The organism is Fulvivirga marina, from assembly GCF_016775155.1.
Taxonomy (GTDB): domain Bacteria; phylum Bacteroidota; class Bacteroidia; order Cytophagales; family Cyclobacteriaceae; genus Fulvivirga; species Fulvivirga marina.
The window spans coordinates 1-57671 of record NZ_JAEUGD010000066.1; the positions used below are offsets into that span (position 1 = coordinate 1).

Genomic DNA, 57671 nt, shown 5'->3' on the forward strand with positions numbered 1-57671 from the left:
AACGGGTTTTATATTAAATACTTCGCTACGCTGCGTATTGCGCAAATGTCTAGTTTTGTTATATAATGTTCTCGTGTTATGTTAATATAGCTTAGGAGCATTTTGAAGGGTTATTTTCCTTCAACCCTTCAAAATGCCAAGGACTGGCAATAAAGTTTTGGGAAGGGCTTTTTTTCGACATTCAAGAGGGGGGGCTTACACACTCTTTTGACATTTTTGGATTGAGGGCAGATTTGTGCGAATGGCAAACCGAAGGTTCATGAACCCCTTTGAAAATAAATAATTAGGTGAATAAATGTGTGTGGAAGATTTGGTAAGATTAATTTATATACTTAAGGAATAAAAGATATTGTTAATTCATGTAGTATATAAAATATCTGTTAAAGAACTAACTAATTGTCTATATTGTTGTAAAATTGTAGATATAATTCATGCAGATATACGACAACGATATTGTCAAAGAGCTAAAGGAAGAACTTGTTGAGAAGCATAAAGATTGGCTGTGGTCAAATCGACAGGTTGGAGTTGAGCGAGTAAGTGAGAAGTTATTAATTGAGAAATATCTTCATCATGGCGACGAGCATCAATGGGAAAAGTTAAAAAGAGCTTTTAAAAAAGCTGATATCAAAAGAGTTTGGATTAATTCTGGGGGTCTTTCGGGTTCTAGAAATAACAATCATGAGGTAGCTAGGTTCTTTTTTAGTATTAGAAACCCTGAGAAATACCAAGAAAGAAAACAAAGGGAATATATCGCTAGCTTTTGCAGGGACTAGCAGCAAATACTAAAAAGGTTCTTGAAATAGTCAAAGAGTACAAATTGCTTTCTGATTATTATCTAGTAGGAGGTACAGGCATATCTATACAATTAGGTCATCGTTTAAGTGAAGACCTTGATCTTTTTTATTATAATAAAAATGCTGGTGGAAAATCATTTGAACCACCTTATCGAAAAGAAATTCTAAAGCAATTTAAAAAAGACTTTCAGATTGAGTTTCTTAATGAAACTAAGAACATGAGTCGTTTTACAGCTGACAGTGTAAAAATCGATCTGTATGCAGAGCATCAATTTCATGCACCTAAAAACTTTAATCAAATAGGTAATATAAAATTACCTTCTCTTATTGAGCTGGCTGGAATGAAGATGATCAATTTATTTTTTAGGCAGGTGTATAGAGATTTATATGATTTGACTGCTCTAGCACAAAAATTAACTAATGATGACTTTTATCTAGGCTATACAGCAGTTATGAGTAAGTTTTATCTGGGTGCCAATAAAAAGAACAAAAATGTAAAACGAAACTCGTACAATAATCTAGTAATAAAATTCCTACAGAATAAAGAATATGTTGAAGAAATGGTTAAAGATTTTGACCTAGAAGAATTGGAACCTAAAATGAACTTAACAGAGGATTTGATACTTGAAACTTTTGCTGGTTTTGGAAATATTACAAATTAATTGAATAATGTACCAAATGATTATTTTGGCAATCAATAGTTTATTGGATAATATAAATACGTTCATTATCAGTGAAGTTTTGTTTAGTGAGAAATGAATCAGTGGTCTCAATTCCGTCCAATTTCCAAACTCGATCAACTGGCCGAAACAATTATGAAAACGGCCTTTATCATGTCTGAAGATCATCATGTGATTCAAAGTTATGTAGAACATAAAGGAGCAAATTTCAGGGTAGTTAATCGGGTAGGGGAGTCAGAGTTTGATATTCTCTGTCGTCAGATCAATATTGAAAAAACGAACTACACATTCATCACAAAGTCCGATCTGGAAAGAGGTTTAAGGGATCTTTGGATCGGATTAGTGCTTTTTATAGATGGCCAGAAACCAACAAAATATTTGATTCCTTCAGTGGTTTGGAATGAGCCGAACCAACTCTTGGCTAATTCGGTTCGACTAGTGCCACCTATTTCGGTTTTTTAGTGCCATTGATTTCGGTTCAAACTGTGCCAGTCAGACTTGGCCGTAAGAAGCCAAAACGGTTCGATTTGTGCCAGTGATATTTCAAAGGCGCTCATGAACCTCGTTCCTCGGTTTCCCGAACCAACAACCGAAACTTTGCTTTTCGCTGTGTGTGTGGGATTATGTTAAATAGAAGAATCTAAAAGAGCGTTGGCCAGACAGAATAGCGGGCCAGCGTAGGCCAGTGGGCAGAAGCATTATTACTCATACCCGCAAGGCATGCCGCACAAACCCCTCGTGAACCTTCGGTTTCTGTCTAATGGAGGGTAGGATGCCAAAATACCGGGCGTGCGGTGGCCTGTGGGTGGAAGTGATTATTTTGGCTAGATTTTTTGAATACTTTTTTATCAATGAAAAAAGTATTTGCCTGCCCGGCACGAGGGCAACTGCGAACGCCATTAATAGTAAAACACCTGTGAGCTTTTTTGCCAGTAGCAAGGGGGTTGCTTCACCAATGCATCCTCCTGTCGTCAGCTGCCTTGGTTCGCAATGACGAAACTCGAGCTACAGGCTGTGCCAAAACAAAGCGTTGGCCAGCAAGTGTTTTACAGACAAATTCCAACAGCTGAGAATTACGTATTTGAAAATCGCCTGAACATTCATAAAATAGAACGACACACTTTGGGTGGTTTAGCATTGTGCGACAAATTCAAAGTTGCCATAAGTTACCGGCATTTGCTTAACATAAAACCCTAACGTTATCGCACTGAAGTGACGATAACGGGTTTTATATTAAATACTTCGCTACGCTGCGTATTGCGCAAATGTCTAGTTTTGTTATATAATNAATAGAACGGCACACTTTGGCTGGTTTTTAGCATTGTGCGACAAATTCAAAGTTGCCATAAGTTACCGGCATTTGCTTAACATAAAACCCTAACGTTATCGCACTGAAGTGACGATAACGGGTTTTATATTAAATACTTCGCTACGCTGCGTATTGCGCAAATGTCTAGTTTTGTTATATAATTTATATTATGTTAAATAGATATTTTAACTCCTCCCTGCTCTACGCTAATCTATAACTGCTGATATTCTTCTTCTTGTCTAAAATTCTTACACCAATAAGTACTACCCCGTTAATGCATACGCATCTCATAGATTAAGCTCTTTACACGTCGGCTCAGACTTGCAGCACTTGCACCGACCCTAACAATGACATCACCCGAAGCGGCTCTACACTTACCGCCCGAAGTGCTCAGGCTTACTACTGGCAGGTTTGCAGTGGTTCCGCTACTATCTCAGGTTCGAATACCAGCCGTACGATCACACTGAACCTGCCCTCATGTACATCCTCTACCAGCAAGGTACGGCTGGTTAGATTTACGAATGGTAATTGTGTTGAGTCCTGCCAGGTAATTAGCACTTCCAGTCCATCCTGTCCTCCTTCCAGCGCGTTGTATGTTGGCAATGAAGGTGGCGGTGGGTTATGCACTACCGGCTATGCCTCATTATCCAATGCATATACCAGCTGCGTCGCCTATGTAGACTGGACGTGGGCTCTGGGCGGCCACTCAGGCTCTGCCGGCAGAACCACCACTACACATTGGGTGCCTATTTATTACCCTTCCGGAAACTGGAATAACTACTACCTTGTGGTATATGCAAAGGTAACTTTGGTCAATGGTACTGTTTGTAAACTCAGCAAAAGTTTGTTGCTAAACTGCGGAACGGGTCCTAACCCACTAAGACAAGCTGAACCCGATCAATCTTCCATGTACCCCAACCCTATTAAGGTGCATGGAACTTTAAACCTGAATGACGTAGATGACGTCACCAATCAACTGGAGATTTTTGATATGAATGGCGATTCTAAAGGCACTTATGATATCATCGATAAGTCCATTGACATTGGCAACCTGGAGCCTGGCCATTACTTTATTTTGTATATGAACCAAAAAGGTATTCATAGGAAACATTTCATTGTTGAATAAAGTAAAAAATTGACATAAGAAGTCAGACAGAACAGTCTGGCTTCTTTTTTACTGCTCCCCTTCTATCGCGCGGTTAGTGACTTTTCTATTTAACATAATATTTAGCTTTCAGATCAACAAGTATCTGTATAAATTCCTGACTTAACCTGCACATTAATGCAATGCCTTCGACTCCCTCCATGAAGCACGTAAGAAGAGCTATAATAAAAACGATTAGTAATTTTAAGATTTATTTGGCGGGTAACGGTCCGGTATGCCAGGCTCGCATACCTCCGTCAAGATCATAAATTTGCTTGAATCCCATTTCCTGAAGTTTTGAGGCTGCCTTGGCACTACGACGTCCGGCAGCACAATAAACGGCAACCGGTTTGTCTCTATTCAAATTACTTACCTGACTGTTAAAATCATCAGACCAGTAATCTATATTTATTGCTCCGGGAATTTTGCTCAAGTCGAATTCTTTGGGTGTACGCACATCTACAATTTGCAAGTCTTCCCTCTGCTTCATCAGCTCATGAAACTCAACAATATTCACCAGAGTAATGATCTGCGAAGTTGTATCTGTAAAATTCTTCTTCTGCTCCTTGTGAGAGCCACATGCACCCAATAAACTAGCTAACAAAATCGGAAGCAATACTTTTTTCACCATAACTTAAGACATTAATAAGAATAATCAATTTATGGTATTTTTTTGCTTCACATATAATGGAAACCCTTAGATGGGCATTTTTTTTCTGGTCATGATTACAAAAACGATCTCCCCCCCAGCTGGAGAATAAATGGTAATTTGCTACCCAAATCAGGTTCACCATTCATTATCAGGGGATTGCTTTATAATGACGAAATATTTAAGGTAGCCATACCCGAAAGGTAGTGACATCATGGTTTGTCAGATCAAGTTGAAGGCTACCTTTAAGTTTATCAATAATGATCTTGGATTCGTACAGTCCTAACCCCACACCCTTTGACTCTGTAGTACCTTTTACAAACATTTTAAAAATGTCGTCAGTCAGCATTTCATTAACTCCAACTCCATTGTCTGATATTTCAAGTATTAATTCACTTTGCTGTCTGAATATCTTGGTTCTTATGTATTGTTCCTTTTCCTTCGGGTCTGCATATAGCACTGCATTCTCATAGAGGTTTTCCAATAGCAATAACAACAGCTTAGGGTCGGTTTCTACGTTATCCATTTCTCCGCCAAAAATCTGAAAGTCAATTTCTGATGTATTGATCCTATCCGACACTGATTTCCAGGAGCTTTCAATTGTCGCCATAACGGATGCTTCCTGAATGGTCGGCATTCTCATTTTGATATCATGAATTCTTAGAAGCCTGGACAGCATCTTTTGCATATCACTGGCCGTGTTTTCCATTTTACCCAAATATTCTTCCAGCTTAGGTCTGAACCGGGAGCCCTCCCGCTCCAAAGACTCTTTAATGTCGAGCCGGCATGCATAGCACAACCCCAACAGTCTGGTAATGGGACCTTTAAGGTCATGAGCTGAGCGATAGGTCAGGTGATTGAGTTCCCGGGTCCTTTGCTCGACCATTTCTTCAAGAATTTCATTGGTATTCGAAAGTGACTCATTCTGTTTCCTGATCAACTTTTGCGCCTTTTCCAGGTCCTTACGCTGATTATTGATCTTGCGGTATGCGCCGGCATTATCAAGGGCAATAGATACATATGACGCAAGGTTTTTCAATAGGTCCAGCTCATGCGTAGAATAAACGTTCTTTTCTTTGCTCTGTACCCAGATTAGTCCGGTTACTTGTTCACCCGAAACAAGTGGTAGCACAATTAAAGCACTTAACAGCTCCTCGTGGTAACCTGTATTACCTGATTTTGCATATTCCAAATATTCTTTTTGAACATCTCTCATGAATATTTCCTGCTTATTCAACACGCATTGCACTGATAAGCGGTGTTTTTCGGTTACAGAGATAGGTCTGTGAGACTTACTTTGATATCCACTAAAGATTGCTTCAAAAATGATCTCCCCAAGGCTTTCATCATATCTTCCTACACCAAATTCATCTACGCGCATCAGGGATTGTACATTGTGATATACCTCCCTGATCATTTCTCCCATGGACAATTGCGCTGTGATGTGCTGGCCTATGGTACTCAAAAGGGCTACATTTTGATAGGCCTTTTCTAACGCTTCATTTTTGTCTTTCAGCTCATCGTTAACCTCTTGTATAAACTCCGACTGGCTTAGAACCTCACTGTTGCGCTCTTGGATTTCCAAATTCATTTTTATAAGGTTCTCCGCCTGGCTTTCCATCTCCTCCTTCTGCTTCATGATCTCTCGTGTACGTGAGGCCACTTCATGCTCCAAGGTTTCCTTTTGGCTGCTCAGGTTATTCACGCGAACTTTGTAAATCGTCCAGAGTAAACCCATGGCTATACCTGCCCATAGTACTTTTGCCCAGGGTGTCAGCCACCAGGGAGGTATAATGACAATTCTAATAGAGGCTCCTTTCTCATTCCAGACGCCGTCATTATTTGAGCCTTTTACATGGAATACATATTCACCATGAGGTACACTAGTGTAATAGGCAGTCCGTCTGTTTTTCACATAGTTCCAATCGTCTTCAAGACCTTCCAGGTAATAGGCATATTCGTTTTGCTCCGGTTGCTTGTAATTGAGTGCCGCATAATCAAATGAGAAAAAAGCCTGATCGTATGCCAGTGTTATTTCATGGACTCTTGAAATGTTTTTGTTTAGGTAAAAACCATCCGCTCCCTTCTGTTTGCCAATTGGAACACTTTTATTGAACAATTTAAGATCAGTTACATAGACCGGAGGCACCTTATTGTTGCTTTTAATTTCTGCTGGATCTATGATATTAAACCCATTTATTCCCCCGAAATAAAGCATACCATCTTTACTTTTATAAACAGCACCATGGTTAAACTCATTGCTTTGAATACCATCTTCCAGATAAAAATTTAAAAAAGACTGATCACTGGGGTTAAACCGGGAAAGTCCATAAGTAGTAATCATCCACAGATATCCAAGGTCATCACCGATTACAGAGTATACCGTATTTTTAGCAAGCCCATGCTCTTCATTGTAATTCCTGAAAACGGGTTCCTTCCCTGTTAATAGCACCTCATCAACTCCCCATGCTGTTGCCACCCATAAAGTATCGGGGTGTCTGCTATATACCCCCCATACAGTACTATTAGACAATGAATTATGTTCCTCACTTGGCATAAAGTGATATACTTTCCCTGTTGCCCTATTATAACTAAACAAACCTTTATCCATGGTTCCTACCCAAAATTGGTCATCAGAAGTTTTAGTTATAGAAGTCACAAACCCTGGTATTTCCCGGATATGTTCGAAAACACCAGTTTCTGAATTCAAAATATCCAGCCCCATTCCCCAGGTAGCTACGAATATGGCTCCTGAATCATCATCAATTAAGACATCTATAGCCAGATTATTAGCTATGCTCGTACTATCCTGTGGGTCGTGAACGTAGTGTGTAAATGTATTACTTACAGGATCATACATATTAAGGCCCCCAGCAAAAACTGCTATCCATAGATTACCATTCTTATCCTCAGCCATATCCCAGATCCTGTTACCACTTACCGAAGCTTCTTTGTTCTTTGGGTCAGGCAGCCAATGGCTTACATTTTCCATATTCTTGTCAAAGCGTGTAATGCCTCCCCCACCTGTTCCAACCCATAGCTCACCATTGTCCCATTTATAAAAGCTCCAGGCAGATGGATCATTGAGACCTGCTATACTTTCAGGAGTCTCTTTATAATGTTGAAATTGCGATCCGGCCAGGTCCAACTTACATACACCTCCAATGGAAGTACCCACCCAGAGCATATTGGAGTCATCTTCAAAAAGAGTGTAAATCACGTTATCGCTAATCGAATTTTCATTTTGCGGATCACTTTTGTAAACATTAAATTGAAAAACATTATTTTCCGTATCTATTTGTTTACTTCTATATAGTCCAGCCCTCGTACCAACCCAAAGCGTACCAGCATGGTCCTCAAGTATGGCCTGTACTACTTTTGCATCAGGATCATTAGATTCAGCCGCGGCATGATCCACCGAAATAAAATCGTCCTTTGCTTCATTATAAAGGTATAGTCCGTGGTCCGTTCCTGCCCATATATTTCCAGATCGATCTTCATAAATACCTGCAACTCTATAGGATAAAGCTGTTGAAATAGAGCCTTTGCCTTTACAAAAGTAATTACTAAAACTTTCTTCCCCCATCCTTTTACGGCTCAGCCCGTTTTCAGTCCCTACCCATAAGTCCCCTTTACTATCCTTCAATATTCCATGAACCATATCATCAACCAGACTACTTTTGTCTTTTGGGTCATGTTTGTATTGTTTCTCTACTTTACCGGTTAGGATATTGAACTTGTCAAGTCCCTTGACGGTACCTACCCATATTATCCCAGAAGACAAGCCATGAAAGACATACACATTATTGTCAGATAAAGTAGTGGAATCTCCCGGCACATGCTTATATCGTACAAATACTTCCTGTTCTACATCCATCTTATTGATACCGCTACTGTTGGTTCCCACCCAAATACACCCTGACGGGTCTTCCCAAAGTGCATTGGTATACTGATCTCCAATGCTGGTAGTATCATTCTTATCATAATTGAAATTAAGAAATTGGTAACCATCATAACGGTTAAGGCCTTCTTCAGTTGTAACCCAGATAAACCCCTGGCGATCCTGAATAATCTGTCGAACGGAAGATTGTGAGAGGCCTTCTTGCAATGAGAGTCGTGTAAAGCGCAGGTCCTGAGTTCTGCCCAAACCACTCCACAGTAAAACAAAAAAAAGAATCAACCACTTATAGAGCTTTCTCACAATAAAACGAGACTTTAAGACTACTTATCAATTTAGCAAATAATTCGAAAATGCCTTAGCTTTTCTTATAACTGTTGCCCATAATTCACTGATTAATAATAATTGAATAGCTGCAACCATTATGACGTACGAGCCTATAAGGGCCTTGATTTTCAAAAAAAATTGAATTTCCCAGATTAAAATTTCAGGGAGCGAAGAGCCTCTATGACAAAAAGAGTTAATTAATCCATAACACACATTTGTATTAACTAATTGATTGTCAGTGTCTTCTGGTATTAACTGTCAGCTACTCACTTCTCCAATAACTCATGAAAAGAACATGAGGTTTATATAAAAATTTACTTTTAATAAACGTAAATAACTTACTGAAAATAAGACAAATAAAAAGGCCACACTTCACAGTGTGGCCTTCTCTAAAATCAATGGGTTGTTAATTATTAGCCTTCCTCATCTCCAAGAGACTCAAGCTTCTCAGTCACTTTAAGAGCCTTCTCGTTCATTTTCAATTGGCTATAAGTATATTGTAAAGATTCAAGCGCTACTCTGTTGTTAGGCTCTATCTCAATTACTTTCTCCCAGTAAGGCATAGCCTCTTTTAACTTAGTATTAATGGTTGTCTGCATTTCCTTAGCTTTTTTCAGGTCTGCAGAAGTAATACCCAGGTTATTTTTAACTTTAATCAACTCAACAGCCTCGTTGTAGTTAATTACTGCCAGGTTAAATGTTGCATTGAAGTTTGTAGGATCGAGCTCAACAGCTTTGGCATAAGCTTTTTTAGCTTCTTCTTTATTGTCTAACTCTTCCTGCATTACCCCTAAGGTAAAGTACAAATTGCTGTTATCTGGTTCTTTGGCAATTGCAGACTGTAACTCGGTTTTGGCCTCATCTATTTTATCCATCTGGATTAGAGCATTAATCTCTGATTTTGCAAAGTCTACATTATCAGGGAAATGCTTTTTAGCTTTGCGGATCATCTCAAGAGCCTTTTCGTTATCTTCATTTACAGTACCCTCAATATAAATCAGGTAGTTGTAAACATCTTCACTATGATAATCCAACTTATTGATGAGCTTATAAAAGTTCTCAGATGCTGTTTTATAGTCCTGACCAGACTGAGCAGCTAAACCTGCATAAATATAACCTGTAGTATCTGCTGGCTTTATAAGTTGAGTTTTTGTGAAATATTTAACTGCATCTTCCGTATTCTGCGACTGATAACCTTCTACACCCTTATTCAGGTAGTGACCCCATAATGTTTCCAACTGCTGACTTTTCAGGATAGGCAGCCCGTTAGCATCAGAAATATAATAATCACTTTTTCCTTTATTCATTTCCTCCGCCTTATCAAATGCTTCCATAGCAATCTTTAACGGATTATTCGCCAGGTTTTTATACTGAGGGTTTGTAGTTGTATCTAATGAAGCATAGATCAGGCCTCTGTAGTACCATGTTTTTCCATCATCCTTGGTTTTTTCATGCTCAATAGCCTCATCTATAATTTCTTTGGCCTCTCCAAGATTTCCCTCACTTCTTGCCTTTTCAGCTTGATTAATTTTAGGCTTCTTCTGGCCGAAAGAAAAACCGGCTATAGCGCAAGCAGCCAGTAATAAAATGAATCGTTTCATAATCTATTTGTTCTGTTTTAAATCTATTGGTTTTGGTATAAAGTTATTCTTTTTCTGAGTTGTTTTCCTCTTTGTTATCCGCCTCTTCCTCTCCTGCTCCTTCGCTATCTACGGAATTTTCTTCCGGAAGTATTGGGTTACCATCCTCATCCAATTCTACTTCTTCTTCAATCTTTTCGATCTTTTCAACGGATGAGATCTCATCATTTTCGTTCAACCTGATCAGCTTCACTCCTTGTGTAGCCCGTCCCATTACCCTTAAAGCACTGACTTCCAGTCGAATTGTAATTCCAGATTTATTGATGATCATCAAGTCATCAGAGTCAATTACTTCCTTGATTGCAACAAGCTTGCCAGTTTTCTCTGTGACGTTAATGGTTTTCACTCCTTTACCACCTCTTTTGGTGATTCTGTAGTCTTCTACAGGTGAACGTTTACCATAACCTTTTTCAGATACTACTAACAAATTGGCCTCCTCCCTATTGATACATACCATACCAATAACTCTGTCGTCATCATCTTCCAGCGTAACGCCTCTTACTCCGGATGCCGTTCTACCCATGGAGCGCACGCCCCCCTCGTGGAAATGTACAGCTTTACCGTTTCTCTTGGCTATAACTATATGGTTGTCTCCATTAGTAAGTTTTACATCCAGCAGGCGATCCCCTTCCTTCACGGTAATTGCATTGATACCATTCTGCCTTGGTCTGGAATAAGCTTCAAGGGCAGTCTTTTTAATGGTACCGTTTTCGGTACACATCATTACAAAGTTATTGCTAACGTACTCCTCATCGGTTAGGCTATCTACATTGATTACCGCACGTACTGTATCTCCGGATTCAATATTGATCAGGTTTTGAATAGCTCTACCTTTAGAAGTCTTACCTCCTTCTGGTATGCCATAAACCTTTTTCCAGAATACTTTTCCGAATTCGGTAAATATCAACAGATAGTTATGTGCTCTTGCTATGAATAAGTGCTCTGTAAAGTCATCATCTTTTGTAGACACACCTCTGGAGCCTACCCCTCCCCTGCTTTGAGTTCTGTATTCAGACAAAGGAGACCTCTTGATATATCCCTGATGCGAAATAGTAATTACCATCTCATCATTGGGTATCATATCCTCTATAGAGATATCATCTGCACTGTGTACAATATCGGTGCGTCTTTCATCACCATATCTATCTTTCAGTAAGGTAAGCTCATCTTTAATGATCTGCATTCTTCTGTCTTCGTCAGCAAGTATGTCTTTCAAGTCTTTGATCAAAGCTTGTACTTCAGCATATTCTTTCTGGATCTTGTCTCTTTCAAGTCCTGTTAACCGCTGAAGTCTCATTTCAAGGATAGCTTTAGCCTGGATTTCAGAAAGGCTAAATTTCTGGATTAAACTATCGCGAGCTTCATCAGGATCCTTTGAGTTTCTGATCAGTTCTATTACCTCATCCAGATTGTCAAGAGCAATAAGATACCCTTCCAGAATATGTGCTCTTTTTTCAGCTTCATCAAGCTCAAACTCTGTTCTCCTGATCACGATCTCATGACGGTGATCTACATAATGCTTGATGATATCTTTCAGGTTCAGCGTTTGTGGCCTTCCTTTAACAAGAGCGATATTGTTCACCCCAAAAGAAGACTGTAACTGAGTGTATTTATATAAGTGGTTAAGTACAATATTAGGAACAGCATCCTTTTTCAGATCATAAACGATCCTCATACCGTTTCTGTCGGACTCATCCCTGATATCGGAGATGCCATCTATTTTTTTATCATTGACTAAAGCAGCAGTTTTTTCAATCATGCTAGCTTTGTTCACCATATAAGGTATTTCAGTCACGATAATCTGCTCACGGCCTGTTTTTGTGGTTTCGAACTCAGCTTTGGCTCGCATAACAATACTGCCTCTACCGCTTTCATATCCGCTTTTCACGCCAGAATAACCATATATGATACCACCTGTCGGGAAATCAGGAGCAGTGACATGCTCCATAAGTTCGGCAATGCTGATATCATTATTATCAATATAAGCAGAAATACCATTCACCACCTCTGTCAGGTTGTGAGGAGCCATGTTGGTAGCCATACCTACGGCAATACCCGATGTTCCGTTCAAGAGCAGGTTAGGAAGTTTACCAGGCAGAACAGTTGGCTCTTTAAGGGAGTCGTCAAAGTTAGGCTGAAACTCTACTGTATTCTTGTTGATATCGGTGAGCATTTCTTCAGCTATGCGCTTCAACCTTGCCTCAGTATACCTCATCGCCGCCGGGGAGTCACCATCTATGGAACCAAAGTTACCCTGACCATCCACCAATGGGTACCTAAGCGACCAAGGCTGGGCCATACGCACCATAGTAGAATAAACAGCCGCATCACCATGCGGGTGGTACTTACCCAGTACTTCCCCTACAATTCTGGCAGACTTTTTATAGGGCTTATTATAATTTACTCCCAACTCGAGCATTCCATAAAGGATCCTTCTATGCACTGGCTTTAAACCATCCCTTACGTCCGGTAATGCCCGGGAAATAATAACCGACATAGAATAGTCTATGTAGGCTCCACGCATTTCATCCTCTATATTAATAGGGATGATATTCTCATTTGCTCCTTCAGCCATATATAATGTTAAAGTCCTTTGTTATCAAAAAAATCATGGCGAATTTAAGCAATTCAATCAGCAATTAACAACGTTTCCGTACAATTATTACCTACCACAGTCTTATTGTCTTTTGATGCTCTATATGAGGCTGTAAATGCGTTAAAAACATACTTCATTTTAATGCTCATACCCTATCATTGTAAAGCTTATTCACTTATCCGTATATCCCCAAAAAGTACAATCTCTAAATGTGTATTTTCACCCTATAGGCCTACTTTATTTTCACTGAATAGCTGTACATGGATGGAAAATTCAAATTCAGTTTGTTATACATCAGCCAACTCATCCCAACAAATTAATAATAAGTAAGTTACGTGGAGCTAAAATAGATCACCGATCAATAGGCATGCATCTTCTTTCTGTTCTTTTTCTTGTATTTGATCAGGCGTGGGTAGTTTTCCCCATGGTGTGGGTTTTGCTTTTTATAGAACGGGTGCACTCTGCTTCTATACTCCCTATTTCCGTGCTGATGGTTGATCTGTGTTGTGCATTGTTTCAAAAAGCATTTTCGAAGTTCCGGAATACGATAGGTAAACCCAAAACCAATGTAAAAGGCATTCATAGACTGACTTATGGACAGGTCTGTTTCCGGAATGTTTAAGGTAAAGCTTTTGATATCAAAACTGGGCCTGACGAAAAGTCTGAAATACTCAGACATATCACGTTCTATGGTTGGTCCTATGTTAACATAAATGCCTTTCTGAATTATACTTTTATTGAACTTTTTGGTAAGGTTAAAAGCACCAATGTTGGCATCTATTGACAGGCTGTACTCATAATAACGATATACCCTAACCCCCAGCAAGGCATAATATTTCTTATAGAAAACACTTCCGAAATTGGGCTTGTAAGTACCTATCTCATCTTCAAAGTCAGAGGGTTTAAATTTTCCAGGTCTATGATATTCAAATGTAGCTCCCCCTCCTATTTTATACCTGTCAAACTCCAGATGTATAGACAGATTCAGAGGGATACTCATTCCTGAAGCCTTAAACTTCAAATCAGCAGTATCTGCTTGTACTAAAAAAGAGCTAGCCGGATCAAAGCTAATATTACTGTCGCTTTCAATATCGTTGAACCAATAAGTATAGCCAGTGCTGACATTACCTCCTGCTGCATTAAGTTCTTTATTAAATATTACAGGCGTATTGCCAGGCTGTTGCAATACAGAAAAGTCTGAGAGATCCTGCCTATAAAATGTATTTCCGTATCCTGTTGAGAAAGTAAAATGCAACTTGCTGAGCAGTTTACGTAAGCCGTTGTTATATTCCGGGTCTACATAAAAGTGATCCAATGGAATAGATACATTCTTCTTATCCTGCGCCAATATAGGAGTAGTCGCAGCAAAAGAGAGCAAGTACAAACAAGCCAAAAAAAGTATACGTAAGCCGTTTTTGATCATTTTACGTGTCTTAGGAATCAAAACCAGTGCCACTTTTTATGTCAAGGGCTAATGTAAGGTTTCAATTAGAACTGGCAATATTAAAAAATATTATGCTCACCGCATCACAAAAGCCATGCTATTTAATATCAAATGTCCTGCAAAAGGACTCAAAAACAGGAAGGTCACTGATTCCCAGTTTACCACCAATATCTGAAATCTTATCATATTCCACCTGAGAAATACTGCGGTGATCTACGATATCGGCTTCATCATTTAACACCATGGTGCTTAAAAATCGCACGAAGATGTAAGGTACAGTCATCAAATCCCTGGCAAAGCTTTTGACAGGATCCTCAAGCTTGTTGCCTTTTAATTTCCTCAATCGATCCATATCAAAAGTCGCATCCATGGCAATACTGATAACTTTCAGGAATCTATCTTCCCATGCATCGAAGTTTTTTAAGGCATATTTCATAGCGTGCGCTACAGGGTCTACCTTAAGGAAATACCCACCTTTCGACATTTTTCGAGCCATTTTATTCAATCCCAACTCCTCAAATAAACTAACACTTCCATTAGCCAACGTCAGACCCATTGCGGGTGTCATCATTATGAGTGAAAGAAAATCGTGTTCCGAAATCTCCAGCATGCTGGCCTCTGAAGTTTTGAAATCTTTTCTAGCTTCGAGTGTGGCCTCATGAATCGCCGGGATCTCAATCATTGTAGCTATTTCATTCTCTGAAAACATATACTTAAGCAGTTATCAATGGATAATTATTCAATATAGTACTTTTTTAAATAAAACAAGGACGGAATAAAGTGCCAAACGGTTTACTCAACTTCTTCAAATAAAAAAAACAAATCATTAAGTACTACAACAAACCAGTTTAATGGTGAGTGATGTGGTCCATAATAAAAAAAGCCTGCATATCTGCAGGCCTTCCAATATCTCTGGAGTTATTCAGTGATTAGGCATCACCGTCTTCTTGTAATTTCATTTGAGCTTCGATCTTCTCATACCTTGCTTTCAAAGACTCATCAGAAGCCAACCCTGATTTGATTGCCTTATAGGTCTTTCCACCACCAGGCAACATTTTTGTAGCTAATACCTGCACAACGTCACCAATGGCTTCTTTTCTTTCATTCTGCTGCTTAGTAATAACTTCCATAAATTTCTTTTCAAACTCCTTTGCACCAAGCTCATTAAGTTTAGCTTCATCTCCTTTAGCGGCCGCCAACTCCATATATCTCTTTCCTGTCATACCTTCCTGATTTTTGATCATATCATTGGTAATGTCACTTATTTCTTGCTTCATAGCATCAACCACCTCCATCATCAGGGCATATCTTCTCAAATCCTCGTTGCTAATCTCCTCATCCTGGGCTACTGCTGTATTACCAGCAACAAACAACATAAATGCAACGAATAGATAACTTAACTTCTTCATGTGTCAATCTCTTTAATGGGTAATTAAAATATATTTTTATTATTATAACTTCGAATAAAGGCCTTTTAACCTAGTAAATCAAATTTTACAGCCAAAAAAAACCGAAAAAAACGACATTTAAAGCCTCACCAATCCGGTACAGATTTGTAATCTAAGGCTGAATACGTCTGAAAAACAGTTTCTCCTTTTTGTACCTGATAATCAAAAACTTCTTCGTGTTCAGCTCCTGTTTGCGGAGATTTCAGTTTCAATGTTACCTTCTTTTGCCCTTCATCCAGTGGCACTCGAGTATAATAAATACTATGAGGCAGTGTCTGCCAATTTCTGGTATCTGCTTTTTCAGTTAGCGCATTAAAAAAACCTACCGCGGCCCCCAGTCCTTCATCTTCCTTTCTTGCCCCATGCTCTGCTGCCTTTTTCAGTGCAACCCTTAGCAGTGCCTTCCCAAACTCCTTCAACATTCTCTCTTTCAAACTTCTGAATGCTATGGCATTAACATCCTCAGCAAGCTCTAGCTTGTAACTTCTATTATTGATTTGAAGTGCTCCTTCAGTGTAGTACTCAGGTCTTTCCGTATACTTGGGAAATGCTACACGGAAAAATTCGAGGTCTTTCAGACTTGTAGATTGATCCTGTTCGTTATAAGGCACTGCAAAGGGAAAATTAAGCCCATATTCCTCATTAGTGAAGTTCACCATACCTCCTGCTCCATGCACCACTGCAAAATTGATACTCCACTCGCTCTTAACAGGCCCCAGACCATTGTTCCAGAAAAAAACAAGGCTACCACCATCGGCAGGCTTGTATCTATAGTCCTCCATACCAAATTCCTTCTTATACAAATCATACTCATCCATAAACCCGGTTAAGTAGGCCGTTCTTAACAGGTCCTCTTTCAACTGCCTGGGTACACTCAGGTTAAACATCTCCTGGTAATCATCGCGATAGATGCCTAATGCATTTCTATAAGCAATAAAAGCATTGTTATAATCTCTCTTAGCATCATAAATAATACCCATCAGGGTATGAATGAAGGCATCTTGTTGATACTTTTTCTCGCTTTTGTATTTATCACTCAGTTGATTAAGCCGAATATTAAGTCTACGACATTCCACAAGGGCATTATCATATTCACCGAGCTTCATAAAATTCATGGCTTTATAATAAAGCACCATCAGATTTTCATGGTCCTCCCCTCGGTATGCCGTGAAGGTGGGGTTGCTGAGCATAGCTGCTGCTTCATTCAAATAATTAGTACGATAATCTTCTGCATACAAATAGGCTTTTTCCAGGTATTTATTACTCTCACGGTATTCTCCCATAAGTGAAAGTACCACACCCCGGTTTAGGTAGTAAAGCAGACGCTCTTTACTTTTTTCAATCTTTTTCTCCTTTTTGGCCAATACTTTTTCAGCTTCCTCAAGTCTGCCTTTTTCAAAATTGGCATTAAACTCACGGTTAACTTCATAGTAAGTAGCACACGAAGTAAGCAAAATTAAAAGACTGAAAATGAGACTTTTATATAAACTTATCATTCAAAGAGTATGGCTAACTTTTATAAATAGACGAACAGATGCCCAATGGTGCGAGTAGAAAGCAGCAGGCTATTACCTGATAGGTCAGCTTTAACCTGCTGCAATGATTTTTAAAACGGAAGTATCAAATTAGTTTTCGATATACTTCTTAATTTCTTCCTGGCCATACCAAACTCTCTTGTTGGTTTCCATATCAGTAAGGTAAAGAGTGGTAATGTAGTTAACCACTTTCTTCTTGTTGTAGGTGTCTGTTTCAGAAGTCATAGTACCAAAAAGCATGAGGTCTGCACCATACTCTCTACCCCATCTGGCAGCTGTTTCAGGAGAAGCAAACTCTTGCTGATCGGCTCTTTCCTCTCTAAGCTTTTCACGGAACTCAGGAGATTCAACAAGATCAGCCAGCCCTGAATTGAATATTTCCAATTCAAATTTCTTGATATAGTTGTCGGAATCTATGTGCTCGCTGGTCTTGTTTTTAATATAACCAACAATGATAGCAGGTGTCTTACCATTATCACTGGCATACTGCTGATAGCGCGGGCTGTTCAGGAATTGCTGCACCATTTTGTTTGCCACCATCTTAGAATCCACATCGTTCCAGCGTCCACTAAGATCTATTTGCTGGTCTGGACTAACACGGGTAACGGATCTCTGAGAGCAACCAAAGGCTATCAGTCCGATTATAAATAAATACGAAATGCTCTTTAGTGAATTTTTCATGATTAACAGTTAAATTTTAATAGAAAGCTTTACATTCAAAAACCTTGCCGATAATGTATTGGGTACGGCAAATTGGTTATTGCTCACATCTGTAACCCAGGTATAAGATATGGCATTGGACACAGCCAATACATTCAATATCTCAGCACTTAAAGTCAGTAGTCGCTCCTCATCATACTTTTGCCTATTGAGGTAAAACAGTTTTGAGAAGCCAATATCCAATCTTCTATACGTATCTCCATTAAATACGTTTCTCTTTTCAAAGTTTTGCGGAGGGCCGAACGGTAAGCCACTGCCAAAGAATAAATTCAAGCTAACACGAAATGTTGGATTATTGGGCAAATGATCTTGAAAAAATACAGCAACGTTCAACCGCTGATCTGTTGGCCTGCGGATATACCCCCTTCCATCGCCTTCCACGTCTTCACGCGCATTCAACAGTCCGAGGCTAAACCATGACTCCGTGCCTTCTATAAACTCACCACTAACCCTCAGATCAAGCCCTGTAGCATAGGCCTTAGCATTGTTATTGGCATAGTAACGTACTTTAACATTGTCTATATCATAAGCTACAACATCACGTAGCCTTTTATAATAAAGCTCACTAATAAATTTAAAATCCCTGCCCCACCATTTAAAGTTATAATCCATACCACCGATGAAGTGTATCGATTTCTGAGCTTTAAGATCCTTATTAAGTACTCCGTCCGGACCTCTGAGTTCACGGTAGAAAGCTGGTTGCTGATAAACACCAACAGCAGCCTTGAACACCACATCTCTTACCCAATCAGTTCGATACGATACCTGCCCCCGCGGACTTACCAGTAGTTGATTATTTAAGGTCCAGTAGTTTAGCCTGACCCCATAGGTTGTAGTTACTCTTTTGGTAAGATCACTAGTATGCTGCACAAACCCAGTGTATTGTTGGCTGGAAGTTTCATTATCTGCCTGTAGAGATTCTATATCAATTACAAAATCAACAGAGTCCCTGAAAGTGTATTCATTAAGCTGATCATCAATATTTTGATAAGAGTACCCAAGACCAAACTCTACGGTATTTTTGGAATCAACCGAGTATACATTTCTGTTTTCCAGGTTAATTATGTTGGCCTCCAGATTATTTCTGCCATAGTCATAATTACTACCAATGCCTCTTACATAAACACACTCGTTGAAAGTATCAGACCCCAGGTTCTTATCTACATCACATAGCCTATAGGCCCCTTCCACATCAGTATATTCACGTTCAAGCGCATAGACTCCTGAAGCTATAAGCTCAGACTTAAATCGGTCTGAAAGCTTTCTTGTCAGTTTCAATCCTCCCTGATAGGTATCATACTCTAAAATCTCACGGCCAGCAAACCCTACAAATAGCCTGAAGGAACGATCAAACGTTCCAAACTCAGTTTCACGGCTTTGAGGTTGAACGAAATAGCGATTTCGGGCATATGAGGTTAATACGCCTATCGAGGTCTTGTCATCCAGTTTATAACTGACATAGGCCTGAAGGTCTGTAAACTTTGGCAGATACTCTCCCTGAGTTTCAAGCGTATTGAGTAAATATTGTGCAGATTTGTGCCTCACACCGGCTACATATGTAAATTTCTTAGATTTGGATGCCCCTTCTGCATGAGCCATTCCGCCTAGCAATCCTAAAGTAAGGGATGCTCCAAACGCCGAGGGCTTCTTGTAATCAACATTTAGTGCAGATGAGAGCTTATCTCCATATTTCGGCTGCCAGCCTCCGGCAGAAAACTCGACAGACTCAACCAGGTTGCTATTAACAAAACTTAACCCTTCCTGCTGTCCGTTACTAATTAAAAATGGTCTGTAAACGGGGATATCATTTACATAGATGAGGTTTTCATCAAAACTTCCACCTCTCACCGAGTAGGTAGATGACAATTCATTATTACTCACTACACCTGGTAATGTAGATAGTATTTTATTGAAATCACCAAAGGCCGTTGGCAGGCTTTCTAATGATTTGGGTTTGATTTTAGTGATACTGACCTCATCACGGTTATCCCTTTCTCCTTCTATTTGCACACCGGTAAGTACCTCAGTAGTTTCTACCAATATTACATGGAGTTGAAGAACTTCTCCTTCCTTAACTGTAACAGTACGTTTTTCCGGGGTATATCCAACGTGGGTGAATAATAATATGGCGGGTTCATTGGCTTCTATACCAATCTTAAACCCGCCTGATTTGTCTGTAAAAACACCAGAAGAAGAGCCTTCTTTCTGAATATTCACTCCCATGAGCGGCTTACCCTCACCATCTTTGACTATACCGTTAACTTCACCGGTTTGAGCCAGTAGCCCAGGAGTTAGTAATACAAAAAGAGAGAATATCAGTTTAAATTTCATCCAGTGCTTTTAGCTGATAACTAAACGTTCTTCAGGTTAGTTATTGTGTCTTTAGGATCAGAAGATTTGAATACGAAGCTTCCGGCTACAAGAATGTCGGCCCCTGCATCAAGAAGCTGTTTAGCGTTTTGCTGGTTTACTCCGCCATCAATCTCGATTAACGTATGAGCTCCGGCACCAGCTATAATTTTCTTTAATTGTCTAACCTTAGCATAGGTATTTTCTATGAATTTTTGCCCTCCAAAGCCAGGATTCACTGACATCAGACATACAATATCAATATCACGGATAACGTCTTCCAACAACTGTACATTGGTGTGAGGGTTGATTGCGACTCCTGCTTTACAGCCTAAATTTTTTATCTGCTGCAAGTTACGGTGTAAATGTGGGCATGCCTCATAATGTACTGATATGGAGGCCGCTCCGGCTTTATGAAAGGCTTCGACATAATTTTCAGGCTTTTCAATCATAAGGTGCACATCTAATGGCTTTTTTGCATGTGCATTGATAGCTTCAGTAACTGGTATTCCGAAAGAAATATTAGGCACAAATATTCCGTCCATAATATCGACGTGAATCCAATCCGCGTCGCTTTCATTAAGCATTTCAACTTCTTGCTGTAAATTGGCAAAATCAGCTGCCAATATTGATGGGGCTATTATCGGTTTATCCATGCCGCAAAGATAGAAAAATATGATTTAGTATCTTACAATTCTGTAACTCTCCACATTCTTCCCAGAATTGAGTTCAAGCAGGTAAAGTCCCTCTTTCACCCCATCCAACGAAATAGTGGATGGCATGGACACTGATGGTGCACCAACCTTATAAGTCCTGATCAATGAACCGGAAACATCATACAATTTTATATCTACACTTTCAACTTCGCTGGTCATTCTTATATTTAGCAAGTCTGAAGTAAGCGGGTTAGGGTAAACAGAGAAATCATGGGTCACTCCGTCCGCAATACTTGAAACAATGAATCTATAACTGGGAACACCATAACCATATTGATTATCAGGAACCGTGGTATTACTGCTGTTCTCCAGTATAAAAGAGATCAATTCAGTGTTAGTAAGGTTAGGGTATAACTGCCAGAGTGTAGCCGCAAACCCGGTGATCAACGGTGTAGCAAAGGAAGTACCCGTACCATTGATAATACTACCAAAGTCGTTAACCACGGCGGTAGCTCCTCCATAAGCCATTACTTCGGGTTTAATGCGACCATCTGATGAGGGCCCTAAAGAACTAAAGTTACTTATACTACCATTACTATCTACAGAGCCCACTGAAAGTATGTTTTCAGCATCCGCCGGTGCAGTAACATATTTCCATGTTTTGTTACCTTCGTTCCCGGCACTTACCACTACCAATAGCCCTCTATCCGATGCAAACTTGGCTGCCTGGCTGATAATGGTAGTTTTTCCATCCATATCTTTATAGGTATAATTCATACCGGGATCATCAAAATCAAAGTACCCAACCGAGCCATTAATGATATCCACTCCGGCACTATCTGCCTTTTCAGCAGCTATCAGCCAATTATACTCTTCTATTCGATATTCAGAACTGGCATCTTCTGTAACAAACAACATAAAGTCCGATTTGTAGGCACTACCCTCATAGGCGCCCGTCAGAAACCCTGCTGTTGCAGAAAAAACCCTGGTACCATGAGTGCTGTATTGATATACATTATTATTATTCTCTACCAAATTCCAGGCATAAAGCAACCTGTTCTCATTATATATATGTTGAAAAGCCTCAACCGTATTTACCCCTTTATAACCTCCGTCAAAAAAAGCTATCATCACCCCCTCACCTTTATATCCCTTTTCATGCAATAGGTCAAGGCCAAGCATTCCCAATTGAACAGCTGTAGATCCTTCTGTTTGATTTTCTTCTCCAACTTCTAATAACCTTCCTGATGACATGAGCTTTGATCCGGGGGCTATGTAAACTACAGAATCAACATAACCTAAAGCTTCTATTGAACTAATTAATCCTGCATCAGCCTGTATAAGTGCACCATTTAGCCATTTGGTGGTATAAAAAACCTCTGCACCAACACCATTAACACCCGCTATATAAGCCGGATCTACAGGCAGATCCGTAGTAGTTATGGGTATACCCTGGTCTTGTCTTCTGCTTATAGCCCTCGATGACAAAAATGCCTCAGGACTGCCCACGGTATATGGTGTATTTGCTTTGTCACTAAAAAAGACCATATATCGGTTTACCTGAGCATAAATACTTACGCTAAAACAAACAAGCAAAGCTGATATCAGATGTTTCTTCAACATATCATTTTCTTTTAAGATCCAGTGTTCAGGTTATTCACTACCATAAACGGTTAAATACTGACGGTACTCATGACCAACTTCTATCTGCTGTTGTCCCAAACAATCAGTGTCCGTACAAAACTGAAGAAAAACGTCCTCCTTATATACTAATCCAATATTCAGCCCGTATATTTCATACTTCCTATTAAGATCCACCACGAAGTCCTCATCATTCTCTTGAATAACCGTAAGGGTATTTTCAATAGTATCCTGAGCTGGTGTAATATACTCACTATAAAGGCTATCCATTTTATACTCAATAGAGTCTAATGAATTTAAAGCATTACCATTCCATGTCTTTCCAGTTTCAATCGGAAAAGAAATTTTAATATAAGGTATATTATCTTCAATGAGGACAACCTGATTACCATCCTTTCGAGCGGTCCACGCAGTTGAAAACTCCCATGGATCAGCCTCCGTATCCCGTTGCGAGTAATGAACTATATACGATATCGTACCTGCCTGATTTTCAAATGAGTCAACCACCGCAACCTTTCTCTGAAAATGAGAAGTTATCACCTCCCCTGTTATCTTATAATCGATGTTCTCCACTTCATAAATGCTATATGAACCTACGCTCAAAGGAAAAAAGGTAGTACCCAAGCGTTCTTCATCGGGCTCGATTGTATCTGTATCACAGGCCCAAAAAATCATCAAGAGAACAACAAGTAATAGAGAAAAGGTTCTATTCATATATAAATTCAATCGTCTTTTCAGCTTCACACTATTCAAATATAACTAAACTCTGCTAAACCTATCTATATATAACAATGAAAGCTCATTAACCCTATGGAAACATTTTTATAAGTTCTTAGTCATTAATAAGGTTATTTAAAAAAATTAATGCACTATGCCTTTAACTTTTTCGGAGTTATTGGTGTTTGAGCACAAACCCCTTGCTAACTCTTTGAAATAAGTACATTTAGCAAACCAGTTTGGGTAAACATTACAACTTTGATATACGTGATAAATAATTTCAACCTTACTCTCTGCGGTATATTTTTTCTGATATTTTCATTTTTTATTAGCAATGGGCAGACACTTTCCGGGCCTGAAGTAACACAAAAAATGTTTGCAGCCACCAAGGATATAAAGACGCTAATTTACAGAATGAAGAAAATAGAGCGTATAAAAGGAGAAATGACCACACAGGTCTCCTTTGTGAAGCTCATAAGAGAGCCCTTTAAAGTTTACACCAAACAAGAATATCCAAACGATGGCCTTGAGGTACTTTTCAAAGAAGGTGATAATTCTGCACTAATTAACCCTAATGGGTTTCCATGGTTAAACCTGAAACTTGATCCGCATGGAAATAGAATGAGGAAAGAGCAACATCACACCATCCATAATGCAGGGTACGATCATGTGGTATCTATACTAGAACACTTGTTTACCAAATACAATGCCGAAATACATTCACTAACATCCCTTGAGTCCACAATATGGAATAGCAAACCCTGCTGGAAAGTGGAGTTTCAAAACCCCAACTTTAAATATTCGAAATACACTGTTGGCCCAAATGAAACTGTTAATTCAATAGCTGATAAATACAAGCTCAGCAGCTACATGATATTAGAAGTAAATAAGAGCATTAATGATTACGATGATATCACTGAAGGGCAGATTATTACTATCCCCAATGATTACTCACCAAAAATGTCGTTAATGATCGATAAAGAAATAATGGTTCCACTGGTAATGAAGGTATACGATGACAAAGGCTTGTATGAACACTATGAATTCTCTGATATTAAAATAAATCCGACCATTACCGACGCCGAGTTTACGGAGGAATATCCCGATTATGGCTTTTGATAAAAGTATTTCCTACCCATCAACTTATAAAACAGGTAATTTCAAAGCCATACTTTCATGCCCTCTATCAGAATATCATAATCACAAAACACTACAAACCAAAAAGTTAAATATAAATTAACTTGAGTTAACTTAAATATTCATCAGTAAATCAATGTTACAACGTGTACTAAATCAACTATCTCTAGTATCTCATCGATTTCTACCAGTCAATAGAAAAAATTTAAAATTTCATTTGTTTCAAAAAAAATATTTTCCAATAATTGCAACATCAACGAAACAAAAATGGAAATGAACAAACCAAATATCAAATTTACGGAGTCAGGCAGCTTTGTCTGCGCTAGGTATTACGGTTTGGGATAATATAAATTATTAACAAAATATTATATAGACCCGGCTCGTAAGAACCGGGTTTTTTATTATAAGAAAATATGATTTACACAAAAGATCCAATAGCGCTCAATGCAATACAGCTTCATACCACATTCTTTTTATGGGGTTTCTGTAGCTACATTAGGATCGGTAAGTTTTATATACATTGATTTAGTTTTATTTCAACTATATAAAGCCCGGTCCTCTCAGATCGGGCTTTTTTTATTTAACTATAATCAATGTTTCATTATTTATAGTTATTGAAAGTGCGGTCTTTAAAATATAAGTGTTCAACTATTTAATAATTTTAGAAATAATGACTGTGCGAGTATTACAACAGTATGTTTTTGATGCCGAAAAGGCCTTTGAAAGACAGGAATGGCTCGAAGGGAAAGACCTTTTGCATGAAGCTCTTGAAATGGAGCCGGTTTATGCAAAAGCTCACAACCATCTTGGTTGGCTGCACCTTTACTATATAGTGGACTTTAAATTAGCCGAAATGCACTTAAAGTTAGCCTTGAAGTATGCTCCTGATTATCATGCTCCTTATATGCACATGGCACAGCTACTATTCGACATGGGAAAATGGCAAAAATTAGAACAATTACTAAATAAAGCCATGCACGTAGCTGGTGTTCAAAGGTCATTTATTTACAATGACTTAGGAAGGCTATACGAAGTACAAGGTGAATATAGCAAAGCGATAGACCATTACAAGTTGGCTGCACGCCATACTTTGGATAATCAGGAGATTGATGGCATACGTGGTAACATTAAGCGAACACGTAAAAAGAGATGGATGCTATTTTGGTAAAGCCAGGCTTGTAATGTCTGGCAAAAATTAACCCGATTGTCCTCATAAGGGACATTAACCGAACAAAAGAAATGTAATGGACGATATTTTACTCAATACAGAAGAATACATACTTAAAGCAAAGGATCACATAGACAGCTGGGATTACATCCAAGCCAAAAGGCTATTGATGGAGATACTTGAAGATCAGCCCGATAACGGGCGAGCTCATCAATTGCTTGGCTGGATCTATGCCTCTCAGCTCAACCAATATGACATGGCTGAGATCCACTTTAAGATGGCAATCCGTTTTGAACCGTATCATACTACCACTTACAGTGATTACATCTATCTTTTAAAAATGACCTCTAGGTATAAGGAGATGGTTGAATTCGCTGAAAAAGCTGAAAAAATAAGAGGTATAAACCTAGCCTATATACAAAGGAACAAGGCTGAAGCATTTGAAATGCTTCGTGATTATAATAATGCAGCTTCCACTTACAGCGAGGCTATTATCAATGCTCTTGATGAGGATCTGATCAGTAGCTGTGAACGCGGAATAGAACGAATTGCCAGAAAAATAAAAATTAAAGAGCAACTAGACTACAATGCTACTCTTGATGTAGCCTGATGTAGTCGCTCAGGAAACGTTAATGAATAAAAATGGCAACTACAAAAATATCAGGAAAGGAACTCAGGCAACTGGGTTATCCTGAAGGCAAAGTAATAGGCATTGCTATCAAAGTGCTTGAGGGTAAATACAAAGGAAAGAGTAAAAAACACAAGCTTGAGTTACTGGGCAGTGTAATAAAAGCCCCGGAGTATTACCTCAAACATGATTCTCTGGCCCCTATTGCAAAAAGTCTGATTATAAAAACTGAGCATAACGAAACCGTTGAGCTAAACAAAAACCGGCTTGATTATCACATATACGGAGCTGAGGGCATCGAGCCTGGTGCAATCAACCAGATGGAGATAGCTATGAAGCTCCCTGTAACCAAGGCTGGTGCTTTAATGCCTGATGCTCACCAGGGGTATGGTTTACCTATTGGCGGTGTATTGGCTACTGACAATGCAGTTATCCCTTACGCTGTAGGGGTAGACATTGGCTGCAGAATGTGCATGACAGTATATGATATTCACCCTGAGTTCTTAGAGCAAAACAGTGAGAAGCTGAAAAAGATGCTCATAGATAACACAAAGTTCGGCAATGAGGTTTTTAAGCGCCCAATGGACCATGAAGTGCTGGAAAGAAATGACTTCAATGAGATAAACATTCTCAAATCACTGAAAGACAGAGCTTACAGCCAAATTGGAAGTTCTGGTGGCGGTAACCACTTTGTAGAATTTGGTGTAGGAGAAATCACTGACGCAGATAATGAATGGCAACTGCCAACAGGCAAATATCTGGCGGTGCTCTCCCACTCCGGTTCTCGCGGACTGGGTGCCAATATAGCCCGTCATTATACCAAACTGGCTATGGATAAGTGCAGGCTTCCAAAAGTAGCTCAGCACCTGGCCTGGCTAGGACTGGATACCGAAGATGGTATTGAATACTGGAACGCAATGAACCTGGCAGGAGATTATGCTTCAGCATGCCATCATCAAATCCATGACAGGCTATCTGCCTCCATAGGAGAAAAACCGCTAATGATGGTTGAAAACCATCACAACTTTGCGTGGAAAGAGCTTGACAGGTTTGACAATGAAGTGATCGTTCACCGAAAAGGTGCAACCCCTGCAGGTAAAGGCGTATTAGGTATTATCCCTGGCTCCATGACATCTCCAGGCTTCATTGTAAGAGGTAAAGGACTGGTCGATTCTCTTAACTCGGCCTCTCACGGAGCCGGAAGGGTCATGTCAAGACGTAAAGCCAAGGAGACATTATCTAAAAACGAAGTAGACAGACACCTGAAACAGGCTGGAATTGAGGTGATAGGTTCAGGACTGGATGAAGCCCCAATGGTCTACAAGAACATCTATCAAGTAATGGCACACCAAACTAAGCTTGTTGATGTGCTTGGCACTTTTACACCGCGTATCATTAGAATGTGCGGTGATAAAAGGTTTGGAGAGGTTGATTAGCCCTGATCTGATACCAGGTGTATTATCTGATGCAATACACACCTCAGACAAAAAAGGACCCGCCTGAATCTTAAGCGGGTCCTTCTTTTTATCTCATTTCTGTTCTCCTTAATCTTCAATGATCAGCTTTCTGCTCATCACTTTATCAGCGGTGAATACCTTAATGATGTAAAGAGAATCTCGTTTTAGGAAAACAGGGATATCTGTAACCGGAGATTTATCTCCTGCACATTTAAAATTAATAACCTCTCTGCCTGAGGCATCAAAAATAGTTACATTAACAGGATTAACGTGTCCGTGATTTACCAACAAATGTTTCTCAGAATAAGAGGTAGTAATTGAAGCTACATCCTCTTCACCTGCAGTTCGTGCCAGTAAAGAGCCTCCTCCCCATATGCTTGCAACATATTCAGGGTGATCAACAAACGGGTTTCTATTACCCTGATGTGCATAGGCTGCTTCATTCCTGGCAATCTCTTTCGCACTTACAGGATCGGCATTATGCCATGCTATAAACATATTAAGCGCCCAAGTTTCAAACACCTTGTTGCTCGTCCCATCAAGAACTGCATTACCGTAGGTGCTGTTAGTTTGCCATGAACCTATGGCATTCTCATAACGCGTAGCCATATAAAATGCAGCTCTTGCTAAATCTCCTTTAAACTCATCGATGGGTTCGAACACGGTACCACTATACCCAAGACCTGCTGCGGCGCTACCTAATTTACTTCCGTTGGAAGAAGTATAGCTAGCAGAACCTACTTCGCCATAAGGGTAGCTGCTACGCCTTCCATTTACATATCCATCAGAAGCAAAAATATGGTGTACATCCGAATTCATTGGCTCAATAGAACCACCAAACCAGCTTCTAGGGAAAGAATGCTCTCTGTTATAGCATGATCCCTCACCTGAGTAAGTACCACACTGGTCATTTGACTTGGTATAATTATAAGGGTCATTGCCATTCGGGTTTTCAGAGTAGATATCGAGGATAGTGCCATCATTCTCATAGTAATTATCCAACTCATGAGAATTATAGAATGTCCAAAGTGCGCCGTACCCTTGAGCTGAGTGACCTTTAATGATGTTATACAATGCAGTTTTTAATGTATAGCCAGTTAATCCTGATGCACTACTATAGTAGTCTCCAGGATTTCCGCCTCCACCTCCACCTCCTCCACCGGAGGAACCTATGGTAAAAGAGGTAGTCTCAGAAGAACCGAATGCCCCTCCAGATGCCAGCGTTGTGCCTTCTGATGTTAAAGCATAAGAACCATTACCATATGAACAGCAAATACCATCTCCATAAGAATCGTAAATCACAAAATCATAATTACCTTCTTCAAGGCAGAATGTGCCTGTATAGGTTGTATTGTTGCTGTAGTTATCACCAGAATGCAAAGTGGCACCGGCCCCACTTTTAATAACCCAGCTTGTTTCTGATCCATAGCTATCTGTTTTTAAGGTAAGAACCACATCGGTGCAACCGCCAGTACCGCCACCGGTACCACCACCGCCGCCGCCGCCGGAAGTTGATGTAGGTTCAAAAAAATCAGTATAAACTACCTCAGAACCATCAAACCCTGACACATCATAGAACCTTAAGCCCACTTCTATGCTTGACGATGATGGCGTGTAAGCAAATGAGATCTGCTGCCACTGATTGATGATTGACGGATCAGAATAATTCTGATATCCATCTACATACAACCGAGCTCTTACGTTACCTTCAGTATGGTATACCCATACGGAAAAGGTATAATTTTGCCCAGAAGTTACACTTACGGTTTGTCTCAGGTCTGTATTTCCCTGAGTAGAAGTGTTCACGGTAATTTTAGCTGAGCTACTTCCTTCTTTCGTAACTGAAGTGTTTTCGCTTATTGAAATACCTCCATCAATGGTGGTCCAACCATCAGGTGTAGTACCTGTCCAGTTTTCAAAAGAGCCGTTCGTTACTTGAGAATAAACGGAATGAAAAGAAAGAAAAGAAAGAAACAGACAGACTAAGGTCTTGTAAATGTTTTTCATTAGGTTTAGGTTTTAGTTTGAATTCTCGTGCAATATAAAAAAATATTTTTGACATTAAATCAATATATTGTATTAAGCATATATGAAGGTATTGTAACGAAAAAGACCACATAACTAATAACTGCCTAATAACCGTCCCAAACATAGCCTAATGCCGTATCAACATTAACTACGTCACTGCGTTGAAATAACGCGAAGAGAGCGACGCCCCCGATCACAAAGAAAGACCCATTAACGATTAAACTCGTTATCCATGATCAGAAGAATTCCCGTCGCCCTCCAGCGCAATAGCATATAAGATTGCTAGCTGCGAGCCATTGCTCCCTCCCTAGCCACCGCTATTGAAAAGTATAATATACTTATGCCTGAAAGCATCAGTATCACTATGGTTGTCCAAGTTTGATAGTTAGATACTCCCGAATCATGTAAAACATATACCAGACTTATTGCTGTGGCTAGTATACGGACAACTTCCAGTGACTTAGCCCAGGGTTTAGATTCCAGAATTGCTCCCCAGCTAATGATCATCATAAAGATGTTTACAGACAGTATAACTCTGTGCCAGTATTCAAATGGTAACTGCAGGCTGATAGTGAGGTATAGTACAACCAACCCTAACCCTATCTGAGCTATGAGGTACTCTTTAGACTTTTGCAGCGGTGTGCTGATATATTTGGTTTGCTCGGAACGGTTATAACCAATACGTCCTCCCTTAAAGTGTGGTTCCAGATCTCTTGGGCGCCAGCCTATTGGCATAAACCATATCCTGATCTTATCCCAGAAATATTTAGTGGCTTTTGCATCATTCCAGAGCTGACTCCAGTATTGAAAATTGATATGTATAGGGTCCCATGTTCGGGGTGGATGCGTTACGCCATAACACACTTCCTCCACCTCTTCCTCGTAGGATCCAAATATCTTGTCCCAGATGATTAAAAATTCTGAGAAGTTCTTATCAATATATTGTGGGTTTACACCGTGATGCACTCTATGGTGTGAAGGGGTAACAAAGTACTTTTCCCACCACCCCATTTTATTAATAACTGCAGTGTGGTGCCAATATGCCAATAGCAAATGTACAGCTGCCATAGAGTACACTGCCTCCGGACTAAAGCCTACTACAACCAATATCCAGTCAAAAAACAGAAACTGAAACAGTCGTTGTGTAAAGCTAGCCCTTATGCCAACCGATAAATTCATTTCTTCTGATGAGTGATGAGGCATATGTGCAGCCCAAAAGACATTGATGGTATGCCCTAAGCGGTGAAACCAATAAAAGACGAAGTCCTGTAGTAAAAGTAATAAGATAAGGGTATACCATGTGGCAGGAATACTTAAAGGTGTAAGCTCATAGAGCCAGCCATAAAATTTATATACAAAAAAGGCTACTGCCAGGTTTACACATTGGTTGCCAATACCTGTTCCCAGATTAGTAACTGTATCCTGAAAGGGATATTTACCATTGTTAGCCCTGGCACAGTAAATTATTTCAGCAACAAGAAGAATCACCACAATGGGTGTGATAAAAGCGTAGACATTCATATAGTAAAAACGGTTTTATTATTAAGCTAAATTTAAACCGCCACCCATTGAATAATCAATACACAATCGGTCTTTGTGGCCAATGAACCCCGTTTTGTGGTGAATTACCCCTTAAAAAGGAGGTCTTTAATATTGTTATAATATGTTTTGGACAATGGAATTTCCTCTTCAAGTCCGCTCAATTTTATGGAAGCCTTCTTCTGACTCCCTTCCACATCAACCAGGTGTAACGGGTTGATAAGGTAACTTCTATGACATTTCAGCAACGCAGGAAGCTGCCCCTCTATCTGCGCCAGGGTGCTTCGTAGTAATGTCTCTTTTAAGTCAAAGTCTGAATCTATATATTTTATGACTACATAATTATCAGATGATCTCACATATAGAATTTTACGCTGATCCATTTCCAGAACATCGGCCTTAACATTTCCTCTTATAGTAACATGAAATAGGTCGGACCGCTCATATACTTTGCCATAATAATACCTTAACCAGCCCACGCCGGGTAAGAATATAATTGTAAACGGAAGTGTGACCCGACCGGTGAAAGACAATATATCACTCCAGTAATAAGCCGTGCTTTTTATAACAACCAGATCATACCAATAGACAAAGATGGCAGACAGGACAAAAAACAAAATATACATAAGGGTTTCATCCCTAAGTGTCCACTGTTGCCTGCTTTGAAATAAAACCGATTCCGACAGCAATACGGTCATATAGGCCAGAAAAACCCCTGAGCTATACCCCAAGACCAGTACTTTGGGACTCTCACCAGTTTTAAATGGTTCCAAAAACAAAAGCACAAAAGAGATAGTTATAAAGAAAAACAAAGCAACCTTCAGCTTGGTCCTCCAACCTTTTACATAAGGATGTGGGTTTATCAAAATTTGAATGTCCCGGATACGGTTCAATGATAAGATCATTTATATTAGATTACCTGAAATGTTAATATAAAGAAATCTTTAGAATCTTCACCCCTATCCTGAAAGCAGTATAGGTGATGGGTTAAAATTCATTTTCACACAACCGTAATTATCATCGAGAACCTGACTTTTATGAAATCAACAGAAAATTATCATATTAAATAACTTTTCGCTCTAATGTCAAATTAAAATCTCAATAAGGCGAAGTTAGGCTCTGCTTTGGTTCCTAATAGATTGCACATGATTACTTCAACTGTCTCAGCTGCGCCCGGTACTTTTCCAACTTAGAGTCATTATTCTCTTCGGCTTCTGCCACTGCCTTTTTATAATTCTTAATGGCCTGCTTCTTATCACCTTTACGCTCATAAGCATGACCCAGGCCACAAAACATTTCTGCCATATACGCTTTATTCGGATATTTTGTAATACCATGATTGAAATAGCGAATAGAATTTTCGAGGTCATTATGTTTAAGGTAGAATTGCCCGAATCTGTTTTGCCAATAAGCTGAGGCATATCGTCTTGTTGTAAGCACATCTGCAAATTCGGTCATAAACAGTTCAAAGGCTTTGAAATTATCACGGTGCCAGGCAAGCCATATCAAGCTGTTTTTGGTATTGTTATCTATTTCTGTTGGCAACCCAAACCGCTCTCCCCGATCTATATAATACTTCTTGATTTCAGGAATACCTCCGAATGTATTAAACTCATCGATACTGCTGAAAGCCAGTGAAGCGAAATTGTGATAGTAAAATTTAAGCCCCTCATAAATAGATACATAAGCCAAAGACTCATGCACCTCTTCATTAAATAAACGGTACTCCCATACTAAGTTTGGTAAATTGCTTTGACCAAGAACTACAGCAGCCTGGTTAGAAGCATCAATATTGTAAATATCCTTGATGGTATTGGCTATGTAAAGATACTTTTTGCTTTCTGCTTCCTGGGTGGCCAGAGCATTAGCCATTTCTGGGGTAATGTACGTGCCATTTGTGGCAATACCCCCCTTGAATGTATCGCCTTCACCGAACAGGATATCCGTAACCAAAGCTGCACTACTCTCCCAGCCAAAGAGTAAGCGCTCATCGGAAGTACGGTATTTATCATCAACAAAAGAAACTACTTCATTCCCAACAAACTGCTTAAGCTCCTGCCAGTGGTAAATAAACAGGCTATCCCGTTCAGGCCTGGGCATATTTATACCTACGATAAGCATCTCGGGAAGCACTAGTTCACTTCTTAGTGTTTCTTGAATGGCGATGCCATTGTAGAAATACCACTGCCCATCCATGATATAAAGTGTAGGGTAATGTTTGTCTTTATTCTTATCGTAACCCGAAGGAAGATAAATGAAAATATCCCTTTCTGAGTTTAATATCTTTGAGGTTATTGAGTGAGTTTCTATAACAGGGTGAATACCTTTTGTATAAGCTTTTGAAGCTATCAGAATAAGGATAAAGGTGATTAGGGTTTTGTTCATGTTAATTAGATTTCCCCTTAATATATCCCTTCCGTGAAGAAAACCACATTTCCAAAAGAGTGTTTAACAAATAGTTAACAACTATTATGGTAAAACTAACGGTATTCCGGCACACCTAATCATTATACTTTATGAAGAAGAGCTCAAAGAGTCTCCGAACTCTGTGGAATTAAGACAAAGAAAGCAAAGCCTACCCCTTTCAGAAAAGCTCTGCTTTCTAGTTAATCACAAGAATTATCAAGCTACAGTTCCTCTACATTGTCAAATAAGTTTTCATCACTGCGGGTACCATAAGGATCGATAGCTACATGCGTTGGGGCATTATCAACGATAATACTCAAATGAAGTTCATTTGAATTAACCCGATGTGGTTTCATATATAGCACTGATTGCTCTTCGGTAATTTCTTTAGGGTGCTTTGTGAAAATTCCAACCATAATTGGTTCATTAATTGACACAGGCCGCGGCTCACCATCTTCGTCTGTCTTAAATCGACTTGTAGCAACATCTATATCTACTTTGAATTGGCCGTTTTCCAAAGGAGTAACTGAAGCATCCTTAACGGACAGGTTGTAGGTAATCACTCGCTTGAACCAATCATCTACCAATGAATGATATTGCTGAGGAGTTACTTTGTACAGTTCTTCCATCAGATCCAGAGAGGTTACGAGTAGTTCATCTTTTTTCCTGTAGCGTTCTGTAATGGTTTTAAGCACTTGATTAAGCTTACCTTCACCTATCAGGTCTCGTATAGCCATCATAACGGTAAAGTGCTTCCCATAGGCCAGATAATTCTCTCCACCCTCGAGGTAAATTGGGGGTTCTGGTTCTGATGCAAAAGCACGCCCCTTGAAATAGCTATGGTTAGCCGTTTCGCTTATTTGCCAGGTAGCTCCTTTACCATACATTTTTTCCATTACCACCGCTTCAGTATATTTTGCAAAACCTTCAACAAAAATGGATCCCCCTTCTACTATTCTAGGAGTTAATATCATTCCCCACCATTGATGTGCTACCTCATGTATAGTCCGTTTGCTTACCAGATCAAACCCGCGTGTATCCCGAATATCCACAAGGTAAAGCCTATCTTCCACCATGCTTATCACCCCCGGCATAGCCATTCCTCCAAAGGATCGATATGCTGGAATTTCAGCGATGCGAACATGCCCAAAAGGGTAATCTCCAAAATGCTCAGTGCAATACTTCAGGGTTTGTTTCGTGCTTTCTTCTATCTTATCCAGATTATATTCATGCCCACGATGATAATATTGCTCTATAGCTATGTTATTAAAGTTGCTCTTTCGTACTTCATAGCCGGCAGATAAATAAGCTATGGTGGGCAAAACATTAAAAGCGGCTTTATAATGAAAATATTTCCTTCCCTGATCTTCCCATTGCTCAATCAGTTGCCCTGTAGAAATAGCGGTCTGATCACTCTCTGTTGAAATAATAGTTTCAAATGATGTTTTGCTGACCTTAGTATCAGTTTTAAGCAAATGACTTTCTGTATCATCTTCAGATTCCCTTTTGGGTAACTTTCGCTTTTTCCTCTCAAAGTCATCATAAATTTCCATACTGCTGTTATACCCCAACTTAGGCTCATAGTCTCTAAATGAAACGTAAGTACCATTGTTAACAATGGCATGATCTACCCTGTACGGAGATGATATTCTTTCAAGGCTATAAGTCATTACTAGATCCTGTCCGGGCTGGATAGCCGGATCAAACTCAAAAAGATATGCTCCACAAATGGTATCACGGATTATTAACTTACCCTCTCCAAGTGCTAAAGATGTTAGAGGTATCCTTTCATTGATAAAAACTTCACTTAAAGCTTGCTTATTGTTATTTCTTAGTATATGCTGCCCATATATGGTGTATCTGTTCTCAGAAGGGTAAAGGTCAACCTCAGTATAAACATCAACATAACTTAATCTATCCAGACTGTCATAGTGCTTATACTCCCTCTCATAATGTTCCTTGATATCCAAATTTTCGGTAGAGCTGATATATTCCCCTTCAACACTAGTGTTATAGTAAATCTTAAAGGCTGACGTCAAAAAGGCAAAAGCAAACATTACAAGTGTCAAACGCTGCTTCCTTGTCCATCCATGAAGTATGTTAGCATACTTGAATTTTATATCAGATATTACGCCACGCTGTAACCATCTGAAGGATAATAATGCTAATAAGCCACCTAACGCCCACCAGTATACCGTATAATCATGAAATGCTGCCACCTGTACTGAATACCCATTCATTTCAGTGTACTTGGGTATAGGGTTTATCCCCAACCTAAACATAGGGTATTCAATACCAATGTATGTGGAAAACGTTCCTAACATTAGGATCAGCAAACCAGAAAGTCCCATCGCAACATACTTATTAGGAAGTACGCTTTGTATAAAAAGTGTAAGCAAGCCATAAAACAGCAGGCTGGAACCCTGATAATAAAACATTAAAAGGTACAAGTCCCACTCAAAGTTATAATACCCTGTATACCATTGGAAAAGTACACATATCAATATCCCTGATGATATTAAAATAAACGGCAAAGCTAGCACTGAAATCAGATTTGACAGGAAAAATATGGTATTCGAGACAGGCGTAGCATCTATAACGCCTTCAAATTTGAATTCCCTGTTTCTCCAAACAATCTCCCCGCAATAAAAAACAATTAGTATCAACGCCAGTATTCCCAATGGGCGAGAAAGCAAGTCTATTAATTGACTTGTTGTAGCATATAAGCTGTCGTGGTAGTCCCCACCTTCCACAACTCTGAAATAAATTTCTGAAAATTCGATAACTGACCAGACTAACATAACGCCGACAAATGGCAGGCTTTTAAAGACCCCTTTCAGGTTACTGATGACTAAAAACCTGAGTGCTGACCACTGAAAAAAATGATTAAAACTTAGGTGTGCGGACTCGTAAGGCCTGACCATAACATTCTCCGATCTCTCATCGTTTTTCTTTTCTTTTTTTTCGCCAGGCCTGCGGAAAGAAAAAGCACGGTAAGCCACAACCAGGCACAAGATAGCAATACACATCCAAAGCAGCCTGTTCAGGAAAAGAAGGCCTGTAAAGGAAAGTACCTCATTGTTCTTCTGGTAAGCGGTCCAAAATTGTGTCTGCTCAAAGAAGGCAGCTAACCCAAACGGATCGGCCAATGCAGCCATCATCAACCCATCAGGTGTAGCTGGAACGGACGCAGCCATAAGAGGTGAGTTCAAAACCATAGAGCTGACCATATAAAGCATATAAATAAAAATACCACTAGCATAAGTTGCCAGGTTATTCTTAGTTAGAAGTGCTACCGAAAAAACCAATGCTACGCAAATAAACATATTGGGCATTACAAATATCACCCAAGTTTGTAGGTAATCTAAAAAGTTAAACGGCATTACTCTGGATGGATCTAATGAAGGTGAAAAAGTACCTGCTACGTGCCCAATCAGGAATGCAGCAAAGGTCAGCAGACTAAAAGTGTAAACCCCTACAAGCCTACTCAAAAAGTATTGCCACTTGGATATGGGCGTACTGTATAAAATACTCTCCATGGTATGCTTTCTATCCCTTATTACCCCACTGATAGCAAAGAACATAACGATAAATACGCCACCTAAAGTCATGAGCCCCGTGTAGAAATGCAGTTGATAACCCGAATTAAAATTAACGTTGGCCGGTGCATGTCCCATACTTCCTATAAGCAGCCCATAAGACAAAAACACCAAAGACAGCAGTAACAAAGCACGTTGCTTACGTTGATACAAGCTTTCGAATTTTATCAAATCTAAAATCATATCTTATTGATTTACAAAATTTTTATTATCATATATTGAAGTAAAATACACATCTTCCAACCCAGGCGTACCTGGTTCAAAATCATAGCCCGGTGCTGAAGATGATCTAACCCTTACCTGAGTTTTGCCTGAAACCAACCGGGTAGATATAACATTAAGACACTGCCTAGAGCTTTGTAATTGTGCTTTATCCATAACCCTGATCCACACCTGCCCCTCAAGCTCCGCAACTAGTTCTGCGGGTTCTCCTGCCTTAATGATACGCCCACTATCCATGATGGCCATTTTAGAGCATAAACCATGGACATCCTCCACGATATGAGTAGAAAGTATGACTATAACATTCTCCCCTATTTCACTCAGTAAATTAAGAAAGCGGTTACGCTCTTCCGGGTCGAGGCCTGCGGTGGGCTCATCTACGATTATGATCTTTGGGGCTCCCAAAAGTGCCTGAGCAATACCAAAACGCTGCCTCATGCCTCCTGAAAAGGTATGCACTGACTTCTTTCGGTGTGTATACAGGTTAGTTTGTTGAAGAAGGCTTTCTACTTGATTCTTACGTTCTGTTTTACTACTTATACCCTTTAATACCCCTATATGATCCAAGAGCTTTTCTGCAGATACTTTCGGGTACACGCCGAACTCCTGTGGCAAGTACCCCAGCCATTTTCTAATTTCCTCAGGCTTTTGCTGTATGTGATGTTCATTGAAACTGACCATTCCTTGATCAGGTTGTTGCAAAGTAGCTATGGTACGCATCAATGAGGATTTACCTGCGCCATTAGCACCAAGAAGACCAAACATTCCATTAGTAATGGTGAGCGTAACACCATCGAGCGCCTTAACCCCATTAGCATAAGTCTTTGTCAAATTTTCAATTTTCAGAGTATTCATAGCAGTTTATTAATTGATCAAATGAATTTTGATCGAATGTATACTCTCCTCTTGAGGCTTGCTAAAAAGTGTGATCAGTTCAAGGCATTCAATAACAGACAGCTCTGCTTTCTAAATCAATATCAATTCAACATAAAATCAGTTTTATTCATATCGATAATAACCATGTTCATCAAGTTAATTAGGTAGTTCTTGTATACCTGCTAATTTTGAGGCATGATTAAATGGTTAAAGCAATACAAGGGTTTCTTTATAGGCCTGATAGTAACCTGCATCCTTATTGAGGTATTAGTTGCTATTGACTTCATACTGATAGATAAAAGTGAGGTAGCAGTCAATATTTTGCTATTTCTATTTTGGTGGATCATTATCTCCTTGCCATTTCATTTTAGTGGGTATTTAAAAAAGAAGAAAAAAATAGTTTTTAGGATCATTGGTCTTATTTCACTCTTGGTCTTTACCTTATGGATTGATTCATACCTGAGTATTCCTGACAACCCGATATCGATATTCTTGATCATTACTTTCTGGATGGGCTTACTTTATTTACTCGCTCCTATCTTTTTCAGCAAGTACCGATTATACATCCTAACTCTTTACATCTTTTTGTTTAGTTACTGGACATATGTCAGGTTATTTTCTGAAAACTTTGAACACTATCTTAAGTTTGAGAAAGGCTTTGCCTTTACCTTATTAGTGCTTCCCATACCTATATTTTTTATTCTTTGGGGGTATGAGCAGTGGAAATGGTTAAAATCACTGAAAGCAGATAAAGCCGCAGCTGAGCTGGCCTTACTTAAAACCCAAATCAATCCACACTTCTTCTTTAATACCCTGAATAACTTGTATTCGCTTACAGTCAAACATTCTGATGAAGCACCAAAGGTGATATTAATGCTTTCAGACATGATGCGCTATACCATTTATGAAGGCAAAAAGAGCTTCGTGCCTATTCAGGAAGAGATTAAATACCTCAATAACTACATTGACCTGCATAGAATCAGGTATCATAAGAAGGTAAATATTAATTTTGAACATGATGTCGGAGATGACGATCAAATCGCTCCCTTACTTTTCATTATACTGCTTGAAAATGCCATTAAACATGGAGTGGAGTCCTTATCAGATGGGGCATATATTAAAATGAACCTGGTTAGCAACGGCAAAACAATGCATTTTTGTATCCAGAATAATTTTGACCCGACCATAAAAAGTGAGGAATGCGGCATCGGTTTAGAAAACTTAAAACGTAGGTTAGCCTTGATATATCCTGAAGAGTATAAACTTACAGTAACCGAGCGGAACAATACCTTTAAAGTTGACTTAAACATAAACATCAAATGATCAATTATATTATCGTGGATGACGAGCCTCTTGCTCATGAACTTATAGAAGAGTTTTGTGGCATGCTGCCCCACCTTAACCTAAAACAGCACTGCTACAATGCTATGGAAGCAATGCAATACTTAAGCAGTGCATCCGTGGATATTATGTTTCTGGATCTTAATATGCCAAAGCTTAAGGGTTTTGATTTTTTAAGAACGCTGCCCAATCCACCTCAAGTTATAGTAACTACAGCATATAAAGAATTTGCCCTGGAGGGGTATGAACTTAATGTTGTAGACTATTTACTGAAGCCCTTTAGCTTCGAAAGGCTGGTACAAGCTGTAAACAAAGCAGTTGGTACAATGCCCTCCGTATCTCCCGTAGCTAAACAGGTGCCTCCCCCTGCTTTGCAGTCTAGTTTCTTTATTAAGGGCGACAAAAAATACCATCAGGTTTTCACTCAAAATCTCCTATTTGTAGAGGCATATGGAAACTATACCAAGCTACATTTAACGGATAGCATGATCATCAGCCATGAGAAAATTTCTCACTTCGAAACGCTACTACCTGAAGGTCAATTCTTAAGGGTGCATAAGTCATTTATAGTGTCTTTGGACAAAATACAGACCATTGAAGGCAACAGAATCAAAATAGGGCAGCACGAAATACCTATCGGACAGACGTACCGAAGTGTTATCAGCAGACTTTTATAAGAGTTACCCTCTACTACAACCGGGTAAGCACGGATGCACAATTGGATGTACCAGACCCACCAATATTCATAACCAGCCCGGATTCTGCACCGGATACGCTAAGCCCCATAGGCTGATCAGTCAACTGCTTATAAATATATGCATGCATTGACACTCCCGTTGCTCCTATTGGGTGCCCTTTGGCTTTCAATCCACCTGATGCATTTACAACGCATTTTCCGTCAGGGAATACAGTTTTATTTTCAATAGCCTCAAACTCTCTTCCTGGTTCTGCCAAACCCAGGGCGCTATACAAAAGCATTTCCGTAATGGTAAAGCAGTCGTGAACCTCTGCTAGCTGTATATTTTCTATAGTCATACCTGCTTGTTGTAAGGCATTTTTAACAGCAAAAGATGCTCCTTCAAGGAAATGATCAGATTTATGCACTCCAAAAGTATCCAGATAATCACTGGCATTATAGAAGCCTTTTAAAGCCACTGCTGAACCGGAAGATTCTCCTTCTGCTTCCAATACAAGTGCCGCCGAACCGTCGGAAATAAGGGAGCAATCATGCAGTCTTAGTGGAGTATTGATCATAGGATTTTTTTCATCCGGTATCCCCATAATTTCTTCTGCTGTTCTGGCCTTTTGCAAATGTGCCAAAGGGTTTTGGGCTGCATTGGTATAGTTCTTTGAGCCTATTGCGGCCAACCATGGTCTTACCTGTTCTTCACGAAAACCATACTTATTCATCCACCCGTTAGCCAACTGGGCAAACATACATGGAGCAGTTACATCTCTCGCACCTTCCTCAGGCCAGTAAGTAGCCAAAGCCAAAGATCGGGTTACTCCTTTTGTATCTAGTTCAGTCATTTTTTCAAGCCCGACAACCAGTGCCCGCTTTATAATACCTGATTGAATGGCCATAGCAGCCATATGAACCGCTGAAGAGCCAGAAGCACATGCATTTTCCGTGCGATACATGGGTTTGTGACGAAGGCCGGGCATAACATTCACACCATAAGAAGCTATATTTTCCTGGTTATTAAAACTGCCTCCACTAAAATTGCCAACGAAAACAGCGTCTATATCCTCTGCCTTTCGTTGTGCATCCTCCAAAGCTCCTTTAATTGCTTTCTCATACAGACTATAAAGTGATTCTTCTTCAAGTTTTCCAAACGTGGAATTATATGCGCCAATGATGTTTACTGCTCTCATAAAATATGGGTTTATTTCAAATATAAACCAACCTTTAGCTAACCTGAAAGAAGATGTAAACTTTAATTTCACTTAGATACTAATATGTGGTCAATGCCTTACTATTACTTAACAGAAATAATCCATTTTATAAGTGCTCACTAATAAATGATATTGAAAACCTGCTAACCCCAGAATGAACGGTTTGCTTAAATTTTAACGTTGCCTGAATACATGGTCACTCACATACTTTTTTATACTTATAATTGCAAACACATACGCAAAGCATGGAGCAGCTCTTAAGTCAGGAAGAAACGTACAATATGATCAGGCGCCTGAAAAACAGTGAGCTTATCTGGCACTATGATCAGAAGAAACACCGCATAACTATTGAAGCTGACCCGACCAGTGAAGAAAGTATCGGACTACGCCTTCCTGTAAATTTTCCACATATTGACAATCTTGATGCTTGGGATAGTACTGAGGAGAGTGTTGGCTATATACTCATCCTCATTCAGGCCGGTAAAGCTGCATTAGGGTACTTTGATGATGATATCATGATTGATCATAAGGTATTTAAATCGTATATGGTTAGAAAGAAGCAAGGTAAGAGTCAGGTTAAATATTTAAAATCCAAGGGAAAATCCCGAGCGGGTTCACGCGTAAGATTAGCCAACACAGTTCACTTTTTCGAAAGCATTAACGAAAGGCTTCATGAGTATTTTGATGACTATGAAATTAACAGAATAGGATTAAGTTGTTCTAAAACCCTGCTTCCATACTTGTTCAACTCTAAGGTCGACTGCCCGTTTGGCAAGAAAGATGAGCGACTGTTTAAAATTCCAAAGCACATAAATACACCTGGCTATGAGATATTAGCAGAAACCCAGGAGTGGCTGCTTCAAGGTGAAATAAAATATTCGAAGATATATCAATCTCAAATTGACTTTCTATTAAACCACTAATAAAAGATATAATTATAAAGAGCATCCGGGTACTTTAAGCCCCCTAGCCTTTCAGTACCCCGGAATCGCTCTTTAACATCAAATACTATTGATTAGCATTGAAAATATTACTTACCTGGTTCATTTTATGAAACCGATAAACTACTCCTACATTAATGAGATAATCTGCAAATGCAGCATCGCCATGTCTCGGTTCTCCTGTTTCACGCTCACGTTTTTTATCCAGATAGCTTTGAGTTCTGTTCCTTTCTATAGCAACCGGTATACTTGCGGTTAGCAGGAAATTTCTCAACTGGTAGTTTAAACCAGGTTCTACTGAAATGGCATAGCCGGGCCTTCTATATGCATCGCTCCCTCCTATGAGGTCATAAACTGGCACACACTCCATGCGACCTCCCACCGACAGGCCCAAACCATTTAGAGGTGTAGCATATACCATGCTCAGCCTGGCAGCGTATTGATCAGGAGCTGCATACGGAGTGGATCCTTCCCTTCTTCTGGTACCATTGTCTTCCTTTGGATTAATTAAATAGTAAAAGCTTCCATTCAAAATGAGTTTTGAGCTAACCTGATAGAAGGTCTGAGTTTCGACTGTAAGACCCAAGCCACCGTCTCCTGGTTGTATGGATTGGTCTAACGGGCGTGTAACCATTTCCCTGTCTGGCCCTACATTGTAGAACTTACCTTCCGCATCATAATCTCCTGTAGGAAGCTTTAGTCCCATGGCCAACGCCACGTTGACTATAGGATGCTTTTTCGGGTCCAGAAACCAATGTCCCACTGCGAAACGAATATCAGCCAGCCCTTTTGAATAGGTCTTATGCCGATCCCCCAGGCTATTTCCTCCGTGCTCATACATAGAGGAGCGTTCGTGATAAACAAATGGTATGGTAAGGGAAGCATAATACCTCCTGGCAAACGCATAGGTGTAGGAAAAGTCAGCAAAATAAGAGTCATTAATAACTTCAGTTCCAAGTTCCAATCGCTCCTTTTCCTCTTCTGTTCCTCTGAAGTGCCTAAATGAATGAAAATATCGGAAGTTCATGCCAGCTGTGGATTCGCCCGGAAGTAAAATGGCCCCTCCGCCTACTCCGGTACCACACCCGGAAAACGAACGAATGGCAACACAGCCTTGGCCGTGCAAATTAATATAAGGAAACAAGCCTAAAAAAAATATTATTAGGGTTAAGTTGATTTTTTTCATAGTAAATAAAATATCTTATATGGGTTAACAGCACTGCACATAACAGTGTACCTTATTCAAACCAAATTAATGAACAGGTATATCAGGAATCATGCAAAGCACTATGCCCTACTACGTGATTAGATAAAGGGTTAATACAGAATTAGTATGTTAAAGGCTAATTATCCAGCATGCATTGAATAATTCAATAGAATTTAATTAACCTGTTAGCCTATTTTGGGAGGGGGCGACGGGACTTGAATAAAGAGAGACAACCATCTGTCTAAGTAACCGTCAAAGGTACCTAACCAGTCAACACCGTTGGGTGCTTTCATAGCCGAAGCAAGCCAGAATATAAAATCTTTAGACATGGATTTCCACAATTCCACACTTCCATTTTTGGATATAGGAATACTAGTGAATGATACAGCCCAATCACGTAAAACATTATGAAGTTGCTCCATCTTATTGTCCTTAACATAGAGCAGATGAAGGGAATCCTGAGCATAGCGATATTTCACAAACCGGTAAAACTTTCCTTCAATTTGGATTGAGCCAGAAGCCTCCTGATACTCTTGCTGATCAGGGCTATAGGGTAATGATAATGGCGTTGATATTTTGTTGAGTTCATGAACACTGAGACCCGCCCCTGACACTTTTTGCTTCCACTGGCTCTCTATTTTGTACCACATAACCAGATAAACCCCATAGTAACCAATATGATAGGTCAGGAATATGCTAAGAAATACTATGGAGATATACCTCTTCATATCTAACAGATGATACATATTAGAGATAAATTCTAACTTTTAAAAGTATAGCATTGCCTTTCTCTTAGCCTATGTGATGTACTCTATGCCTTAAATACATCGGTGAACTCAAAGCGATTGCCCTCAAAAAGGCCCTTATCACTTAATTTTAAAGAAGGAATCACCAATAAAGCCATAAAGGATAGGGTCATAAATGGTGAATTAAGTTTGCAGCCTAGTTCCTTGGCCATTTTATCTATTGCTTTATATTGCTTAGCCACTTCATAGCCATCTTCAGGAGACATGATCCCTGCCACGGGAAGTTTCACGATCATACTTTTATCCCCACCTACAGCAGAGACTCCCCCCTTGGCCTCAATAATCATATTAACAGCTATGGCTATAGAGTCATCATCAACACCCACCGCTATAATATTGTGTGAATCGTGCCCTACCGATGATGCTATAGCACCTTTTTTGAGACCAAAGTTTTTTATAAATGCAATTGCAGGGTCAGCGTTTTCATAGCGGTTGACCACAGTTATCTTCAGTATATCATCATTTATATCTGAAACAGCATGGCCATTATTAGTCTTAAGTTTATGGGATAACTCATTGGTGATCAATTGCCCATCCAGTGCCTCAATCACTCTGACATCATTTCCTTTGGCTTCGAGAGCAAAATCAGAGGTCTTCTTAAGTTTTGTATTGAAATTATTGATTACCTTATTTTCAACCCTCAGAATTTTTGTAACGCCATCCTCAGCCACCAGTTCTCCATTGATAAAAGTTTTGAGTACTTTAAAATCATTCGGATTATTAACTACTATAAAATCAGCAGGATCACCTATTTTTAATTTCCCCACCTTCATACCATAATGTTCAATAGGATTGATACAAGCAGCTTTCAATACTTTAAATAAGTTTATACCCTTAGCCAAAGCCCGTTTTACCAGAAGGTTAATATGCCCCTCTTCCAGGTTATCGGGGTGTTTATCGTCAGAACAGAACATCATGTGCTCCCAATGGTCATTCATCAGCTCAATCAAGGCTTCAAAATTCTTGGCAGCACTCCCTTCCCGGATAATCACCTTCATGCCATACTTGAGCTTATCAGCCGCCTCTTCAGCAGTAAAGCACTCATGGTCAGTGCTTATTCCGGCTGATATATATTGTTTTGCCATGTCTCCTTTAAGTCCTGGGGCATGGCCATCCACTACTTTGCCATACTTTTGAGCCAGTGATATTTTTGCTTTTACAGTGGGGTCATCATTCAAAACCCCTGGCCAATTCATCATTTCAGCTAAGTAGCGTACTTCTTCTTTTTTCAATAACTCCTCAACACCAGCAACATCTATTTCTGCTCCAGCTGTCTCAAAAGGTGTTGCCGGAACACAACTTGGGGCTCCAAAATAGAACTTAAAAGGCACTTGCTTCCCATTATCAATCATATAATTAACACCTTCAACCCCTAGCACATTACCTATTTCATGTGGATCAGAGATGGTCGCCACAGTACCATGTACTACTGCCATGCGAGCAAACTCGGAAGGTACTACCATAGAACTTTCAACATGCACGTGAGCATCAATAAATCCCGGAAGCAAGTACTGCCCATCCACATCATCTTTTTCATTGATAGCAGTAATCACTCCACCTTCAACCACTATTTCCCCTTTAAAGATTTTTTGATTTTCAATGTCGATGATACGTCCTGATATCTGCATGTATATATGATTTAGTTAGGTGTTTAATATTACAGTTGCTTAAGCTAGGGCCATTCCAAGATTAACATTCCATTCGAACGTTAATGGCTATATCAATGGTCAACCAGAACTAAAACTGGTTTAATTCCGAATTCAATAATAACAATAACTCCCCAATTGACATGGAAAATCAGGAAGTTAATATCAAATAAAATTAATGATACGAGAATGCTACTTTTTCTAATTTATCCGAAATTAAAATGTAGTCTCCTGACAACCAGGCACTGCCATCAGTTTATAACCAAAACATCCGGTTACGCACCATTTTTGCGCTGGAGAAATGGTCAATATAGATGTTCAAGCCTGATTCCAACTTAGCGGATAAGTGCAACAACCTGAGGCAGAACAATGTAAGTAAAATAGTTTTATTGTAAAAAAACCGATCCATTTTATTGTATATTCTTAAGTAACTTTTTGATGATGACAAAAAAACATTCACTCTGGAACCCCTAGATGCTTGTAAATACCTCAATTTAAATACTTAAACAAACGGCTCTCATACACCTTTCATAATATCCGTCTCATCAGGTTTAGTGTCTCACAAATTCCATATAATCAACTCCTTATTCTATCATAAACATTATGAAGCAATAACCTGTTATACTTTATATGAATTGTAGAGCGCTTAACTCTCCATTACGCACCTGCTTACTACTAATATAGATTAATGACTTATATTTTTAACTTATTACATATGTACCAATATGAACGTTTTTCATAAAAAAATTAAGCTTGAGATACCCATTTTCTTGCTTCTCATCAAAGAATTGTTTAGCTTTTAATATAGTTAAACGGGCAAAAGTGTTGGGATGAAAATCAACAAATATCCGTTCAGAAGGCTTTGAAATGAATATTGGGTAATTGTGTAGAGATATTTGTTTAAATGTATAATAAACATGACTCTAAACAGAAAGGAATACCATTATGAAGAAGATCACCAATATGAAGGACATGATGCTGCAACAGATTCGCTCATTATATGATGCAGACCGGACCATATACAAATCACTACCATTACTCAAAGAGAAAGCATATTCTAATGATTTGAAAGAGTTAATCGATGAGGAAATAGAAGAGAAGCTTCGCCAACAGCACCGTATGGAAATTATTTTCACAATTTTGAAGGAAGATACGGAAGGCCAAATTGATGATGTAATGCGTTGCATGACAAAATCTCAAAGAAAGCTTACCAATCAATGTACCGAAACTGAGCTTTCTGATACAATGATGATTATCACTGGTCGTGCTATGGCAACGCATCAGATTAATGGCTATCAAACTGCAATAACCTGTGCTGTCTCTGCCGGATGCCCCGATATCACAAGGCTATTGAGACGAGCCTTGCGTGAAGAAAAGGGGATGGAGAAAAAATTGGGATTATTAGAAGAAATGCACCTCCAATCGGAGCCTCTCGTTAAAGTCTGCCATTAATTAAAATGATCCATTGTCTTCCCCAGATGACATGTCCAAATAGGGCACCTAGCATGATTTACTAAATTTTCGGCTACGCTGCCGGTTAAAAAATGTGGTAACCCTGTTCTTCCATGTGTACCTAGAGCTATCAGGTCTGCATTAACAGATTTCCCAAAAGCCAATATACCTTCATCCTCATGCTTATTTTTATAGACATTCAGCGTGTAATTCCTGAATTTATACTTCGAAACTATCTCTTCCATACTTGCCAACTCATCTTCTTCATCAGCATGCCCACCTGTATCAATTTTTACTATATGCAAATGAGCATGAAATGCCTTTTGCAAATGCTTTAATTTTTGCATCAATTCATCGCTCTCTTCTCTTAAATCGGAAGCAAAGACTATATTTTCAATCTCAGTGGCCTCTGCTTCCTCGTGTATGGTAATAACAGGGCATAATGAGTTGCGTACTACTTTTTCGGCATTGGAACCAATAAAAATTTCTTTGAGTCCAGATGCTCCTCTGGTACCCATTACTACCAAGTCAATACTTTTATCCTGAATAGCCTCCTGAATTACAACTGAAGGACTGCCTATTTGTACATCGTAAGTAGCCTCCAGCTCCAGTTCGCGGATCAAAGCTTCCATTTTCTTTAAGGAGTTTTCCTTAAGCACATTGACAAAATCCAGATCTGCAGGTACAGGAACCATCATTCCCATGGCATCTACCATTGCCCCTGATGGGTATTCAACAACATGTAAAAAATGAACGTGTGCTTTTTCTATAGTCGCTAAGGCCAGAGCAAAATCTGTTGCATAGCCTGCATATTTTGAAAAATCAGTTGGAACCAGGATTTTGTACATCTGCCGTATGTTTAATAATGAACCAATTATACTATTAATTTAACGAAAAGCTTTCAATAGTTCTTACAATTAATAATAAGATACCTAGCACTTTTAAACAAAAAATACAGCTACCAAAATCGGTATGGTCCCTATTATAAAACCTCCTCTTTTGAAATAAGCCATTGAAAAAGACATAATATCGAAGATGACAATTTCCTGATTAGTTTTTAACTAAAAAACATTAGGTTATAAAACTTTGGCTATGGCAAATATTTTCACTCAATAAACCACTCATCATCAGTAATTTTTCCAAAAACCATCTCACAACTTAACGTTTTCACAAAACAACTTGATCATGCCTGTGTTTATTAGAGCATACAACACGGTATTATGATTACGATCAGAAGTGATAAATGACCGAAGTCATCGCGATTCGGCTTAAAAATATATTTTTTGAGAGTTATCCACTAAAACCAACCAACCATGTCGTATATCAAATTGACCAAGCCTTTACTTAATGACATTTCTTATTCGAAAGAAAAAGAAATTTTGCTGACCAACTGTCTCGGAGCTTACTGCTCTACGTCAGTTTCTACCTGTAACACTCGGAAGTATCACGGGCTTTTGGTAATTCCTCAACCCAAAATCGATGACCAACACCATGTGATGATTTCCAATATCGACGAAACAGTGAAGATAGGTAAAACAGGGTATGCTCTTGCTGTTCATCAGTACCCCGGGGTACACTTCCCTGAAGGACAGCAATACATGAAGAGTTTTCTCCTTGAAAAGGCCCCTAAGTGGACCTTTTACATAGGTGAGGTTATACTGGAAAAGGAAATCATCCTTAGCCGTGAGTCTAATACATTAATGATCAGATATCATATCCTGGAGGGCAAGGGGAAAATAAAGTTGCAATTAAGGCCATTTATCGCCTGCCGAAATTACCACACCTTGCGAAATGCAGACAACCATTCACAGGCTACCTTTAAGGAAGCTAATAATGGGGTTAGATTCAGTATGTTCCGTATGTATGATCCTTTATTTTTCCAAAGTACAAGAAAGGGTACCTTCTCCCCTTCACCGGATTGGTACCATAATATAGAATACTATAAAGAAAAAGAAAGAGGATATGACTATACAGAATCACTTTTTGTACCCGGTAATTTTGAATATACACTTCACAATGGTGATGAATTAATATTTGCTGCTGGCACCCGTGAGGTTAAACCCCGCTTACTCAAGCGCACCTTTCAGAGTGAAAGGGAAAGGATTATCCTGAGGAAAGACTTTGGGAGCTGTCTGCAAAATGCTGCTGAACAGTTCATTGTCCATGATAACCAAGGCGCATATATCATTGCCGGATGGCCTTGGTTTGGAAAGTGCAGGAGCCGCGACACCTTTATAGCCCTACCTGGCCTAACTCTTACCACTGGAAAACCAGCTCTCTTCAAACTGATAATGGACTCCATGTTGAAGAAGTTAAAAAGAGGTTTTTTCCCTAATACCGGAAAGGGTAAACATAACGGCTACAATGCTGTTGATGCCCCTCTATGGTGTATTTGGGCATTGCAGCAGTATGCTATACAAACCGGTGACAGTAAAATTGTATGGCAAATTTATGGTCACTCTATTAAGTCTATATTAAAAAACTTTAAAAACGGCACGCATTATAATACTCACATGCTGAAATCCGGCCTGATTAGTTCTGAGCATACAAATCACGCCTTAACCTGGATGGACGCGGAACAAGACGGAACCCCCATAACCCCTCGCTTTGGCATGCCAGTTGAAGTTAACTCCTTATGGTATAACGCAGTAAACTTCGCTTTGCATTCTGCTGAACAATCAGGTGATAAAACCTTTGTTAACCAATGGTCTAAATACCCCGAACTTATAAAAGGTTCATTTATTTCAGCGTACTGGAACGAGGCCAAAGGCTACCTGGCTGATAATATAGATGGAGAAAATGTGGACTGGTCATTCAGGCCAAATCAACTATTCGCCATTTCGCTACCCTTTAGTCCTTTGAATAGTGGCATGAGCGAAAGTATCATAGATCAGGTAAAAGATGAGCTGCTAACAACCAGGGGTGTGAGGACGCTATCCCCCTCTGACCCTAATTATAGAGGCACTTACTTCGGAGATCAATCCAATCGAGATCTGTCATACCACCAAGGTACCGCATGGATATGGCTCTTAGGGCCATTTATAGAGGCCTACCTTAATGTAAAAGGAACAAAAGGCATCAGTTTTGTTAAAAAGATATATAATGACCTTGAGCCCGCCATTATTGAGCTTGGACTTGGAACACTTTGCGAAGTTTACAATGGCAGCAATGCAGTGCCAGGCGGTGCTATTTCTCAGGCTTGGAGCATCGCCGAAGTACTCAGGGTAAAACAACTTATAGCACAATACTCAACCCAAAAGAAAAATATATTGAAAAATAAATCTTCAAAAATAAAAGAACTCTATAATCTATAATGAAGGTACTCATGTTTGGGTGGGAATTCCCACCACACATTTCAGGTGGGCTGGGCACGGCTTGCTACGGTATTGTTACAGGGCTTCTCCGAGAGGAAGTAGAAGTAATTTTTGTCATTCCAAAGCTTTATGGAGATGAAAACAGTGAAGCATTCAGACTGGTCAGTGCCAGCGATGTATTGATAAATACGAATAAACCAGTGACCAGGAAATGGTCAGAGCGGCTTCAGTATATTGAAGCACAATCGCCTTTGGCCCCTTATACTTCATTTGATCAGCCGGAAGTTAAATGCACCGAAACAGTGGAGATACGCGAGACTGAAGTAATGGAAAAATATCCACTTCAACGCTTTGAAATGACCGGCAAGTATGGTACTGAGCTAATGCAAGAGGTACACAAATATGCCGTTGTTGCATCAGAGATCGCAAGTACATATAATTTTGACATTATCCATGTGCATGACTGGCTTACATTTCCGGCTGGCATTGCCGCCTCGGAAGCAAGCGGAAAACCTCTGATCGCACATATCCATGCTACAGAATATGATAGGTCTGGCATAAATATTAACCAAGCCGTATTTGATATAGAAAAAGAGGGTATGCAGCAGGCAGACCATGTCATTGCTGTAAGCGATTATACTCGAAAAATAATCATTGATAAATATGAAATAGATCCAAACAAGGTCAGTGTTATACACAATGGGATCTCTTCAAAAGACAATGAAGCAGTTCATTCATCAAAGGGCATTCAGGAAAAAGTAGTGACCTTCATGGGTAGGATCACTTACCAGAAAGGCCCTGAATACTTCGTAGAAGCAGCCAGAAAAGTGCTGGATGTAATCCCCAATGTAAGGTTCGTAATGGCCGGCGGTGGCGACTTAATGAACACCATGATTGAGCGGGTTGCTGAATTAAAGATGAGTTCCAGGTTTCACTTTACAGGTTTTCTAAATGGAAGCGAAGTGGATAAAATGTATGGCATGAGCGATGTTTTTGTCATGCCCTCTGTATCCGAACCCTTTGGAATAGCCCCATTGGAAGCAATAAAAGCCAATGTACCCGTGATCATATCCAAACAATCGGGAGTTTCTGAAGTGTTAAAAAATGCAATAAAGGTTGACTTTTGGGATGTGGACGCCCTTGCCGACGCCATAGCCGCACTCCTACAATACAACAGCCTTTCCGGTTTATTCCGGGACCACGGAAAGAATGATATTAAAGTGCTGAACTGGCAGAGGTCAGCATCCGTTATAAAAGAGGTTTATATCCGACAACTCAAGTCTTCTTCCCCGGAAATAAGTCGATAAACTTTACAACTATAAAACCAACAACTGTATGAGCGCCATTTGTTTTTACTTTCAGATTCACCAACCTTTCAGGCTTAGACCTTATCGTTTTTTTGACATAGGTCGTAACCATGATTATTACGATGAGACAACCAACCCTGCTATTATTAAGAAAATTGCAGAGAAATGTTATTTACCTGCAAATGAGATCATTCATAACCTCATTTGCAGGCATAACGGAAACTTTAAAGTAAGTTTTTCCATATCTGGTTCTGCACTTGACCAGTTTGAACGATATGCACCAGAAATTCTCACTAGTTTTCAAAAACTCGTTGATACCGGATGTGTAGAACTACTGGCTGAAACATATGCCCACTCGCTAGCCTCGGTAGCTTCGAAAAAGGAATTTAGACGCCAAGTGAGTCAGCATGTAGGGAAAATCTACAACATATTTGGACAGCACCCAAAAGTTTTCAGAAATACAGAACTGATTTATAATGATGCTGTTGCTCATCAAGTGGCAGACATGGGCTTCAACGGTATCCTCACTGAGGGTGCTGATAGCATATTAGCCCATAAAAGCCCCAATTATGTTTATCTAGCTCACACACCCTCAGAGCTTAAAGTTCTACTCAAAAACTATAAACTTAGTGATGACATTGCATTCCGTTTTTCTGACCAGTCATGGAACCAATGGCCACTAAGTGCGGATAAATACGTCCATTGGCTAAACCGATTGCCTGAGCAGCACCATGTGATTAATCTCTTTATGGACTATGAGACCTTTGGAGAACATCAATGGGCAGATAGTGGCATATTCAATTTCTTACAGGAATTGCCTGAGCAGATTCTTTCTTCATCAGGATTCAGTTTTGTTCACCCTTCAGAGGCCTTGAATAAGTTTGAACCGATTGATATCCTTTCTGTACCACATACTATTTCTTGGGCTGATGAAGCCAGGGACTTGAGTGCCTGGTTGGGCAATTCGCTACAATGCGATGCCTTTGAAAGCCTTTATAAATTAAAGAAAAAAGTCAGGAGATGTGAAAACCCTGAAATACTCAGAGACTGGCAATACCTTCAGGCCAGCGACCATTTTTATTATATGAGTACCAAAGATTTTGCTGACGGGCAGGTTCACAACTATTTTAATCCCTATCCTTCTCCGTATCTGGCCTTCATCAACTACATGAATGTGCTTAGTGACTTTGAAGTAAGGCTTAATAAGTGCTTACGTACAAAAGCCCGTCTTATAAAGCACAAGCAGTTGATTGAAAATCTATTAAGGGATGAAAAAAGAAGTCTGGAAGCTTCCGTAAAGGTTTAAGTCTGACTTGCTCCCTCATGGGCAGGCGGCAGCCCGCCCATGAACACTCTCCCTACTATGGCTATTTATCTCACTATTTTTAAGGTAGTCGCAAAATAATAGAATCCCACCATCACCATTGCAAACTGCCAAATATAAATAGTTACCTTAGCGTCGGGTTTTCTTAACAAATTAAAGACGACGAAAAATTGATAAACATAATCACTAAAGAAAATGGCAAAATAGTCGTAGAACCAGACGTTAAAGTTTTACCTGACTCATTAAATAACCTGCTATGGATAGATCTGCTTTCTCCTTCCAAAGAAGAAAAGGCTCTAATAGAAAAAGTCATGGAAATAGAACTCTTTACCCGCCAGGAAAGTAAAGAGATAGAAAGCAGCTCCCGATACCTTGAAAATGAGGAAGAAGTTGGCATCAACCTTAATTTTCTTAAACGCAATATAGAAGGAGGATTTGCCAATGAGCCTGTCTCATTTATTCTAAAGAACAACATTCTTATAACACAACGTTCGGGAGAGTACAATACTTTTACTGACACCCTGAAAAAGATCAACATATTCAAACCCAAAACAGGTGCCAATATTATGTTGACTTTATTTGAAACCAGAATTGATTTTGATGCAGATCTCATTGAAAACATAACTGATCATATAACTGGTATCAGTAGAGACCTGGTAAAAGACAAGGATTTGGAACGCGACCTATTGATCCGAATCACTTCTCTTCAGGAAACCACAATTGCCATACGCGAAAATATTGTGGAAAAGCAGCGCATACTTTCTTCCATACTAAAGAGTCGATTTTTTCCAAAAGACGATTATGAAACGATCAGGGTAATGATCAAAGACGTAGGTTCATTACTTGACCATACCGCCTTTAGTTTTGAAAGATTAGAGTTTCTTCAAAATACTTTTCTGGGCTTAGTGGATATGGAGCAAAACCGGATTATCAAAATCTTTACAGTAGTAACAGTGGTATTTATGCCACCAACACTAATCGCCAGCATGTACGGTATGAACTTTGTTTTCATGCCCGAGCTGGATGAAGTCTGGGGCTATCCTTTTGCCATTTTACTGATGATACTTTCTTCCGCTGCCACGCTACTTTTCTTTCGACGAAAGAAGTGGCTCTAATGCACTTATATAACATAAGGAACTAACAATATTTCTGGTAAAAGCATCATGATATTTATATATTGATTTTTAGAATATCTCCGAAACTCCAATGAAAAGAACGGTTACAAAATATCTTAGTTTTATATTATTAGTCTGCATGATAGCCCTTGGTGCTTGTTCTGGTACACGCATCGTAACTATGAATGCCATGCGACCGGCAGAGATCACATTTCCATCATATGCCAATACTATTGTAATTGTAGACCGCTCAAAATTCGACAAAAATGCAGTCAATATTGTAGAAGGCATATTGACCGGTGAGATGCCCGGAGAAGATAAGGCCGGTGTGCAGGCCACAATGATGGCATTTCAAAACCAACTTATGGCTTCACCTCGTTTTCATACTAAGGTGGCCAGTGAACAACTGATCGGGAATAGCATCACTTCTGCTTTTCCTGCAGCACTTCCCTGGCTTAAAGTTGAGCAAATGGCAAGTCGATATGGTGCAGAAATATTAATAGCCATAGAAATATTTGATACTGACTTTGTAATAACCAACGGCAAAAGAAAAGTTAAGAAACAAATAGAAGAGGACGGTGTGAAAAAGGAAATCGAAGTAGATGAATATTATGCAGAAGGTGTAGGCAACCTTACTATCGGCTTTAGGGTCTACGATCCCAAGGAAAAAACAATTGTTGACCAACAACTCTTCTCTAAGTCAAATACTTGGCAGGCAGCAGGAAAAAGTGCTAAAGATGCTCTGGCTGGCCTTATAGCCAAGTCTGACGCAACCCGCTATATGGGCAAAATAGCTGGTTCTGATTATGCCTACAAAATCGCTCCTATGCCAATCAGGATTTCGAGAGAGTTTTACAGCAAGTCAAAAAAAGTACCTGAAATAGCTGCGGGCTCCCGATTAGCCGATATCAATGACTGGCAAGGGTCAGCAAATAAATGGGAAAGCGGACTCAGCCATGCTGCTACAAAGGAGGCCGGGTATCTCTGTTATAATATCGCAATATCTTACGAGGTCATGGGTGAGCTTGAAACCGCTAAAACATGGGCAGACAGGGCCTATGTAGATTATGGTAACAAAAAAGCACGAGATTACTCAGCCACTCTGAATAGACGTATGTACCAAGAGCAACGTGTTCAGGAGCAAATGAAATAATGACTTCTCACCACTGATTTAATTTAATAAACCCTTCAACAAGTTGAGTAAAAATTTTCCCAAAAAGTTGAGGAAATACTTCCCTGAGGCAGACACACTATAAGGCTTGCAAGCAGTTTTACGCATTGGCACAGTTATTCCAATACTGTAACAGTAATGCAAAAATTGACCGCCATGGAAAAGTCTATATTATTGGATTCCATCTATGAATGTGTTGAGGCTTGTGAAAACCTAACAACCACATGCGCACAGTCATCAAATAAAACATTTGGAAAGAGTTGCTTAAACCAGGCACTGGCTTGTACTGATGCAGGAATGATCCTTATCATCAAGCTTAACGAAGAACCTAACTCACTTCATAAAAACCTTTTTATACAATTTATAAAATGCTGTCAGGCATGTATAAATGCTTGTGTAGGGTACAGAATCTATCAAACTTTAAGTGTAATTATGAAATGTAGAAAAGCCATTGAATACTGCTCACACTACATTGTTGGACAGCACCATACCAATACCTATCAATTCACTCCCCCTTCTCACTCGTTAAAAAAATACACCCAGCTCATGAAATCAATTACTCCTCAATCGTAATACATAACTGAACCTAAATAAATTCTCCATCGGCCATTACCAAGCCCTTTTGCAATCTTTTTTATTATTTATACATTTTATTTTATAATCACTAGCTTGTTTCACTCAATTCTGTTGCGAAAAAGGTAATATAAGCGAAAAAGTTGCCCCCTCTCCCAGCGTACTTTTAACCTTTATTATTCCACCATGCTGCTTGGCTATTTCCTGAGAAATGTACAATCCCATGCCCAAACCATTCGCACTTTTTGCAGCATCTGATGACCGGTAAAACTGATCAAAAAGCTTGTCTTGTTCCTCAACAGGAATACCTACACCAAAGTCCACTACATCAATCCGAACATGCTCAGTTCCTTTTATGGTTCTTATAATCACTTTATTAGCTTTCGGTGAGTATTTAATAGCATTGGATAATAGATTATTTACTATTTGCTCAACTCTACCTCTATCCGCAATTATCAGGTTATCCATCCCTCCATCAAAAGCGATTTCATGTGTTGGCGTATCATGTTGAAATATCTCTATTACATCCTGAACCATATCATCAATGTCAAATTCACTTTTGTTTAATACAACCTTGCCTGATTGTATTCTGGATACATCCAAAAGCTCACTTATCAGTGCATTTAATTTTTCTGTACTCCTGTATGCTTTATCAAGATAAGAAGGCACCGGCTCAAACTTGTGCTCGCCAAGTATTTCCCTAAGCAGCTCAATGTAAGCCTTTACGCTGGTTAGAGGCGTTCTCAGTTCATGACTTGCTATGTTGAGAAAGATATCTTTTCTGTGCTCACTTTCCTTCTGTTCATGTATATTGGTATCAGTACCTATCCATTTAATGATGTTGCCTTGATCATCCTTTATAGCGATAGCCTTGATTAGAAACCATTCATAATGTCCATCTTTTGCTGCCAGTCTTTGTTCTAAAATAAAATCCTGCCCGGTTTTCACACAATGCTTCCATAGCTTCTCAC

At 39.4% G+C, this 57671-nt stretch carries 44 protein-coding genes (1 of these 44 running past the window's edge); 18 read left to right on the plus strand and 26 right to left on the minus strand.

What is annotated here, in order from left to right; all coding sequences use genetic code 11:
- The first annotated feature begins 431 nt into the window (after positions 1–431).
- The 3 genes from JMN32_RS21045 to JMN32_RS21055 all read left to right on the plus strand — a co-directional run bounded on the left by JMN32_RS21045 (position 432) and on the right by JMN32_RS21055 (position 1936).
- Entirely contained in the window at positions 432–773 is a 342-nt protein-coding gene (locus JMN32_RS21045) for a hypothetical protein (protein WP_202858357.1), read from the plus strand.
- Entirely contained in the window at positions 761–1456 is a 696-nt protein-coding gene (locus JMN32_RS21050) for a nucleotidyl transferase AbiEii/AbiGii toxin family protein (protein ID WP_202858358.1), read from the plus strand. The genes JMN32_RS21045 and JMN32_RS21050 overlap by 13 nt, the downstream gene beginning before the upstream one ends.
- Before the next feature lie 93 nt (positions 1457–1549).
- Entirely contained in the window at positions 1550–1936 is a 387-nt protein-coding gene (locus tag JMN32_RS21055; RefSeq protein ID WP_238354574.1) for a hypothetical protein, read from the plus strand.
- Positions 1937–3182: 1246 nt separating this feature from the next.
- Here JMN32_RS21055 and JMN32_RS21060 read toward each other — a convergent pair.
- On the minus strand, positions 3183–3386 hold the full coding sequence (locus JMN32_RS21060) for a hypothetical protein (RefSeq protein WP_202858360.1): 204 nt from the start codon (positions 3384–3386) through the stop codon (positions 3183–3185).
- Between JMN32_RS21060 and JMN32_RS21065 the strand changes: the two genes are divergently transcribed.
- Positions 3373–3909: a T9SS type A sorting domain-containing protein gene (locus tag JMN32_RS21065; protein ID WP_202858361.1), complete on the plus strand. Its 537-nt coding sequence runs from the start codon at positions 3373–3375 to the stop codon at positions 3907–3909. The two genes, JMN32_RS21060 and JMN32_RS21065, sit on opposite strands and share 14 nt — an antisense overlap.
- A gap of 229 nt (positions 3910–4138) precedes the next feature.
- On the opposite strand, the gene JMN32_RS21070 is transcribed toward JMN32_RS21065, so the two are convergent.
- The 13 genes from JMN32_RS21070 to JMN32_RS21130 all read right to left on the minus strand — a co-directional run bounded on the left by JMN32_RS21070 (position 4139) and on the right by JMN32_RS21130 (position 23544).
- Positions 4139–4558 carry a rhodanese-like domain-containing protein gene (locus JMN32_RS21070; RefSeq protein ID WP_202858362.1) on the minus strand — a complete coding sequence of 140 codons (420 nt, stop codon included), beginning with the start codon at positions 4556–4558 and terminating at the stop codon, positions 4139–4141.
- A gap of 199 nt (positions 4559–4757) precedes the next feature.
- Complete coding sequence (locus tag JMN32_RS21075; protein WP_202858363.1) at positions 4758–8723, minus strand: two-component regulator propeller domain-containing protein; 3966 nt, start codon at positions 8721–8723, stop codon at positions 4758–4760.
- A gap of 491 nt (positions 8724–9214) precedes the next feature.
- On the minus strand, positions 9215–10402 hold the full coding sequence (locus JMN32_RS21080; RefSeq protein ID WP_202858364.1) for a tetratricopeptide repeat protein: 1188 nt from the start codon (positions 10400–10402) through the stop codon (positions 9215–9217).
- A gap of 43 nt (positions 10403–10445) precedes the next feature.
- Complete coding sequence (gene gyrA, locus JMN32_RS21085; protein WP_202858365.1) at positions 10446–13016, minus strand: DNA gyrase subunit A; 2571 nt, start codon at positions 13014–13016, stop codon at positions 10446–10448.
- A gap of 379 nt (positions 13017–13395) precedes the next feature.
- A complete protein-coding gene (locus JMN32_RS21090; protein WP_202858366.1) occupies positions 13396–14460 on the minus strand; it encodes a hypothetical protein in 1065 nt (354 codons plus the stop codon).
- A 118-nt stretch (positions 14461–14578) separates the two neighbouring features.
- Positions 14579–15190 carry a hypothetical protein gene (locus JMN32_RS21095; RefSeq protein ID WP_202858367.1) on the minus strand — a complete coding sequence of 204 codons (612 nt, stop codon included), beginning with the start codon at positions 15188–15190 and terminating at the stop codon, positions 14579–14581.
- 220 nt (positions 15191–15410) lie between these two features.
- Positions 15411–15890, minus strand: coding sequence for a hypothetical protein (locus JMN32_RS21100; RefSeq protein WP_202858368.1), 480 nt, complete (start codon positions 15888–15890; stop codon positions 15411–15413).
- 125 nt (positions 15891–16015) lie between these two features.
- A complete protein-coding gene (locus tag JMN32_RS21105) occupies positions 16016–17425 on the minus strand; it encodes a COG3014 family protein (RefSeq protein ID WP_202858369.1) in 1410 nt (469 codons plus the stop codon).
- A gap of 129 nt (positions 17426–17554) precedes the next feature.
- Positions 17555–18145 (minus strand): penicillin-binding protein activator LpoB, encoded by a 591-nt coding sequence (locus tag JMN32_RS21110; protein WP_202858370.1) that lies wholly within the window; start codon positions 18143–18145, stop codon positions 17555–17557.
- Positions 18146–18154: 9 nt separating this feature from the next.
- Positions 18155–20515 (minus strand): TonB-dependent receptor, encoded by a 2361-nt coding sequence (locus JMN32_RS21115; protein ID WP_202858371.1) that lies wholly within the window; start codon positions 20513–20515, stop codon positions 18155–18157.
- 20 nt (positions 20516–20535) lie between these two features.
- Positions 20536–21189 carry a ribulose-phosphate 3-epimerase gene (rpe, locus tag JMN32_RS21120; RefSeq protein WP_202858372.1) on the minus strand — a complete coding sequence of 218 codons (654 nt, stop codon included), beginning with the start codon at positions 21187–21189 and terminating at the stop codon, positions 20536–20538.
- Between the two features lie 24 nt (positions 21190–21213).
- On the minus strand, positions 21214–22812 hold the full coding sequence (locus JMN32_RS21125) for a S8 family serine peptidase (RefSeq protein WP_202858373.1): 1599 nt from the start codon (positions 22810–22812) through the stop codon (positions 21214–21216).
- Positions 22813–22842: 30 nt separating this feature from the next.
- A complete protein-coding gene (locus JMN32_RS21130) occupies positions 22843–23544 on the minus strand; it encodes a hypothetical protein (RefSeq protein ID WP_202858374.1) in 702 nt (233 codons plus the stop codon).
- A 270-nt stretch (positions 23545–23814) separates the two neighbouring features.
- Between JMN32_RS21130 and JMN32_RS21135 the strand changes: the two genes are divergently transcribed.
- The 4 genes from JMN32_RS21135 (at position 23815) to JMN32_RS21150 (ending at position 27916) form a co-directional block, all read left to right on the plus strand.
- Positions 23815–24666 carry a DUF1571 domain-containing protein gene (locus JMN32_RS21135; protein ID WP_317191802.1) on the plus strand — a complete coding sequence of 284 codons (852 nt, stop codon included), beginning with the start codon at positions 23815–23817 and terminating at the stop codon, positions 24664–24666.
- Between the two features lie 688 nt (positions 24667–25354).
- Positions 25355–25852 (plus strand): tetratricopeptide repeat protein, encoded by a 498-nt coding sequence (locus JMN32_RS21140; RefSeq protein WP_202858376.1) that lies wholly within the window; start codon positions 25355–25357, stop codon positions 25850–25852.
- A 76-nt stretch (positions 25853–25928) separates the two neighbouring features.
- Entirely contained in the window at positions 25929–26462 is a 534-nt protein-coding gene (locus JMN32_RS21145) for a tetratricopeptide repeat protein (protein WP_202858377.1), read from the plus strand.
- 32 nt (positions 26463–26494) lie between these two features.
- On the plus strand, positions 26495–27916 hold the full coding sequence (locus tag JMN32_RS21150) for an RtcB family protein (protein WP_202858378.1): 1422 nt from the start codon (positions 26495–26497) through the stop codon (positions 27914–27916).
- A gap of 108 nt (positions 27917–28024) precedes the next feature.
- On the opposite strand, the gene JMN32_RS21155 is transcribed toward JMN32_RS21150, so the two are convergent.
- The 6 genes from JMN32_RS21155 to JMN32_RS21180 all read right to left on the minus strand — a co-directional run bounded on the left by JMN32_RS21155 (position 28025) and on the right by JMN32_RS21180 (position 38586).
- Positions 28025–29944, minus strand: a complete 1920-nt coding sequence (locus JMN32_RS21155; RefSeq protein WP_202858379.1) for an endonuclease — start codon at positions 29942–29944, stop codon at positions 28025–28027.
- A gap of 303 nt (positions 29945–30247) precedes the next feature.
- On the minus strand, positions 30248–31486 hold the full coding sequence (locus JMN32_RS21160; protein WP_202858380.1) for a sterol desaturase family protein: 1239 nt from the start codon (positions 31484–31486) through the stop codon (positions 30248–30250).
- 104 nt (positions 31487–31590) lie between these two features.
- Positions 31591–32409, minus strand: coding sequence for a LytTR family DNA-binding domain-containing protein (locus tag JMN32_RS21165; RefSeq protein ID WP_202858381.1), 819 nt, complete (start codon positions 32407–32409; stop codon positions 31591–31593).
- Positions 32410–32653: 244 nt separating this feature from the next.
- Complete coding sequence (locus tag JMN32_RS21170) at positions 32654–33889, minus strand: alpha/beta hydrolase-fold protein (protein ID WP_202858382.1); 1236 nt, start codon at positions 33887–33889, stop codon at positions 32654–32656.
- A gap of 242 nt (positions 33890–34131) precedes the next feature.
- Positions 34132–37692: an ABC transporter permease/M1 family aminopeptidase gene (locus JMN32_RS21175; protein ID WP_202858383.1), complete on the minus strand. Its 3561-nt coding sequence runs from the start codon at positions 37690–37692 to the stop codon at positions 34132–34134.
- A gap of 3 nt (positions 37693–37695) precedes the next feature.
- Positions 37696–38586, minus strand: coding sequence for an ABC transporter ATP-binding protein (locus JMN32_RS21180; protein ID WP_202858384.1), 891 nt, complete (start codon positions 38584–38586; stop codon positions 37696–37698).
- Positions 38587–38802: 216 nt separating this feature from the next.
- Here JMN32_RS21180 and JMN32_RS21185 point away from each other — a divergent pair, with 216 nt between their 5' ends.
- Positions 38803–39930: a sensor histidine kinase gene (locus tag JMN32_RS21185; RefSeq protein ID WP_202858385.1), complete on the plus strand. Its 1128-nt coding sequence runs from the start codon at positions 38803–38805 to the stop codon at positions 39928–39930.
- The gene (locus tag JMN32_RS21190; RefSeq protein ID WP_202858386.1) at positions 39927–40625 is read left to right on the plus strand and encodes a LytR/AlgR family response regulator transcription factor; all 699 of its coding nucleotides are present in this window, start codon (positions 39927–39929) and stop codon (positions 40623–40625) included. The genes JMN32_RS21185 and JMN32_RS21190 overlap by 4 nt, the downstream gene beginning before the upstream one ends.
- A 13-nt stretch (positions 40626–40638) precedes the next feature.
- On the opposite strand, the gene JMN32_RS21195 is transcribed toward JMN32_RS21190, so the two are convergent.
- Positions 40639–41823: a thiolase C-terminal domain-containing protein gene (locus JMN32_RS21195; protein WP_202858387.1), complete on the minus strand. Its 1185-nt coding sequence runs from the start codon at positions 41821–41823 to the stop codon at positions 40639–40641.
- A gap of 266 nt (positions 41824–42089) precedes the next feature.
- Between JMN32_RS21195 and JMN32_RS21200 the strand changes: the two genes are divergently transcribed.
- Positions 42090–42767, plus strand: a complete 678-nt coding sequence (locus JMN32_RS21200) for a hypothetical protein (RefSeq protein ID WP_202858388.1) — start codon at positions 42090–42092, stop codon at positions 42765–42767.
- A gap of 85 nt (positions 42768–42852) precedes the next feature.
- Here JMN32_RS21200 and JMN32_RS21205 read toward each other — a convergent pair whose 3' ends face one another.
- The 3 genes from JMN32_RS21205 to ade form a co-directional block, all read right to left on the minus strand.
- Positions 42853–43971 carry a transporter gene (locus tag JMN32_RS21205; RefSeq protein WP_202858389.1) on the minus strand — a complete coding sequence of 373 codons (1119 nt, stop codon included), beginning with the start codon at positions 43969–43971 and terminating at the stop codon, positions 42853–42855.
- A gap of 206 nt (positions 43972–44177) precedes the next feature.
- The gene (locus JMN32_RS21210) at positions 44178–44720 is read right to left on the minus strand and encodes a hypothetical protein (RefSeq protein WP_238354575.1); all 543 of its coding nucleotides are present in this window, start codon (positions 44718–44720) and stop codon (positions 44178–44180) included.
- 83 nt (positions 44721–44803) lie between these two features.
- A complete protein-coding gene (gene ade / locus JMN32_RS21215; protein ID WP_202858391.1) occupies positions 44804–46426 on the minus strand; it encodes an adenine deaminase in 1623 nt (540 codons plus the stop codon).
- Positions 46427–47389: 963 nt separating this feature from the next.
- Between ade and JMN32_RS21220 the strand changes: the two genes are divergently transcribed.
- Positions 47390–47896 (plus strand): YciE/YciF ferroxidase family protein, encoded by a 507-nt coding sequence (locus JMN32_RS21220; RefSeq protein WP_202858392.1) that lies wholly within the window; start codon positions 47390–47392, stop codon positions 47894–47896.
- Here the strand turns inward: JMN32_RS21220 and JMN32_RS21225 are convergent.
- Complete coding sequence (locus JMN32_RS21225; RefSeq protein WP_202858393.1) at positions 47893–48744, minus strand: universal stress protein; 852 nt, start codon at positions 48742–48744, stop codon at positions 47893–47895. The genes JMN32_RS21220 and JMN32_RS21225 overlap by 4 nt on opposite strands.
- 465 nt (positions 48745–49209) lie before the next feature.
- On the opposite strand from JMN32_RS21225, the gene JMN32_RS21230 reads away from it, so the two are divergent.
- The 6 genes from JMN32_RS21230 (at position 49210) to JMN32_RS21255 (ending at position 56700) form a co-directional block, all read left to right on the plus strand.
- Positions 49210–51210 carry an amylo-alpha-1,6-glucosidase gene (locus JMN32_RS21230; RefSeq protein ID WP_202858394.1) on the plus strand — a complete coding sequence of 667 codons (2001 nt, stop codon included), beginning with the start codon at positions 49210–49212 and terminating at the stop codon, positions 51208–51210.
- Entirely contained in the window at positions 51210–52517 is a 1308-nt protein-coding gene (locus JMN32_RS21235; protein WP_202858395.1) for a glycosyltransferase family 4 protein, read from the plus strand. Before JMN32_RS21230 ends, JMN32_RS21235 begins: the two co-directional genes overlap by 1 nt.
- Before the next feature lie 28 nt (positions 52518–52545).
- On the plus strand, positions 52546–53823 hold the full coding sequence (locus JMN32_RS21240; RefSeq protein ID WP_202858396.1) for a glycoside hydrolase family 57 protein: 1278 nt from the start codon (positions 52546–52548) through the stop codon (positions 53821–53823).
- A gap of 188 nt (positions 53824–54011) precedes the next feature.
- Positions 54012–54956, plus strand: coding sequence for a magnesium/cobalt transporter CorA (corA, locus tag JMN32_RS21245; protein ID WP_202858397.1), 945 nt, complete (start codon positions 54012–54014; stop codon positions 54954–54956).
- A 91-nt stretch (positions 54957–55047) separates the two neighbouring features.
- Entirely contained in the window at positions 55048–56109 is a 1062-nt protein-coding gene (locus JMN32_RS21250; RefSeq protein ID WP_238354576.1) for a DUF6340 family protein, read from the plus strand.
- A gap of 174 nt (positions 56110–56283) precedes the next feature.
- Entirely contained in the window at positions 56284–56700 is a 417-nt protein-coding gene (locus JMN32_RS21255) for a hypothetical protein (protein ID WP_202858399.1), read from the plus strand.
- 105 nt (positions 56701–56805) lie between these two features.
- Here the strand turns inward: JMN32_RS21255 and JMN32_RS21260 are convergent, their stop codons facing one another.
- Positions 56806–57671, minus strand: the 3' portion of a protein-coding gene (locus JMN32_RS21260; protein ID WP_202858400.1) for a sensor histidine kinase. 778 nt of this gene lie beyond the right edge of the window; only the last 866 of its 1644 coding nucleotides appear in the window; the start codon falls outside the window, past its right edge; its stop codon occupies positions 56806–56808.

Coding starts and splice junctions, on each gene's coding strand:
- JMN32_RS21045 (WP_202858357.1), top strand. CDS start 432: ATGCAGATATACGACAACGATATTGTCAAAGAGCTAAAGGAAGAACTT.
- JMN32_RS21055 (WP_238354574.1), top strand. CDS start 1,550: ATGAATCAGTGGTCTCAATTCCGTCCAATTTCCAAACTCGATCAACTG.
- JMN32_RS21070 (WP_202858362.1), bottom strand. CDS start 4,558: ATGGTGAAAAAAGTATTGCTTCCGATTTTGTTAGCTAGTTTATTGGGT.
- JMN32_RS21080 (WP_202858364.1), bottom strand. CDS start 10,402: ATGAAACGATTCATTTTATTACTGGCTGCTTGCGCTATAGCCGGTTTT.
- gyrA (WP_202858365.1), bottom strand. CDS start 13,016: ATGGCTGAAGGAGCAAATGAGAATATCATCCCTATTAATATAGAGGAT.
- JMN32_RS21090 (WP_202858366.1), bottom strand. CDS start 14,460: ATGATCAAAAACGGCTTACGTATACTTTTTTTGGCTTGTTTGTACTTG.
- JMN32_RS21095 (WP_202858367.1), bottom strand. CDS start 15,190: ATGTTTTCAGAGAATGAAATAGCTACAATGATTGAGATCCCGGCGATT.
- JMN32_RS21100 (WP_202858368.1), bottom strand. CDS start 15,890: ATGAAGAAGTTAAGTTATCTATTCGTTGCATTTATGTTGTTTGTTGCT.
- JMN32_RS21105 (WP_202858369.1), bottom strand. CDS start 17,425: ATGATAAGTTTATATAAAAGTCTCATTTTCAGTCTTTTAATTTTGCTT.
- JMN32_RS21110 (WP_202858370.1), bottom strand. CDS start 18,145: ATGAAAAATTCACTAAAGAGCATTTCGTATTTATTTATAATCGGACTG.
- JMN32_RS21115 (WP_202858371.1), bottom strand. CDS start 20,515: ATGAAATTTAAACTGATATTCTCTCTTTTTGTATTACTAACTCCTGGG.
- rpe (WP_202858372.1), bottom strand. CDS start 21,189: ATGGATAAACCGATAATAGCCCCATCAATATTGGCAGCTGATTTTGCC.
- JMN32_RS21125 (WP_202858373.1), bottom strand. CDS start 22,812: ATGTTGAAGAAACATCTGATATCAGCTTTGCTTGTTTGTTTTAGCGTA.
- JMN32_RS21130 (WP_202858374.1), bottom strand. CDS start 23,544: ATGAATAGAACCTTTTCTCTATTACTTGTTGTTCTCTTGATGATTTTT.
- JMN32_RS21140 (WP_202858376.1), top strand. CDS start 25,355: ATGACTGTGCGAGTATTACAACAGTATGTTTTTGATGCCGAAAAGGCC.
- JMN32_RS21145 (WP_202858377.1), top strand. CDS start 25,929: ATGGACGATATTTTACTCAATACAGAAGAATACATACTTAAAGCAAAG.
- JMN32_RS21150 (WP_202858378.1), top strand. CDS start 26,495: ATGGCAACTACAAAAATATCAGGAAAGGAACTCAGGCAACTGGGTTAT.
- JMN32_RS21155 (WP_202858379.1), bottom strand. CDS start 29,944: ATGAAAAACATTTACAAGACCTTAGTCTGTCTGTTTCTTTCTTTTCTT.
- JMN32_RS21160 (WP_202858380.1), bottom strand. CDS start 31,486: ATGAATGTCTACGCTTTTATCACACCCATTGTGGTGATTCTTCTTGTT.
- JMN32_RS21165 (WP_202858381.1), bottom strand. CDS start 32,409: ATGATCTTATCATTGAACCGTATCCGGGACATTCAAATTTTGATAAAC.
- JMN32_RS21170 (WP_202858382.1), bottom strand. CDS start 33,889: ATGAACAAAACCCTAATCACCTTTATCCTTATTCTGATAGCTTCAAAA.
- JMN32_RS21175 (WP_202858383.1), bottom strand. CDS start 37,692: ATGATTTTAGATTTGATAAAATTCGAAAGCTTGTATCAACGTAAGCAA.
- JMN32_RS21180 (WP_202858384.1), bottom strand. CDS start 38,586: ATGAATACTCTGAAAATTGAAAATTTGACAAAGACTTATGCTAATGGG.
- JMN32_RS21185 (WP_202858385.1), top strand. CDS start 38,803: ATGATTAAATGGTTAAAGCAATACAAGGGTTTCTTTATAGGCCTGATA.
- JMN32_RS21190 (WP_202858386.1), top strand. CDS start 39,927: ATGATCAATTATATTATCGTGGATGACGAGCCTCTTGCTCATGAACTT.
- JMN32_RS21195 (WP_202858387.1), bottom strand. CDS start 41,823: ATGAGAGCAGTAAACATCATTGGCGCATATAATTCCACGTTTGGAAAA.
- JMN32_RS21200 (WP_202858388.1), top strand. CDS start 42,090: ATGGAGCAGCTCTTAAGTCAGGAAGAAACGTACAATATGATCAGGCGC.
- JMN32_RS21205 (WP_202858389.1), bottom strand. CDS start 43,971: ATGAAAAAAATCAACTTAACCCTAATAATATTTTTTTTAGGCTTGTTT.
- JMN32_RS21210 (WP_238354575.1), bottom strand. CDS start 44,720: ATGAAGAGGTATATCTCCATAGTATTTCTTAGCATATTCCTGACCTAT.
- ade (WP_202858391.1), bottom strand. CDS start 46,426: ATGCAGATATCAGGACGTATCATCGACATTGAAAATCAAAAAATCTTT.
- JMN32_RS21220 (WP_202858392.1), top strand. CDS start 47,390: ATGAAGAAGATCACCAATATGAAGGACATGATGCTGCAACAGATTCGC.
- JMN32_RS21225 (WP_202858393.1), bottom strand. CDS start 48,744: ATGTACAAAATCCTGGTTCCAACTGATTTTTCAAAATATGCAGGCTAT.
- JMN32_RS21230 (WP_202858394.1), top strand. CDS start 49,210: ATGTCGTATATCAAATTGACCAAGCCTTTACTTAATGACATTTCTTAT.
- JMN32_RS21235 (WP_202858395.1), top strand. CDS start 51,210: ATGAAGGTACTCATGTTTGGGTGGGAATTCCCACCACACATTTCAGGT.
- JMN32_RS21240 (WP_202858396.1), top strand. CDS start 52,546: ATGAGCGCCATTTGTTTTTACTTTCAGATTCACCAACCTTTCAGGCTT.
- JMN32_RS21250 (WP_238354576.1), top strand. CDS start 55,048: ATGAAAAGAACGGTTACAAAATATCTTAGTTTTATATTATTAGTCTGC.
- JMN32_RS21255 (WP_202858399.1), top strand. CDS start 56,284: ATGGAAAAGTCTATATTATTGGATTCCATCTATGAATGTGTTGAGGCT.